This window comes from Duganella sp. CF458 (genome assembly GCF_900113115.1).
GTDB lineage: Bacteria > Pseudomonadota > Gammaproteobacteria > Burkholderiales > Burkholderiaceae_D > Rugamonas.
Genome location: NZ_FOOF01000002.1, coordinates 165,632 through 220,460, shown reverse-complemented (window position 1 = coordinate 220,460; position 54,829 = coordinate 165,632). Strand labels below are relative to the sequence as shown.

60 protein-coding genes and 1 tRNA gene (2 of these 61 cut by a window edge) are annotated in these 54,829 nt (G+C 63.0%); 34 read left to right on the top strand and 27 right to left on the bottom strand.

Translation table 11 applies throughout. The annotated features are described in order from the left end of the window. From BM269_RS04245 to BM269_RS04215, 7 genes are all read right to left on the bottom strand, one after another. Window positions 1-708, bottom strand: the 5' portion of a protein-coding gene (locus tag BM269_RS04245; RefSeq protein WP_090435789.1) for a LysR family transcriptional regulator. The gene continues 195 nt to the left of window position 1, outside the view; the window shows 708 of its 903 coding nt (coding positions 1-708); the start codon lies at window positions 706-708; its stop codon lies off the left edge, out of view. An 87-nt stretch (window positions 709-795) separates the two neighbouring features. Continuing rightward, window positions 796-1,587, bottom strand: coding sequence for an N-acetylmuramoyl-L-alanine amidase (locus tag BM269_RS04240; protein ID WP_090435788.1), 792 nt, complete (start codon window positions 1,585-1,587; stop codon window positions 796-798). Between the two features lie 7 nt (window positions 1,588-1,594). Then, a complete protein-coding gene (locus BM269_RS04235; RefSeq protein WP_090435787.1) occupies window positions 1,595-2,512 on the bottom strand; it encodes an N-acetylglucosamine kinase in 918 nt (305 codons plus the stop codon). Window positions 2,513-2,582: 70 nt separating this feature from the next. Further along, complete coding sequence (locus BM269_RS04230; RefSeq protein WP_373994377.1) at window positions 2,583-4,247, bottom strand: glycoside hydrolase family 10-like protein; 1,665 nt, start codon at window positions 4,245-4,247, stop codon at window positions 2,583-2,585. 35 nt (window positions 4,248-4,282) lie between these two features. Then, complete coding sequence (locus BM269_RS04225) at window positions 4,283-5,548, bottom strand: MFS transporter (protein ID WP_090435786.1); 1,266 nt, start codon at window positions 5,546-5,548, stop codon at window positions 4,283-4,285. A gap of 40 nt (window positions 5,549-5,588) precedes the next feature. Then, a complete protein-coding gene (gene murQ, locus BM269_RS04220) occupies window positions 5,589-6,470 on the bottom strand; it encodes an N-acetylmuramic acid 6-phosphate etherase (protein ID WP_090435785.1) in 882 nt (293 codons plus the stop codon). Window positions 6,471-6,549: 79 nt separating this feature from the next. Then, the gene (locus BM269_RS04215; protein WP_055939138.1) at window positions 6,550-7,290 is read right to left on the bottom strand and encodes a GntR family transcriptional regulator; all 741 of its coding nucleotides are present in this window, start codon (window positions 7,288-7,290) and stop codon (window positions 6,550-6,552) included. A gap of 161 nt (window positions 7,291-7,451) precedes the next feature. Here BM269_RS04215 and BM269_RS04210 point away from each other — a divergent pair, with 161 nt between their 5' ends. Beyond that, window positions 7,452-8,747, top strand: a complete 1,296-nt coding sequence (locus BM269_RS04210; protein WP_090435784.1) for a serine hydrolase domain-containing protein — start codon at window positions 7,452-7,454, stop codon at window positions 8,745-8,747. Between the two features lie 66 nt (window positions 8,748-8,813). Further along, complete coding sequence (locus BM269_RS04205) at window positions 8,814-10,067, top strand: D-amino acid dehydrogenase (RefSeq protein ID WP_090435783.1); 1,254 nt, start codon at window positions 8,814-8,816, stop codon at window positions 10,065-10,067. Here BM269_RS04205 and BM269_RS04200 read toward each other — a convergent pair. The 3 genes from BM269_RS04200 to BM269_RS04190 all read right to left on the bottom strand — a co-directional run bounded on the left by BM269_RS04200 (window position 10,064) and on the right by BM269_RS04190 (window position 11,671). After that, entirely contained in the window at window positions 10,064-10,594 is a 531-nt protein-coding gene (locus BM269_RS04200) for an RNA 2'-phosphotransferase (protein ID WP_090435782.1), read from the bottom strand. The genes BM269_RS04205 and BM269_RS04200 overlap by 4 nt on opposite strands. A gap of 35 nt (window positions 10,595-10,629) precedes the next feature. Beyond that, window positions 10,630-11,040, bottom strand: coding sequence for a PEP-CTERM sorting domain-containing protein (locus BM269_RS04195; RefSeq protein ID WP_139232661.1), 411 nt, complete (start codon window positions 11,038-11,040; stop codon window positions 10,630-10,632). Between the two features lie 160 nt (window positions 11,041-11,200). Beyond that, window positions 11,201-11,671 (bottom strand): hypothetical protein, encoded by a 471-nt coding sequence (locus tag BM269_RS04190; RefSeq protein WP_139232660.1) that lies wholly within the window; start codon window positions 11,669-11,671, stop codon window positions 11,201-11,203. 94 nt (window positions 11,672-11,765) lie between these two features. On the opposite strand from BM269_RS04190, the gene BM269_RS04185 reads away from it, so the two are divergent. Genes BM269_RS04185 through BM269_RS04140 form a run of 10 tightly spaced genes read left to right on the top strand, consistent with a single transcriptional unit; the run spans window position 11,766 to window position 22,895 of the window. Further along, entirely contained in the window at window positions 11,766-12,194 is a 429-nt protein-coding gene (locus BM269_RS04185) for a YchJ family protein (protein ID WP_090435978.1), read from the top strand. Window positions 12,195-12,211: 17 nt separating this feature from the next. Further along, complete coding sequence (locus BM269_RS04180; RefSeq protein ID WP_090435779.1) at window positions 12,212-13,819, top strand: carboxyl transferase domain-containing protein; 1,608 nt, start codon at window positions 12,212-12,214, stop codon at window positions 13,817-13,819. A gap of 19 nt (window positions 13,820-13,838) precedes the next feature. Continuing rightward, window positions 13,839-14,627, top strand: a complete 789-nt coding sequence (locus tag BM269_RS04175; RefSeq protein WP_373994379.1) for an enoyl-CoA hydratase/isomerase family protein — start codon at window positions 13,839-13,841, stop codon at window positions 14,625-14,627. A 12-nt stretch (window positions 14,628-14,639) separates the two neighbouring features. Next, a complete protein-coding gene (gene bioA, locus BM269_RS04170; RefSeq protein ID WP_090435777.1) occupies window positions 14,640-15,968 on the top strand; it encodes an adenosylmethionine--8-amino-7-oxononanoate transaminase in 1,329 nt (442 codons plus the stop codon). Between the two features lie 2 nt (window positions 15,969-15,970). Beyond that, entirely contained in the window at window positions 15,971-17,155 is a 1,185-nt protein-coding gene (gene bioF, locus BM269_RS04165; protein ID WP_090435776.1) for an 8-amino-7-oxononanoate synthase, read from the top strand. Window position 17,156: 1 nt separating this feature from the next. Next, entirely contained in the window at window positions 17,157-17,924 is a 768-nt protein-coding gene (bioD, locus tag BM269_RS04160; protein WP_090435775.1) for a dethiobiotin synthase, read from the top strand. A gap of 12 nt (window positions 17,925-17,936) precedes the next feature. Then, the gene (gene bioB, locus BM269_RS04155; protein ID WP_090435774.1) at window positions 17,937-18,977 is read left to right on the top strand and encodes a biotin synthase BioB; all 1,041 of its coding nucleotides are present in this window, start codon (window positions 17,937-17,939) and stop codon (window positions 18,975-18,977) included. A 30-nt stretch (window positions 18,978-19,007) separates the two neighbouring features. Then, window positions 19,008-21,038: an acetyl/propionyl/methylcrotonyl-CoA carboxylase subunit alpha gene (locus BM269_RS04150; protein ID WP_090435773.1), complete on the top strand. Its 2,031-nt coding sequence runs from the start codon at window positions 19,008-19,010 to the stop codon at window positions 21,036-21,038. 11 nt (window positions 21,039-21,049) lie between these two features. Beyond that, window positions 21,050-21,985: a 2-hydroxyacid dehydrogenase gene (locus BM269_RS04145; protein ID WP_090435772.1), complete on the top strand. Its 936-nt coding sequence runs from the start codon at window positions 21,050-21,052 to the stop codon at window positions 21,983-21,985. 1 nt (window position 21,986) lies between these two features. Further along, window positions 21,987-22,895 carry a hydroxymethylglutaryl-CoA lyase gene (locus BM269_RS04140; protein WP_090435771.1) on the top strand — a complete coding sequence of 303 codons (909 nt, stop codon included), beginning with the start codon at window positions 21,987-21,989 and terminating at the stop codon, window positions 22,893-22,895. Here BM269_RS04140 and BM269_RS04135 read toward each other — a convergent pair whose 3' ends face one another. Next, window positions 22,896-23,597 (bottom strand): CPCC family cysteine-rich protein, encoded by a 702-nt coding sequence (locus BM269_RS04135; protein WP_090435770.1) that lies wholly within the window; start codon window positions 23,595-23,597, stop codon window positions 22,896-22,898. It abuts the gene before it with no gap. A 62-nt stretch (window positions 23,598-23,659) separates the two neighbouring features. Continuing rightward, window positions 23,660-23,736 (bottom strand) — tRNA-Pro (locus BM269_RS04130). Between the two features lie 346 nt (window positions 23,737-24,082). On the opposite strand from BM269_RS04130, the gene BM269_RS04125 reads away from it, so the two are divergent. Further along, window positions 24,083-24,364: a hypothetical protein gene (locus tag BM269_RS04125; protein WP_090435769.1), complete on the top strand. Its 282-nt coding sequence runs from the start codon at window positions 24,083-24,085 to the stop codon at window positions 24,362-24,364. A gap of 68 nt (window positions 24,365-24,432) precedes the next feature. On the opposite strand, the gene rsmI is transcribed toward BM269_RS04125, so the two are convergent. Next, window positions 24,433-25,335, bottom strand: a complete 903-nt coding sequence (gene rsmI, locus BM269_RS04120; protein WP_090435768.1) for a 16S rRNA (cytidine(1402)-2'-O)-methyltransferase — start codon at window positions 25,333-25,335, stop codon at window positions 24,433-24,435. Between the two features lie 10 nt (window positions 25,336-25,345). On the opposite strand from rsmI, the gene BM269_RS04115 reads away from it, so the two are divergent. From BM269_RS04115 to BM269_RS04095, 5 genes are read left to right on the top strand one after another with little or no spacing between them, the layout of a single operon-like run. Further along, the gene (locus BM269_RS04115) at window positions 25,346-26,650 is read left to right on the top strand and encodes a penicillin-binding protein activator (protein ID WP_090435767.1); all 1,305 of its coding nucleotides are present in this window, start codon (window positions 25,346-25,348) and stop codon (window positions 26,648-26,650) included. Window positions 26,651-26,659: 9 nt separating this feature from the next. Further along, complete coding sequence (locus BM269_RS04110; RefSeq protein WP_090435766.1) at window positions 26,660-27,016, top strand: YraN family protein; 357 nt, start codon at window positions 26,660-26,662, stop codon at window positions 27,014-27,016. A gap of 58 nt (window positions 27,017-27,074) precedes the next feature. Then, window positions 27,075-27,671, top strand: coding sequence for a phosphoheptose isomerase (locus BM269_RS04105; protein WP_090435765.1), 597 nt, complete (start codon window positions 27,075-27,077; stop codon window positions 27,669-27,671). After that, entirely contained in the window at window positions 27,664-28,293 is a 630-nt protein-coding gene (locus tag BM269_RS04100; protein ID WP_090435764.1) for a BON domain-containing protein, read from the top strand. The genes BM269_RS04105 and BM269_RS04100 overlap by 8 nt, the downstream gene beginning before the upstream one ends. Window positions 28,294-28,301: 8 nt before the next feature. Next, window positions 28,302-28,814 carry a TlpA disulfide reductase family protein gene (locus tag BM269_RS04095; RefSeq protein ID WP_090435763.1) on the top strand — a complete coding sequence of 171 codons (513 nt, stop codon included), beginning with the start codon at window positions 28,302-28,304 and terminating at the stop codon, window positions 28,812-28,814. A 4-nt stretch (window positions 28,815-28,818) separates the two neighbouring features. Here the strand turns inward: BM269_RS04095 and BM269_RS04090 are convergent, their stop codons facing one another. Next, the gene (locus BM269_RS04090) at window positions 28,819-30,093 is read right to left on the bottom strand and encodes a DUF3034 family protein (protein WP_090435762.1); all 1,275 of its coding nucleotides are present in this window, start codon (window positions 30,091-30,093) and stop codon (window positions 28,819-28,821) included. A gap of 1 nt (window position 30,094) precedes the next feature. Then, a complete protein-coding gene (locus BM269_RS04085) occupies window positions 30,095-30,511 on the bottom strand; it encodes a PaaI family thioesterase (RefSeq protein ID WP_090435761.1) in 417 nt (138 codons plus the stop codon). Window positions 30,512-30,662: 151 nt separating this feature from the next. Here BM269_RS04085 and BM269_RS04080 point away from each other — a divergent pair, with 151 nt between their 5' ends. Beyond that, window positions 30,663-30,920, top strand: a complete 258-nt coding sequence (locus BM269_RS04080; protein ID WP_090435760.1) for a DUF6966 domain-containing protein — start codon at window positions 30,663-30,665, stop codon at window positions 30,918-30,920. 5 nt (window positions 30,921-30,925) lie between these two features. Here BM269_RS04080 and BM269_RS04075 read toward each other — a convergent pair whose 3' ends face one another. The 5 genes from BM269_RS04075 to yfcF form a co-directional block, all read right to left on the bottom strand. Continuing rightward, window positions 30,926-31,588 (bottom strand): uracil-DNA glycosylase, encoded by a 663-nt coding sequence (locus BM269_RS04075; protein WP_090435759.1) that lies wholly within the window; start codon window positions 31,586-31,588, stop codon window positions 30,926-30,928. Between the two features lie 20 nt (window positions 31,589-31,608). Next, entirely contained in the window at window positions 31,609-32,160 is a 552-nt protein-coding gene (locus BM269_RS04070; protein ID WP_090435758.1) for a YdeI/OmpD-associated family protein, read from the bottom strand. Window positions 32,161-32,218: 58 nt separating this feature from the next. Then, window positions 32,219-33,175 (bottom strand): lipoyl synthase, encoded by a 957-nt coding sequence (gene lipA / locus BM269_RS04065; protein ID WP_090435757.1) that lies wholly within the window; start codon window positions 33,173-33,175, stop codon window positions 32,219-32,221. Between the two features lie 12 nt (window positions 33,176-33,187). After that, window positions 33,188-33,856, bottom strand: coding sequence for a lipoyl(octanoyl) transferase LipB (gene lipB / locus BM269_RS04060; RefSeq protein ID WP_090435756.1), 669 nt, complete (start codon window positions 33,854-33,856; stop codon window positions 33,188-33,190). 86 nt (window positions 33,857-33,942) lie between these two features. Further along, window positions 33,943-34,572, bottom strand: a complete 630-nt coding sequence (gene yfcF / locus BM269_RS04055; RefSeq protein ID WP_090435755.1) for a glutathione transferase — start codon at window positions 34,570-34,572, stop codon at window positions 33,943-33,945. Window positions 34,573-34,676: 104 nt separating this feature from the next. On the opposite strand from yfcF, the gene gcvA reads away from it, so the two are divergent. Beyond that, window positions 34,677-35,570 carry a transcriptional regulator GcvA gene (gene gcvA, locus BM269_RS04050; RefSeq protein WP_090435754.1) on the top strand — a complete coding sequence of 298 codons (894 nt, stop codon included), beginning with the start codon at window positions 34,677-34,679 and terminating at the stop codon, window positions 35,568-35,570. On the opposite strand, the gene BM269_RS04045 is transcribed toward gcvA, so the two are convergent. The 4 genes from BM269_RS04045 to BM269_RS04030 all read right to left on the bottom strand — a co-directional run bounded on the left by BM269_RS04045 (window position 35,554) and on the right by BM269_RS04030 (window position 38,437). Next, window positions 35,554-35,832, bottom strand: coding sequence for an HP0495 family protein (locus tag BM269_RS04045; protein WP_090435753.1), 279 nt, complete (start codon window positions 35,830-35,832; stop codon window positions 35,554-35,556). The two genes, gcvA and BM269_RS04045, sit on opposite strands and share 17 nt — an antisense overlap. A 108-nt stretch (window positions 35,833-35,940) precedes the next feature. Further along, window positions 35,941-36,711: a hypothetical protein gene (locus BM269_RS04040; protein ID WP_090435752.1), complete on the bottom strand. Its 771-nt coding sequence runs from the start codon at window positions 36,709-36,711 to the stop codon at window positions 35,941-35,943. Between the two features lie 46 nt (window positions 36,712-36,757). Then, a complete protein-coding gene (locus tag BM269_RS04035) occupies window positions 36,758-37,549 on the bottom strand; it encodes a DUF2491 family protein (protein ID WP_090435751.1) in 792 nt (263 codons plus the stop codon). A 3-nt stretch (window positions 37,550-37,552) separates the two neighbouring features. Next, window positions 37,553-38,437 (bottom strand): hypothetical protein, encoded by an 885-nt coding sequence (locus BM269_RS04030; protein ID WP_090435750.1) that lies wholly within the window; start codon window positions 38,435-38,437, stop codon window positions 37,553-37,555. A gap of 95 nt (window positions 38,438-38,532) precedes the next feature. On the opposite strand from BM269_RS04030, the gene BM269_RS04025 reads away from it, so the two are divergent. Next, a complete protein-coding gene (locus BM269_RS04025; protein WP_090435749.1) occupies window positions 38,533-39,021 on the top strand; it encodes a phage regulatory CII family protein in 489 nt (162 codons plus the stop codon). Between the two features lie 46 nt (window positions 39,022-39,067). On the opposite strand, the gene BM269_RS04020 is transcribed toward BM269_RS04025, so the two are convergent. The 3 genes from BM269_RS04020 to BM269_RS04010 form a co-directional block, all read right to left on the bottom strand. After that, window positions 39,068-40,957 (bottom strand): DUF6600 domain-containing protein, encoded by a 1,890-nt coding sequence (locus tag BM269_RS04020; protein ID WP_090435748.1) that lies wholly within the window; start codon window positions 40,955-40,957, stop codon window positions 39,068-39,070. A 91-nt stretch (window positions 40,958-41,048) separates the two neighbouring features. Beyond that, window positions 41,049-41,240: a DUF1653 domain-containing protein gene (locus tag BM269_RS04015; RefSeq protein ID WP_090435747.1), complete on the bottom strand. Its 192-nt coding sequence runs from the start codon at window positions 41,238-41,240 to the stop codon at window positions 41,049-41,051. Further along, window positions 41,237-41,878: a LysE family transporter gene (locus tag BM269_RS04010; RefSeq protein WP_090435746.1), complete on the bottom strand. Its 642-nt coding sequence runs from the start codon at window positions 41,876-41,878 to the stop codon at window positions 41,237-41,239. Before BM269_RS04010 ends, BM269_RS04015 begins: the two co-directional genes overlap by 4 nt. 108 nt (window positions 41,879-41,986) lie before the next feature. Here BM269_RS04010 and BM269_RS04005 point away from each other — a divergent pair, with 108 nt between their 5' ends. The 13 genes from BM269_RS04005 to BM269_RS03945 form a co-directional block, all read left to right on the top strand. Next, window positions 41,987-42,916 (top strand): DUF808 domain-containing protein, encoded by a 930-nt coding sequence (locus BM269_RS04005; RefSeq protein ID WP_090435745.1) that lies wholly within the window; start codon window positions 41,987-41,989, stop codon window positions 42,914-42,916. 44 nt (window positions 42,917-42,960) lie between these two features. Beyond that, the gene (gene yiaA / locus BM269_RS04000; RefSeq protein WP_090435744.1) at window positions 42,961-43,368 is read left to right on the top strand and encodes an inner membrane protein YiaA; all 408 of its coding nucleotides are present in this window, start codon (window positions 42,961-42,963) and stop codon (window positions 43,366-43,368) included. Between the two features lie 110 nt (window positions 43,369-43,478). Further along, a complete protein-coding gene (locus BM269_RS03995) occupies window positions 43,479-45,131 on the top strand; it encodes a methyl-accepting chemotaxis protein (RefSeq protein ID WP_090435743.1) in 1,653 nt (550 codons plus the stop codon). A gap of 17 nt (window positions 45,132-45,148) precedes the next feature. Beyond that, on the top strand, window positions 45,149-46,579 hold the full coding sequence (hemN, locus tag BM269_RS03990) for an oxygen-independent coproporphyrinogen III oxidase (protein WP_090435742.1): 1,431 nt from the start codon (window positions 45,149-45,151) through the stop codon (window positions 46,577-46,579). Between the two features lie 7 nt (window positions 46,580-46,586). Beyond that, window positions 46,587-47,369 carry a sulfite exporter TauE/SafE family protein gene (locus BM269_RS03985; RefSeq protein WP_090435741.1) on the top strand — a complete coding sequence of 261 codons (783 nt, stop codon included), beginning with the start codon at window positions 46,587-46,589 and terminating at the stop codon, window positions 47,367-47,369. Further along, on the top strand, window positions 47,366-49,813 hold the full coding sequence (locus BM269_RS03980) for a heavy metal translocating P-type ATPase (protein ID WP_373994376.1): 2,448 nt from the start codon (window positions 47,366-47,368) through the stop codon (window positions 49,811-49,813). The genes BM269_RS03985 and BM269_RS03980 overlap by 4 nt, the downstream gene beginning before the upstream one ends. 4 nt (window positions 49,814-49,817) lie before the next feature. Further along, window positions 49,818-49,964: a cbb3-type cytochrome oxidase assembly protein CcoS gene (ccoS, locus tag BM269_RS03975; protein WP_090435740.1), complete on the top strand. Its 147-nt coding sequence runs from the start codon at window positions 49,818-49,820 to the stop codon at window positions 49,962-49,964. Between the two features lie 78 nt (window positions 49,965-50,042). Further along, entirely contained in the window at window positions 50,043-51,467 is a 1,425-nt protein-coding gene (gene ccoN / locus BM269_RS03970; RefSeq protein WP_090435739.1) for a cytochrome-c oxidase, cbb3-type subunit I, read from the top strand. A gap of 21 nt (window positions 51,468-51,488) precedes the next feature. Next, window positions 51,489-52,103 (top strand): cytochrome-c oxidase, cbb3-type subunit II, encoded by a 615-nt coding sequence (ccoO, locus tag BM269_RS03965; protein WP_090435738.1) that lies wholly within the window; start codon window positions 51,489-51,491, stop codon window positions 52,101-52,103. Between the two features lies 1 nt (window position 52,104). Beyond that, window positions 52,105-52,251, top strand: a complete 147-nt coding sequence (locus BM269_RS03960; RefSeq protein WP_090435737.1) for a cbb3-type cytochrome oxidase subunit 3 — start codon at window positions 52,105-52,107, stop codon at window positions 52,249-52,251. After that, window positions 52,244-53,176: a cytochrome-c oxidase, cbb3-type subunit III gene (gene ccoP, locus BM269_RS03955; RefSeq protein WP_090435736.1), complete on the top strand. Its 933-nt coding sequence runs from the start codon at window positions 52,244-52,246 to the stop codon at window positions 53,174-53,176. Before BM269_RS03960 ends, ccoP begins: the two co-directional genes overlap by 8 nt. A 15-nt stretch (window positions 53,177-53,191) precedes the next feature. Continuing rightward, entirely contained in the window at window positions 53,192-54,559 is a 1,368-nt protein-coding gene (gene ccoG / locus BM269_RS03950) for a cytochrome c oxidase accessory protein CcoG (protein ID WP_090435735.1), read from the top strand. Window positions 54,560-54,569: 10 nt separating this feature from the next. Then, window positions 54,570-54,829 carry the start of a FixH family protein gene (locus BM269_RS03945; RefSeq protein WP_090435976.1) on the top strand. Its footprint extends 265 nt past the window's final position, so only the first 260 of its 525 coding nucleotides appear in the window; its start codon is at window positions 54,570-54,572; the stop codon falls past the right edge of the window.

Genomic DNA, 54,829 nt, shown 5'->3' with positions numbered 1-54,829 from the left:
GGCACCGGCTTCCACCAGCGAACGGGCGATCTGGTAAGTCTGCACCGTGGTGCGAAAGTTGGGCTGGATACCTTGCGCTTCGCAGGAAGCGACAATCATCTCGCCCAGCGGATCATTGTCGGCATGGCCGATCAATTCACCGGTCAGGCCTTGCGCTGTCAGCGGCAAGCCGGCCTGGTCGCCGCGCCAGGTGCCGGCCGGCGCGATCACCGTCATCACGCCTTGCGCAATCGGCTCGGCGATGATGCCGGGATGGCGCGGGTCCTGCAGCGACAGCGCCATGTCGGTTTCGCCCAGGCGCAGGGTGTTGACGATCTCGGAGGTGTGGTGGGTGGCCAGTTCGCAGCGGGTGCCGGGGAATGCCTTGCGCCATTCGCTCATGGCTTGCGGCAGCACGCTGATGGCGATGGTCGGCGTCGAGACCAGGCGCACGGTTTCGACGGCGCGGCCTTTCAGGCTGGCGGCCAGGCGGCGGATGCCTTGCAGGTCGCGGTGCAGTTTTTCGGTTTCGGCAAACAGTCGGTGCGCTTCCGGTTTCGGGTACAGCTTGCCGCGCACGCGCTCGAACAGCGGCATACCCAGTTGCAGTTCGGCGTGCTGCAGCACCTTGGTCACGGCGGGCTGCGAAATGTGCAGCACCTGGGCGGCGCCACTGATGGTGCCGACCTGCATGATGGCGTGGAAAACTTCGATGTGGCGCAGCCGCATTGTCCTGGTTCCTCTTCCTCGGCGCCGCAGGTCCTCCCCGCAGCATGTGGGCAGGATAGGGGAAAGCAGGCCGCCGTGCAAACAGCCTTACTGTTTCGGCTTGGGCGCGGTCAGCACGTCGAGGATGGCGGCGGATTCGGCGTCGGGCACGCCGTCCCATTTGCTGTTGCGGTACTTGGCCTGGAAGGTCACCAGCACATTGTGGGTTTCCTGGTCGAGCACGCCGGTCTGCGGGGTGGCGTAGCCGTGCAGGGCCAGCTTTTGCTGGAACCAGGCGATGTCGGGCAGTTGGGCCTCGTATTGCGGGCGCGCGGCGGCGACGGCGTTGGCATCCGGCCAGGCGATCAGGCCCTCGTCGGCCAGGCGCTTCCATGGGAACACGGGACCCGGGTCCTGCTTGCGCTGCGGGGCGACGTCGGCATGGCCGAGGAAGTTTTCCGGCGCGATCTGGTGGCGTTCCTTGATCTGCTTGAGCAGGGCAACCAGCTGGTCCATCTGGCGCTCGCTAAAGCCGTACCAGTGGCGGCCGTCGGGCATGTCCTTGAAGCCGGGATTGACGATTTCGATGCCGATCGAGCTGTGGTTCAGCGCGGTATAGTTCTTCCAGCTGCTCAGGCCGGCGTGCCAGGCGGCGCGGTTTTCGTCGACCAGGGCGTAGACGCGCGGCTCATTCTCGTCGGTGACCAGGTAGTGTGCGCTCACTTCCTTCTCGGTCAGCAGCTTGATCGAGAGCGGCAGGTCGGCCACGGTGTAGTGGATCACCACGAAGCGTACCCGGCTGCTCTGCCCCTTGGACGTCAGTGAATGGTCGATGTTTGGCAATTGCGTGGTACAACCGGTCAGCAAGGCGATCAGGGAAGCGAGCAGCAGTTTTTTCATGGTTTCCTTAGTTGCGGGGCCGGGCGGCCATCCGGGCAGCCGCATGATGCGGCCTGGCGCTGCGTTTTTGCAAATGGAATCCAGGCGGCAAGTCGGCGCGCATGGCTTCGAAGATCAGGGGATGCAGTTCGGCGGCGCGGCCGGACAAGATGATCGGCCGCTCGCCGAAACGCGTCACCAGTGCCAGCGCCAGGCGCGCCAGTTCGCGGCCGGCCTGCAGCAGGATGTGGCGGGCGGCCGGGTCGGCGCCCGCGCTCATGGCGACGGCCAGCGCCAGCTGACCGATGGCGCCGCGTTCCTGGGCATACATGAAGTTGCGCGAGAAGGACCAGTCGCTGCCGCCCACGTGATCGAACACCGCATGGGCCATCGGGGAATCCTCCCAGGAACCGGGCTGCTCGTCCTCGCCGCGCCAGATGCGGCGCATCGCTTCGCGCGCAATCCAGAAACCGCCGCCAGCGTCGTCCAGCATGACGCCGCGGCCGCCGGCACGGTGGAATTCACCTTGCTCGTCGATGAAGGCGGCAATCGAGCCGGTGCCGGCGTAGACCAGGTAGCCCTGGCCAGGCTCAAAGGCATCGAGATAAGCGACTTCGATATCGTTGCAGAGGGTAATCGCGTCAAGGCGCACGCCGAGCAAGGTGGACAGCCAGTCCATCAGGACATTGCCTTCGCCGCCGAACCCGGTCAGCCCGGCGCAGATGCGCAAGGGCTTGCCGGCATCCAGCACGTCCTGCGCCAATTGGCTGAACGTGGCGTGCACTTGCTCGCGGCCGGCCGGCTTGGCCATCATCAGGGCCGATAGCCCGGCGACCGTGCCTTCGGACACAATTTCGCCTGCCGGGTCGGAGAGCGCCCAGCGTGTTTCCGTGCCGCCAGCATCGATTCCCAGCCCTAAGGTACGATCGGTGTCAGGTTTGCCCATGATCTGTCGAGTGTACGTTGAAACGCTGTCATATTGACATGAAAGCGTGTGGGGCACTCATTCCAAAAAGTTATAAGGCAGCGGAAACTCTTGGACTTTCGTTACCTAAGCGGTCGACCGCCGACACCACCACGCTGCGGGCGGGCACGCCGTTATCGTCGGTCAGCACCACGTCGCTGCGGCCGGCCGGCACCACATTGAAACGCCATTCCTCGCCGTAGCGCGCCCAGATCGCAAGATGGGTCGCGCGGCCGGCGTTGCCCAGGGTGAGCGCCAAGCCGCTGGCGTGGCGCTTGACCGCCACCGTCGGCGCGGGCGGCGCCTCGCTGCCCAGCCACGGCGAAGCCGGCACCAGGGCCGGTCCCTGGTAGCTGGTGGCTTTCAGGTGGTCGCTCACGCCTTTGCGGTTTTGCATCAGCGCGGCGATGCTGAAGTGGATGTGGCCATTCGCATTGGGCCGGCTGCGCATGACATCGACCTGCTGCACGATTTCGTCGGCCGTAAAGGACTTGCTGCTGTCGTCGATGCGGCTGGTGTACAGGCCCGGCCAGATATGGCGGCCACGCTTGTTCTGGCCCAGCCAGTAATCGAGCAGCACCGGGAAGGCTTGCGGCTGCTGGGCGATCGGCCAGTAAAGTTGCGGCGCCAGGTAATCGAGCCAGCCGTTCTGCAGCCACAATTCGGCATCGGCATACAGCTTGTCGTACTGGCTGAAGCCCTGGATGCCGGGCGGGCGGCGGTCCGGACGGCCGATGCCGAAGGGACTGATGCCAAAGCGCACCCACGATTTTTCCTTGTGGATGCCGGTGTAGATTGCTTCAATCAACTGGTTGACGTTCTGGCGGCGCCAGTTGGCGCGCTCCAGGGTGCCGCCGCCTTGCAGGTAACGCTGGTAGGGCGCGCCGTCGGGAAAGTCCAGCTCCGGTTTGTTGCCGTTCGAAGGCGCGTCCAGCGCTGCCTCGCCGCCATTGGCGCCGGGAGCTTCGATCGGGTAGGGGTAGAAATAATCATCGATGTGGACACCGTCGATGTCGTAACGGCGCACCACGTCCAGGATCACGTCCAGCGTTTGCCGGGCGGCGGCGTCCTCGCCCGGGTCCATCCACAGGAACTTGCCGTACTGGCGCACCAGTTGCGGCTTGCTGTTGGCGATGTGCTCGCGCGCATTCGGCGTGCGCGCGGCGGAATGACGGGCGCGGTAGGGGTTGAACCATGCGTGCAGTTCGAGGCCGCGGGCATGGGCCTGCGCGATCCAGAACGCCAGCGGGTCCCATGCCGGCTCGGGGGCCTTGCCTTGCTGGCCGGTCAGGAATTCGGACCAGGGTTCGAGCTTGGACGGGTAGATGGCGTCGGCGCTGGGACGCACCTGCAGCACGATGGCGTTCAGGTGCAGCGATTTGGCGCGGTCCAGGATGGCAAGGGCTTCGGCCTGCTGGCGCGCCGGCGGCAGATTGCTGCGGCTGGGCCAGTCGATGTTGGCGACGGTCGACACCCAGGCGGCGCGGAATTCGCGCGGCGCGGCAGGCGGCTGCTCGCCGGTGACGCGTTGCTGCAGCGGTGCAGGAGTTGTACCCGTCGGCGGAGCCGGCGCATTGCCGCTCCCGCCACCAGGGGGCGAAGCCGCAGCTTCACCAGCGGCTGGCACGGTGGGCGTCGACGAGCACGCCCCCATGAATGCGGCCACGCCGGCCGCGGCGGCGGCTATGGTCAGCCGCCTTCTCGCATTGAAAACCAAAACCTAACCCTCACTCAGCAGGAAACGTATTCTACCTATTCCCGGCCAAAGTCCGGATCTATCTTGATCAGTGCGGTCATGACGAAAGCCGGTATCGTTGCCGTGCAGACATAAATGAAGAAATGCTGGTAGCCGAGGTACTCCTGGATCGCGCCGCTGGCCATCTGCGGAATCATCATCCCCAACGCCATGAAGCCGGTGCAGATGGAATAATGCGCGGTCTTGTGCTCGCCCTGGCTGATCATGATCATGTACATCATGAAAGAGGTGAAGCCGAGGCCATAGCCGAACTGCTCCACCGCCAGGCAGGCCGCAATCCAGGCGAAATTCTGGGGCTGCGCCTGCGACAGGTAGACGAAGATCAGGTCCGGGATATGGATCGCAATCGCAAAAGGCCACAGGCAGCGCTTCAAGCCGAAGCGCCCGATCAGCCAGCCGCCCACCAGGCCACCGAGGATCAAACCGATAATGCCGATGGTGCCGTAGGCAATGCCCACGTCCGCGGTGCTCAGTCCAAGGCCGCCTTTTTCCAGCGGGTCTTTCAGGAACGGCACCACCATCTTCAGCAGCTGCGATTCGCCGAGGCGGAACAGCAGCAGGAACAGCAGGATGACGACAATGCCGTCCTTGCGGAAGAAGGCCGTGAAAGTCGCGAAGAATTCCTGCATCGGCGCCGACGAATGCGCGGCCGGCTGGTCTTCGGCCGGCCGCGGCAGCACGAAGAAATGATAGATCGCCAGCGCCAGGAAGATCGCGCCGGTCACGCCGAAGGTGATGGCCCAGGCCATGTGGGGGTTGCCGTGATACTTGATGATTTCGCCGGCCAGGAACAACAGGCCGCCATTGCAGGCCACGTTGGCCGCGCGATAGAAAGTGCTGCGCACGCCGACGAATTCGGCCTGCTGCTTCTGGCGCAGGCCAAGCATGTAGAAGCCGTCCGCGGCGATATCGTGGGTGGCGGAACTGAATGCCATCAGCCACATGACGCCAAGGCTGAGCTGGAAGAAGTTCGATAGCGGCAGTGTAAATGCGACAGCCGCCAGCGACACGCCGAGCACCATCTGCAGGATGGCGACCCATGAGCGCTTGGTGCCGAACATCTCGATCAGGGGAGACCAGAGCGGCTTGATCACCCAGGGCAGGTACAACCAGCCGGTGTAGAACGCCATCTCCGTGTTGGAGATGCCAAGATCCTTGTACATGGCGGTGGACAGCGCCATCACCACAAAGTAGGGAATGCCCTGGTTGAAATACAGTGTCGGGACCCAGCCCCAAGGGCTGCGTTGCTGCGCTCGATCCATTACGTCCTTTCTTATCGGCCGGGACGAGCGCAGGAGCGGATCAAATGGTGAGTGCGCCGCGCACGCTGCCCCTGGCCTGGTCCAGCAAGTCTCCCGCCTGCTGCACCGTGGTTTTCTTTAACAGGGCGACCACCGCCACTTTGACGTGGAAGCCGCACTGTTCCAGCGCTGTGCGGGCTGCCGCTTCATCGGCACCGGTGGCGTGCATGGTGAGCCGCACCGTGCGCGCAAACAGCTTCGCATTGGTCGGCTTCAAGTCTACCATCAAGTTTCCATAAACCTTGTGCAAGCGCACCATGATCGCGCTGGAAATCGTGTTCAGCACGATCTTCTGCGAAGTGCCGGCTTTCAGGCGCGTGCTGCCGGAAATGATCTCGTGGCCGGTGTCGAGGGTGATGCCGATTTCGGCTTCCTGCGCCACCGGCGCAGCGGGGTTGTTGGCGATACCGATGGTCAACGCGCCGGCTTTGCGCGCGGCGTCCACGGCGCCCAGCACATACGGCGTGGTGCCCGACGCGGCGAGCGCCAGCACCACGTCATTGCGGCCCGGGTTCAGCGCCAGCAGGTCGCGGGCGCCCTGTGCGCGGTCATCCTCCGCGCCTTCCACTGCCTTGAACATGGCTTCCATCCCGCCGGCGAGGACGGCGACGGCGCGTTCGCGCGGCCAGGAAAAGGTGGGATACAGCTCAACACTGTCGAGTACGCCGAGCCGGCCGGAGGTACCGGCGCCGACATACAGCAGGCGGCCGCCCGCTTCGATGCGGGGCACGGCTGCTTCGACTGCTTTGGCAATCGCGGGGACCGCGGCACGCACGGCTTGCACCGCGCTGAGCTGGTCATCGGCAAAAGCGGCGACCAGCTGCTCTATCGGATATTGGTCCAGCTCGCGATGTTGGGAGCTGGGCGTTTCGGTCTTCAGCATAAAACGAGTGTAATGCCAAATTGCCCGGCCCGCCCATGCCAGGTCTTGCGGGACTTATGTCCCGAAGTTATGCCCCGGCTTATGCAGCCCGGCGCATTTCCGCCACAAAATCGTAATGATCGCTGCGGCAGTAGGAATGCGTGAGCTCGATCGCCTGGCCCGACTCAAGATAAGCGATACGGGTAATAAACAATACGGCCTGGCCCTCCGGCACTTCCAGCTGGCGCGCCAGCTCGGCCGAAGCATTCATGGCGCGGATGTGCTGCAACGCGCGCGCCGGCCCTTTGCCAACCGAATCCAGGTATTGGTAAAGCGAATCGCCGATCAACTCCGGATTCGGCACGATGGTTTGCGGCAGCACCGAAACTTCATACGCCATCACGACATCGTCCGCCAGGCGCAGGCGCTCAAGGCGGGCCACCCGCGTATTCGGCGACAGGCCCAGGCTCAGCTGTTCGTCGGCACTGGCCGCCACCAGAGCGCGCTTGAGCCAGCGCGAGCCCGGCTTGTAACCGCGCTGCGAGAGTTGTTCCGAGAAGCTGGTCAGGTTCGACAGCGGTTGCTCAATGCGCGGTGCGATGTAGTTGCCCGAACCGCGGCGGCGCACCACCAGGCCTTGGTCCACCAACTGGTCGATGGCCTTGCGGGCGGTCACGCGCGAAACGTTCAGCAATTCAGAGAGAGTGCGTTCGGAAGGCAGCGCCTGGTCGACCTGGTAACGTCCGTTTCGAACATCGTCGCTCAACTTGCGGGCAATCTGCATGTACAGCGGCGAATTGTCTTGTTGATCTGGTTTGAATTCAACGCTGGTGAGGCTCATTACATTTCTCCTATAACTGCTAGTGTAATAGCGAAAGTGAAATCACGCTGCTCTTTTCATTTAGCTTTAAGGCCCGATACACCGGGGTTATAGGCAGATAATCAGTTTTCATTGGCTGGCCAAATGGACAGCGCCGTATGCTGTTTGCAAAAGGAGAATGCATGCAAAAAGGGATGAGCGTCCTGGTCGGCGCAGTACTGTTGGGCAGTATCGGCCACGCCTGGGCCAGCAAGCTCGATACGGAATTGGCGGCCATCGTCAACGATGCGCAGCATCCGCTGGCGGGCTTGTCGGTGTTGGCGATCCGCGATGGCAAGGTGGCTTATCAACAACAATTCGGCCTGCGCCGGCTTGCTGCGACGGGTCGCGGTGTCACTGCCCCGGTCACGCCGCAGACCATGTTCCGCATTGCATCCATCTCCAAAATGATGACCGCCTTCGGCGTGATGAAGCTGGTCGAAGAAGGCAAGCTCAAACTCGACACCGATGCCGGCGAATACCTTGGCTTTGCATTGCGCAATCCGAATTACCCGAACCGCGCGATCACGCTGCGGCATTTGCTGAGCCACACGTCTACGCTGCGCGACGACGACGGCTACTTCTGGAGTGCCGGCACGGCCTTGCGCGAAGTGCTGGTCCCGACAGGCAAAATGTGGGCACGCGATGGCGAACCTGGCCGGTATTTCACCTATGCCAACTTGAACTGGGCTGTCATCGGTACCATCATGGAGCGTGTCACAGGCGAACGTTTCGACCGCCTGATGCAGCGCCTGCTGCTGGCACCGATGGGGCTGCGCGGCGGCTATAACCCGGCCGGGTTCAGCCAGCAGGAGGTGGCCGATACCGCCACGTTGTACCGTCGCCGCACGCGTGACACGGAAGTCTGGGACAGCAAGGGTCCCTGGATTGCACAGGCCGACGACTTCGGTGTGCTTGCGCCCCAGGAGCCGCCGGGCCTCGACCAGTACGTGATCGGCACCAATGCCACGCCATTCAGCCCGACCGGTGGACTGCGCCTGTCGGCCGGCGATCTGGGCAAGATCATGCTCATGCTGATCAACCAGGGCCGCCACGAGGGCCAGCAGGTGATCGCGCCGGCATCGCTGGCCGTGATGTTCGGTGAGCAGTGGCGCTTCAACGGCAGTAATGGCCAGACACTGAAGGGGCTCTACCATAGCTGGGGCCTGGGCACGCAGCGCTTTGCCGACGTGCGGGGCAATATGGGCGGCATGCCGAAGAATGGCCGCTTCCATGCGGTCGGCCACCTGGGCGAAGCTTATGGCCTGGTCGCCACCTTCGCCGTAGACTTAAAGAAGAAGCAGGGCATCGTGTCCCTGATCGGTGGCTTTGGCAGCGATCCGGATGCCGATCCCGGCCTGCATTCGGCGCACACGCGTGCCGAGGAAAGGATCCTTGATGCAATTTACCAACGCGCCATCCTGGGCCGCGGCGACTGAACTACAATACGTCTAATTTGCCGCAGGGAAACATGCGCTTTGTGACCTGCGGAATCCGGAGACTGAATGGCGAGAGCACGGCATGTAGTGGTGATTGGCGGAGGCGTAGTCGGCCTGGCGTCGGCGTGGTGGCTGCTGGAGGCAGGCTTCCGCGTGACCCTGCTCGAACGCTTTCCGACCGTTGCCAGCGCCGCCAGCTATCGCAATGGCGGCCAGCTAAGCTATCGCTATGTCTCGCCGTTGGCAGACGAGGGAGTGCCGAAGAAGGCCATGCAATGGCTGTTTGAGCGCGACGGCCCGTTCCGTTTCCGTCCCGAGGCCGATTACCGCCAGTGGCGCTGGATGGCGCAATTCCTGGCCAATTGCAAGGCGGAGGCCAATGCCCGCACGACCGCCAAGCTGCTTCAGCTCGGCGAATTGAGCCGGCTGTCCCTGTCGATATTGGAACTGAAACTGCCGCTGTCGGAGTTCAACTGGCGCAATGCCGGCAAGCTGGTGGTTTATCGCAGCGAAGAAGCCTTCAGGGCGGCGCTGGACAAGCCCGATAACGATGAAAACCGCGCCGTGCTGTGGGGTCGCGACACGGCCCGCATCGAACCTGCCCTGGCGCAGATGGCGGGCAGGCTGGCTGGCGGCATTTTCAATCCCGGCGAGGCGGTGGCCGATTGCTACGCCTTCTGCCTGGCGCTGGAAAAGCGCATCTATGCCCACCCCCGCTTCGAGCGCTGCATGCATACGGCGGCGCGCACCATCTTCGTCGAGAACGGCAAGGTAACGGCGATTGAGACCGACGCCGGCTGGCTGTCGGCCGATCACTATGTGCTGGCAGCCGGCATCCAGAGCCGCGACCTGGCTGCCACGGCCAATCTCGACCTGCCCATGTATCCGCTGAAAGGCTACAGCCTGACCGCGCCGATCCGCAGCGAGCACGTGGCGCCCAATATCAGCGTGACAGACTTCGAGCGCAAGACGCTGTACGCCCGGATTGGCAAGGAATTGCGGATCGCCGCCATGGTCGACATGGTGGGCGAAAGCACGCGTATCGACCGCCGCCGCATCGCCAGCCTGTCCCGCCTGGCGCGCGAATCGATGCCGAATGCCGCTGACTACGACAAAGCGGAAGCCTGGGCCGGCCTGCGTCCGGCCACGCCCAACAGCGCCCCGATCATCGGTCCCACGCCTTACCCCAACCTGTGGCTCAATGTTGGCCACGGCCCCCTCGGCTTTACTTTTGCCTGCGGCAGTGCCAGTTTGCTGGCCACGCTGATGCGCGGCAAAGAGCCGCCGTTTGAGCTCGATTGCCTGGCGTACAAACGCTAGCCCAGATATTCTGCCGGCACGGCTTCAGTCAGCCAGATGCCGTTTTCCGAAAGATAGAAGAGGTGGCCATCACGTGCCATCTGGCCCGATGCCACGGTCAGGATCACGGGTTTGCCGTGCCGGCTGCCCACTTTTTGGGCTGTTTCCATGTCCAACGACAGATGTACGTGCTGGCGCGAGGCCGGATGCAGGCCGCTTGCGCGGATCGAATCCAGGAAACGCGTGGCGGTACCATGATAAAGCTGCTCCGGCGGCATTTGGGGTGACAGCCCGAGCGCGATATCGACCGAATGGCCTTGGTTGGCCCGGATTTTCATGCCATCGGCGCTGATCGCGAATCGCTGCTTGTCGCTGTTCTTTACGATGGACTCAATCAGGGGACGACTCAAATTGGTCCCGCCGGCGTTGGCAAGGGCAATCAATTCGTCAATCGATGCCCATCCATTCTGGTCCAGTACGAGCCCGATTTCTTCTGGTTTATGACGCAAGACCAGGCTCAGGAACTTGCTTTTACTGACTTCATTCATGCCGATATGTTATCACTTGGCACTGTCGCCTTTCTTTACTGTGCAGCAGGACGGAATTTTCGGGAATGCAGGATGAGCAGAGCGAAGCCCAATCCCAGCAATGCGAACGTCCCCGGCTCAGGCAATGCCACCACGACTGGCACCTGGACCGGCGGCTCAATAAGCGGCGGCGTACCGGGCAGTCCTGGCTGGGTCGGAGGCAAGGTCGCGCCGGGCGTGCTGGCGGGCGGATCTGCCGTGGTCAAGGGTGGTGGCAAGCCCCTGAAAGGCGGAGGCCTGCGATTGAAATAGGACGCCGGCGGCTGGGTGTAGTTCATGTAGCTGAACTGGATACTGTTGACGGTATAGGGGGACTGGGTCGAGATGATCGGATCCGCAAGCGCCTGGCCCCCGGTCAGGACAAAGCAGGCCAGCATACAAATCTTGAACAAGGCATCCGCTTTCATTTTGCGCTCCATCGAGGGGTGGCGAAAACTTCAAGCTAGACGATGCATCAACTGTACCTGTGCCTAAGTACCTGATTATCCAGTGCCATCCGGCGGCTACCGGGCCATGCGTAAAGATTGGCGACGCGCCAATAGCGCTACTTGCCGCTGCTGGATCCGCTTATTCCCAAGGATTGGATTCACCAATTCGCTTGAAGAAATCTCGCACGTCTGCTTGCTCGTCCCCCTTTTCCAAAGGCACGGCCAGCAGGATCGCCCCTTGATTCATCGCGAGAAGGTAAGGCCTGTCGTGCGAAACGCGTACTTTGAAATCATCGCAAAAATGATTGCGCATGCCGCCCACCTCATTCTTTTCGAAGGAACCACGCAGCAGCTTGATCGGCGCGACCCTGACAGTTACTTCCGTACCGGGTTCAGTCGGCGGGCTCCCCGGTATCTCCAACGTCGTTGCAACGACCAGTGTCCGAGCGCGAGCTATCATGCTTTTTTCCCATTGGGTCTGGGCACGCTCCCAGTAAGCACGCGCCGCTACCGGGTCGCTGGGCATGTCGCGTGGTGGCTGACAGGCAAAGGCTGGCGATGACATTGCGACCGCAAGCGTTAACGTACATAAGGATGCAGGGATTTTCATTTTGGCAATTATAGCGATCCAGCCCGGATGGCGGCATTGCCGCGGTGGACCTTGTGAAGTCACGCCAGCCGGCGATATGGCGGATAATGGCGGGATGTCCAAATCCAAGACCCCTGTCGGCTGCCCATGCGGCGGTCCTTCTTTTGCGACTTGCTGTGGCCCCTTTATCAAAGGGAAAGCCCGGCCGGAATCGGCTGAACAGTTGATGCGCTCCCGTTATTCCGCCTATACGCTGAAGAACGAGCCGTATTTGTTATCGACTTGGCACGAAAGCACCCGTCCCACCGCGCCAATTATTCAGCAGGACGAAAAGCTCCAATGGCTGGGACTTGAGGTAAAATCTGCTTTACGTTTACGTCAACGTAAAGCAAAGGCCCGGCCGAACGAGGATTTTGTCGAGTTTGTCGCCCGCCTGCGCGTGGATGGCCGTGGCCAGCGTCTGCATGAGCTGAGCCGCTTCCTGCGCGAGCCGGGTGAAGGTGGCTTGCGCTGGTTTTACGTCGACGGCGAATTTCCAGAATAAGAGAAGAGGACGAGACAATGCCGCATATCGAAAGCAAACTCAATCCGCGTAGCGAGGACTTCAAGGCCAACGCCAACGCCATGCAAGCCCTGGTCGACGACCTGCGCGCCAAGGTCGCGAAGGCGGCGCAAGGCGGCGGCGAGGCGGCCAGCGCCAAGCATGTGGCACGCGGCAAGCTGCTGCCACGCGACCGGGTACAGATGCTGCTCGATCCCGGCACTCCCTTCCTCGAGTTCTCGCAGCTGGCCGCTTTCGATATGTACGACAACGCCGCTCCCGCAGCAGGCGTGATCACCGGCATCGGCCGCGTCAACGGCCAGGAATGCGTGATCGTGTGTAACGACGCCACCGTGAAAGGCGGCACTTACTACCCGATGACGGTGAAGAAGCACCTGCGCGCGCAGGAGATCGCCGAGCAGAACAACCTGCCGTGCATCTACCTGGTGGACTCGGGGGGCGCCAACCTGCCGAACCAGGACGATGTGTTCCCGGACCGCGACCACTTCGGCCGCATCTTCTTCAACCAGGCCAATATGTCGGCCAAGGGCATCCCGCAGATCGCCGTGGTGATGGGTTCCTGCACCGCCGGCGGCGCTTACGTGCCGGCCATGTCGGACGAGTCGATCATCGTGAAAGAACAGGGCACCATCTTCCTGGGCGGCCCTCCTCTGGTGAAGGCGGCGACCGGCGAAGTGGTCTCCGCTGAAGACCTGGGCGGCGGCGATGTGCACACCCGCCTGTCCGGCGTAGCCGACCACCTGGCGCAGGACGATATGCATGCGCTGTCGATGGCGCGCACCATCGTCTCCAACCTGAACCGCCAGAAGCCGCAACAAGGCGTGCTGCGTGAAGCGGTGGAGCCGAAGTATGCGCCGGAGGAACTGTACGGCGTGATCCCGGTCGACACCCGCAAGCCTTTCGATATTCGCGAAGTGATCGCGCGCATCGTCGACGGTTCCGAATTCGATGAATTCAAGGCACGCTACGGCACCACCCTGGTGTGCGGTTTCGCCCACATCTACGGCATGAAGGTCGGCATCATCGCCAACAACGGCATCCTGTTCTCCGAGTCCGCGCTGAAAGGCACGCACTTCATCGAACTGTGCTGCCAGCGCAAGATCCCGCTGGTGTTCCTGCAGAACATCACCGGCTTCATGGTCGGCCGCAAGTACGAGAACGAAGGCATCGCCCGCAACGGCGCCAAGATGGTGACCGCGGTCGCTACCGCCGCGGTGCCGAAGTTCACCGTGATCATCGGCGGCTCCTTCGGCGCCGGCAACTACGGCATGTGCGGCCGCGCCTACTCGCCACGCATGTTGTGGATGTGGCCTAACGCCCGTATCTCCGTGATGGGCGGCGAGCAGGCCGCAGGCGTGCTGGCAACCGTGAAGCGCGACGGCATCGAAGCCAAAGGCGGCACCTGGAGCGCCGAGGAGGAAGCATCTTTCAAGCAGCCGATCAAGGAGCAGTACGAAGTGCAGGGCCACCCTTACTACGCCTCCGCGCGCCTGTGGGACGACGGCGTGATCGATCCGGCCGACACCCGCATGGTGCTGGGCCTGGGCCTGTCCGCCGCGCTCAACGCGCCAATCCCGGACACCAAGTTCGGCGTGTTCCGCATGTAAGGAGATGGCGATGACTCATTTGACCAATTTTGACACCCTGACCGTCGACATCAACGACAAGATCGCCACCGTCACCCTGAACCGTCCGGACGTGCGCAATGCGTTCAACGAGCATTCGATCAACGACCTGGCGCGCGCCTTCTCGGAACTGGGCCGCAACGAAGACGTGCGCGCCATTGTGCTGGCAGGTAACGGCCCGGCCTTCTGCGCCGGCGGCGACCTGAACTGGATGAAGAAGATGGCCCATTACACCCACGAGGAGAATGAGGCCGACGCCATGCAGCTGGCGCAAATGCTGCGCACTATCTACCTGTGCCCGAAACCAACCATTGCGCGCGTGCATGGCGATTGCTATGCGGGCGGCATGGGCCTGGTCTCCGCTTGCGACATCATCGTCGCGGTGCCGGAAGCGAATTTCTGCCTGAGCGAAGTGAAACTGGGACTGATCCCCGCGACCATTTCGCCGTATGTGATCAAGGCGATGGGTGAGCAGGCTTCGCGCCGCTATTTCCTCACCGCCGAACGTTTCAGCGCCGCCGAAGCACACCGCATCGGCATGGTGCACGAACTGGTCGCCGCCGACGCACTGGATGCCAAAATGGCGGAAGTGCTGAAGGCGCTGGTGACCAACAGCCCGAACGCAGTGAAGGAAGCCAAAGTACTGGTGCGCGACATCGTCGGCAAGCCTGTGAACGATGCGCTGCTGGCCGATACGGCCGCACGCATTGCCCACATCCGCGCTTCCGAGCAGGGCCGCGAAGGCGTGACCTCCTTCCTGGAAAAGCGCAAGCCGGGCTGGCTGAATTGAACGGAGCAGTTTTTGGAAGTGAACCAACAAAGCGATTGGGTAGCACGTAGCCTGAAGTCTGTCTGGCACCCGTGCACCCAGATGCAGCACCACGAAACGGTACCGCTGATTCCCGTCAGCCATGGCCGCGGCGTGTGGCTGTATGACCATCAAGGCAACCGCTACCTGGATGCGATCAGCTCCTGGTGGGTGAACCTGTTCGGCCATGCCAACCCGCGCATCAACGCGGCGCTGCGCGAGCAGCTGGACATGCTGGAGCACGCGATGCTGGCCGGCTTCACCCACGAGCCGGTGATCCAGCTCAGCGAACGCCTGGCGGCGCTGACCCGGCACAAGCTGGGCCACGCCTTCTATGCCTCCGATGGCGCGTCGGCGGTCGAAATCGCGTTGAAAATGAGCTTCCACGCCTGGCGCAATATGGGCCAGGGCGACAAGCAGGAATTCGTCTGCCTGAAAGGCAGCTACCACGGCGAAACCATCGGCGCGCTGGCCGTCACCGACGTGGCGCTGTTCAAGGATGCCTACGGCCCGCTGCTGCGCGCCACGCAGACCGTGATGTCGCCGGATGCGCGCCAGGCGGCCGATGGCGAGACTGCCGCCGACGTTGCACGCCGCGCCGCTGCGGACGTTGAGCGCTTGTTCACCGAACGCGCCGGCAAGATCGCCGCCATCATCATCGAGCCGCTGGTGCAATGCGCCACCGGCATGGCGATGCACGATCCGCTTTACCTGAAACTGGTGCGGGAGCTGTGCGACAAGCACGGCGTGCACCTGATCCTGGACGAAATCGCCGTCGGCTGCGGCCGCACCGGCACCTTCTTCGCCTGCGAACAAGCCGGCATCTGGCCCGACTTCCTGTGCCTGTCGAAGGGCATCAGCGGCGGCTACCTGCCGCTGTCGATCGTGCTGTCGCGCGACGAGATTTACCAGGCCTTCTACGATGCCGACGTGACGCGCGGCTTCCTGCACTCGCACTCGTACACCGGCAACCCGCTGGCCTGCCGCGCTGCGCTGGCCACGCTGGATATCTTCACCGAAGATCACGTGCTGGAAGCGAACCAGGCACGCTCGCGCAAACTGACCGAGGCTTTGGCGCCGCTGGCCAACCACGAGTACACCGAGAACTTCCGCAACCGCGGCATGATCTGGGCTTTCGACGCCGTCGGCGCAACGCCGGGCTTCTCGCGCCGCTTCTTCACCGAGGGCACCAGGCAGGAACTGCTGCTGCGCCCGATCGGCAACACCGTGTACCTGATGCCGCCGTACATCCTCAGCGACGAGGAAATCCACGGCCTGGCAGCACGCACGCTGTCGGTATTCGAGAAAACGCGGGTGGACTGACCATGGAACTGCTCGCAAAACTCAACCAGCAGCTGCAAGCGCTGGATGACAGGAACCTGATCCGCAAACGGCGCTCGGTCGAAACAGCCTGCGCGCCGCGCATGATGGTCGACGGCCGGGAGCTGCTGGCCTTCTGCAGCAACGACTACCTTGGCCTGGCAGCGCATCCGCGCGTGGCCGAAGCGATGCAGCAAGGGGTTGAGCTGTATGGCACCGGCAGCGGCGCCGCGCACCTGGTCAGCGGCCATAGCCGCGCGCACACCCTGCTGGAGCAGCGCCTCGCGGAGTTCCAGTCGCCGCACCTGGTTGAGGCGCAGGCACTGTATTTCTGTACCGGCTACATGGCCAACCTGGCCGTGGTGACCGGCCTGGCCGTGGGCGACAAGAATACCGAAATCTTCAGTGAAGCGCTGAACCATGCATCGCTGATCGACGGCGCCCGCCTGGCTCGCACCAAACTGTCGGTCTACCCGCACGCCGATGTGGCTGCGCTGGGCGCGCTGCTGTCCGCCAGCACCGCCAGCAACAAGATCGTGGTCACCGACGCGGTGTTCAGCATGGATGGCGACCTGGCCGACCTGCCGGCGCTACTGGCCCTGTGCGAACAGCACAATGCCTGGCTGGTGGTGGACGACGCCCACGGCTTCGGCACGCTGGGCGAAAACGGCCGCGGTGCGCTGGAGCATTACGCCATGCGCTCGCCATACCTGGTGTATGTCGGCACGCTGGGCAAGGCAGCCGGCGTGGGCGGCGCCTTCGTGGCCGCACACCGCACGGTGGTGGAAACGCTGATCCAGCGCGCCCGCCCGTATATCTTCACCACCGCCGCGCCGCCGGCGCTGGCGCACGCGCTGCAAGCGAGCATGGACATTATCTGCGGCGAAGAAGGCCGCGAGCGCCGCGCCCACCTGCAATCGCTGGTGGCACAATTGCATGACAGCCTGCGCCTGAAGCGCTGGCAACTGCTGCCGTCGAAGACGGCAATCCAGCCAATCATTATTGGCGAGAACGATGAAACCATGCGGCTGGCCGCCGCGCTGTACGAACAAGGCATCTGGGTAGGCGGCATCCGCCCGCCGACTGTGCCGGCTGGTACGGCGCGCCTGCGCATTACGCTGTCCGCCGGCCACACAGCCGACGACGTGCGCCGCCTGTCCGACGCAATCAACGAACTTGAAAGGACCTGATATGGCGCTCGAAGACCCTGTCATCGCTCCTGAACCCCAAGCCGCTGCGGCCGCCGATGGCTTGCCGCCGCGCTTCGCCTGCTTCGTGGCGGGCACCGACACCGAAATCGGCAAGACCCTGACGTCTTCCGCCATGCTGTACTCCCTGGTGCGCAATGGAGCGCGCGCCTGCGGCATGAAACCCGTCGCCGCCGGAGCGGTGATGAAGAACGGCCAGTTGCACAACGACGATGCCGACCAGTTGATCGAAGCAAGCAACGTGCACTTGCCCCAATCGCTGACTACGCCATTCATGCTGAAAGAGCCGGCTGCACCGCATATCGCCGCGGCACTGGAAGGCATCGAGATCGACCCGGTGCCTATCCTGGCAGCCTACGTCGAAATCTCGGCAGCCACCGATGCCATCGTGGTGGAAGGCGTGGGCGGCTTCCGCGTGCCGCTGACCGACGACTTCGATACCGCCGACCTGGCCGAACAGCTTGCGCTGCCGGTGGTGCTAGTGGTGGGCCTGCGCCTGGGCTGTATCAACCACGCGCTGCTGACCCTGGAAGCGATCGAGTCGCGCGGCCTGAAGGTGGCAGGCTGGGTTGCCAACACACTGGAATTTGAAATGAATTTCGCGGACGAGAATATCGCCGCATTGGCAGCGCGCATTCCCGCGCCGCTGCTCGGCCGCATTCCGCGACTGGCAAAACCGACTGCCGCCGCCGCTGCCGAATACCTGAACTTCACGTCCCTGCCAAACTGGCCGGGCCGCCGCACTAAGTAAGAGAGGAAGAACATGTCCCTGCAAGAACCGAAAGCCGTCCAACTGCACCGTCCAACCGCCGCCATCAAGCTGCCGGAAGCCGCCACCTGGCCCCTGGAAGACGTGATGGCACTGTACGAACTGCCATTCAACGATTTGATGTTCCGCGCACAGGAAGCCCACCGCGCCCACTGGCCGGACGGCGACGTCGAACTGGCGACCCTGCTCTCGATCAAGACCGGCGGCTGCGAAGAGGACTGCGGCTACTGCCCGCAGGCAGCACGCTACGACACCGGCGTGGAAGCCAAGAAGATCCTGGACCTGGACACCGTGCTGGACGCCGCCAAGCAGGCGAAGGACAACGGCGCCACCCGTTTCTGCATGGGCGCGGCATGGCGCAGCCCGAAAGAGCGCGACATGGAAAAAGTCGAAACCATGGTGCGTGAAGTGAAGGCCATGGGCCTGGAGACCTGCGCCACCCTGGGCATGCTGGAAGCCGACCAGGCGCAGCGCCTGAAGGATGCGGGCCTGGACTACTACAACCACAACCTGGACACCTCGCCGGACTTCTACGACAACGTGATTTCCACCCGCCAGTACCAGGATCGCCTGGACACCCTGGGCCACGTGCGCAGCGCCGGCCTGAAGGTGTGCTGCGGCGGCATCGTGGGCATGGGCGAAACGCGCGAACAGCGCGCAGGCCTGATCGCCCAGCTGGCCAACCTGAATCCCTACCCTGAGTCGGTACCGGTCAACCACCTGGTGCAGGTGGAAGGCACCCCGCTGCACGGCCTGGACAAGCTGGACCCGCTGGAATTCGTGCGCACCATCGCCATCGCCCGCATCACCATGCCGAAAGCGCGCGTGCGCCTTTCCGCCGGCCGCCGCGAACTGGGCGAAGCCGTGCAAGCCATGTGCTTCATGGCCGGCGCCAACTCGATCTTCTACGGCGACAAGCTGCTGACCACCGACAATCCGGAAGCCAACGACGACCGCGCACTGCTGGCCAAACTGGGCCTGCCGACCCGCGGTGCGGTACTGGACTCGGTACAAAAAGAAGCCTGCGGCTGCTAAGAACAAATCCAAAAAAGAGTAGAGAGAGACATGTTCAAGAAAATCCTGATTGCCAACCGTGGCGAGATCGCTTGCCGCGTCGCTGCAACCGCTCGCCGCCTGGGCATCAAGACCGTGGCCGTGTATTCGGACGCGGACGCGAATGCCAAGCACGTCGCCGTGTGCGACGAAGCGGTGAACATCGGCCCGGCCGCCGCCAAGGAATCCTACCTGTGCGGCGACAAGCTGATCGCCGTGGCGCTGGCCACCGGTGCGGAAGCGATCCACCCAGGCTACGGCTTCCTGTCCGAGAACGCCGAGTTCGCGGATGCCTGCGCCGAAGTGGGCCTGGCCTTCATCGGCCCGCCGGCTTCCGCCATGCGCGCCATGGGCTCGAAATCGGCCGCCAAGCAGCTGATGGAGAAAGCCAATGTGCCACTGGTGCCGGGCTACCACGGTGAGAATCAGGATGCAGGCTTCCTGCAGGAACAGGCCGACCGCATCGGCTATCCGGTGCTGCTGAAGGCCTCGGCCGGCGGCGGCGGCAAGGGCATGCGCGTGGTCGAATCGTCGGAAGCGTTCAAGGATGCGCTGGCGTCCTGCAAACGCGAAGCGATCAGCTCCTTCGGCGACGACAAGGTACTGGCGGAGAAATACCTGCAGCGCCCGCGCCATATCGAGATCCAGGTGTTCGCCGATACGCACGGTAATTGCATCTACCTGTTCGAACGCGATTGCTCCGTGCAGCGCCGCCACCAGAAAGTGCTGGAAGAAGCGCCGGCACCGGGCATGAGCGCCGAGCGCCGAGCCGCAATGGGCGAAGCCGCCGTTGCAGCCGCGCGCGCCGTGGGCTACGTCGGCGCCGGCACGGTGGAGTTCATCGCCAACCAGGACGGCAGCTTCTACTTCATGGAAATGAACACCCGCCTGCAGGTGGAACATCCGGTGACCGAAATGATCACCGGCACCGACCTGGTGGAATGGCAGATCCGCGTGGCCGCCGGCGAAACCCTGCCGAAGAAACAGGAAGAGCTGGCAATCAACGGCCACTCGATTGAAGCGCGTATCTATGCCGAAAATCCGGAGAAGGGCTTCCTGCCATCGATCGGCACCCTGCGCCACCTGGAAACACCGGCATCGGTGAACTTCGAGCTGGGCGGCGTGCCTGGTCATCCATCGCCCGTACGTATCGATTCCGGCGTGCGCGCGAACGACGCGATCTCCCCGTTCTACGACCCGATGATCGCAAAGCTGATCGTATGGGGCGCGGACCGCAAGCAGGCGCTGGCCCGTATGGCGCAAGCGCTGGCGCAATACCAGATCGTGGGCCTGGCGACCAACATCGCTTTCCTGAAACGCCTGGTGGAGGGAGATGCCTTCGCCAACGCCGACCTGGATACCGGCCTGATTGAACGCAACCACGACGCGCTGTTCCCACCGGCGCGCTCGATCCCTGTGGCAGCAGTGGCCCTGGCTGCGGTATCCCTGATCGAAGAAGAAAAAGACAAGTCCGCCGCGCAATCGGGCGCCAATAAAGGCGATCCATGGGGCCAGGCTCTGGGCTGGCGCATGAACTTCAATTATGCGCGCAAGCTGGCTTTCAGCGACGAGCATGGCAAGCAGTACACCCCGATGCTGACCTACCTGCCGCACGGCTGGCAGTTCGAGATCAAGGGGCTGGAAGTCGACCTGTCGCTGTTCAAGCAGGATGGCGTGGACCTGAGCATCAAGCTGGGCGAAACTTCGGTGCACGGCACCGTGCGCCGCGATGGCGATGCATTCCACGTGTTCACCGGCGGCGGCCATTATGTGCTGGACTATAACGACCCGATGGCGCATGCCGGCGAGTCCGAGGCCGAAGGCGGCCGCCTGACCGCGCCGATGCCGGGCAAGGTTGTAGCGGTGCTGGCCGAAAAAGGCAAACAAGTGAAGAAGGGCGACGCGCTGGTCATCATGGAAGCGATGAAGATGGAGCACACCATCTCCGCACCGCACGACGGCGTGGTCGAGGAGATCCTGTACGCGGTGGGCGACCAGGTGGCAGACGGCGCGCCGCTGCTGGCCTTCAAGACCGCCGCTTAAGGAGAAGCGGAATGCGCATCCTGCTGTATCGCGCGGATGGCAATACCGCGCCGTGGCTCAAGGACTTCGCCGAGTTGATGCCGGAGGCGGAAGTCGTCGTATGGCGCGAAGGCGTCGGCGAGATTGCGGCCTGCGACTATGCCGTGCTGTGGACACCGCCGCAATCCATGCTGGCCGACCTGGCGCGCGTCAAGGCGATTTTCCTGACCGGCGCCGGGGCCGATGCGATCATGAAGTATTCGCACGCGATTCCGCCGCATATCCCGATCGTGCGCCTGAATGATGCCGGCATGGGCATCCAGATGGCGGAATACGTCACGCATGCCGTGCTGCGTTACTTCCGCCGACTCGACGAATACGAAACGCAGGCGCGTGCCGGCGCCTGGTTGCAGCTGGAAGCGCGCGACAAGGCCGATTTTTCGGTCGGCGTGATGGGCGTAGGCGCGCTTGGCGCGCATGTGATCGAAGCGCTCAAGCCTTTCGGCTTCCCGCTACGCGCCTGGAGCCGTTCCCCGAAGTCGCTGGCTGGCGTTGAGTCCTTCCACGGCGAGGCCGGACTGGACGGCTTCCTCGGCTCATCGCGCGTGGTGGTGTGCATGCTGCCCTTGACCGAAGAAACCATCCATATTCTTAACCGCTCGAACATGATGAAGATGCCGCAAGGCTCATACATCATCAACGTTGGTCGCGGTGCGCATATCTCCGAGCCGGACCTGCTGCCGCTGATTAAATCCAGCCACATCGCCGGCGCCACGTTGGATGTGTTCCGCAATGAACCACTGCCGGCGCAGCATCCGTTCTGGATGGAACCGCGCATCACGATCACGCCGCATATTTCCGCACTGACGCTGCGGCGTGAAAGCCTTGAGCAGATGGTTGGCAAGATGCGCCAGCATGCACGCGGCGAGGAAGTCGCCGATGTAATCAATCGCACAAAGGGATACTGAAATGAGTTTGCCAAAGAAGGTCAAGATTGTTGAAGTGGGCCCGCGCGACGGCCTGCAGAACGAAAAGGGCGAGGTGCCGGCCGACGTGAAGATCGAGCTGGTGAACCGCCTGACGGAGGCGGGCTTCCCGAATATCGAAGCGGCGTCCTTCGTATCGCCGAAGTGGGTGCCGCAGATGGCGACTTCGAAAGAAGTCATGGCCGGCATCAGCCGCAAGCCGGGTGTGATCTATTCCGCGTTGACTCCAAATATGCAGGGCTTCGAGGCAGCACTGGCGGCCGGCGCAAACGAAGTCGTGATTTTCGGCGCCGCGTCGGAAGCGTTCTCGCAAAAGAACATCAACTGCTCGATCGCTGAATCGATCGAACGCTTCGTGCCGGTTGCACGGGCCGCCAAGGATGCCGGCTTGCGCCTGCGCGCTTCGGTCAGCACGGCGTTCGGCTGCCCATACCAGGGCGAAGTGCCGCTCGACTCCGTGGCTTACGTGGTGGGCCGCATGCGCGACCTGGGTTGCGACGAGATCGATATTGCCGATACCATCGGCGTGTCGACCCCGCGTAAGACGCAGGCGGTGATGGAGCGCGCAATCAAGGAATTCCGCGCCAACTCGCTGGCCGGCCACTTCCACGATACCTATGGCCAGGCGCTGGCGAATATCTACGCCTCGATGGAGCTGGGAATCGAGATCTTCCACTCCTCCGTGTCGGGCCTGGGCGGCTGCCCTTATGCCAAGGGCGCTACCGGCAACGTCGCTACCGAAGACGTGATCTACATGATGAATGGCCTCGGCATCGAAACCGGCGTGGACCTGGACAAAGTGGTCGACGCCGGCCAGTTCATCTCCAACTTCCTCGGCCGCAAGGCCGCCAGCCGCGCGGGCAATGCAATCGCCGCCAAGCGCGCCGGATAATCAGTTCTCGTCCGAGCGGCCGCGCAGCAGGAAAACTGCCAGCAGCGTGGCCGCCGCGCGCTGCAGCGATTGCCAGTTGGGCGTTGCGAACAGCGTTTCCAGGCGCGGCAGGGGGTGCGGCGCTCCATCCGAGATTTCACGCCACACGCGCGCAAACTGTGCGATGCCGTTGCGCTCTTCCGCCGAGAAGACTGGTTCAGTGAAATGCTGCTTCCAGTCCGGCGTAACCCAGTCTTCCCATTGATTCAGCACTTCGTCCGCTGCCGACATGCCAGGTGCGCTGGCCTGCAACTGCCGTTGCGCATCGAATGAGCTGGCCAGTTCCAGGTATTCGATGATGCGGTTGCGCACGCGGCGCAGGCCGACCGGTTGCTCAGGGACCGATGCTTGCGGCGTGCGCAGCCAGTAGTACAGATCGTAGGTGGTGGCAGCGGGGAGCGGCTCGCTGTCGGGGAAATCCGTTTTCTGTTGCCACAGCGGGAACCAATGCGGATCGCGTACATGTTCAGCGCCAGCTTGCGCGCCGCCGAATTGCACATGACGCACCTGGGCTTCGGCCAGGTTGTGTACATTTGCGCCGCTGGCGAGGAAGGGGGAGTAGAGTTGCGGCAGGTCGTCGTGCCAGCCGCAGACAGGGCACGTTGCAAGTGAGCCGGGAGCGCCGGCGAAGGTGGCATATCCGCAGCAAGGGCAGGTGTACATGGCTCTGATCCTAATGCAGAAAAAAAAAGACCTGCACGAATGCAGGTCTTTTTTCTGAAACTTGGTCGGAGTACAAGGATTCGAACCTTGGACCCTCTGCTCCCAAAGCAGATGCGCTACCGGGCTGCGCTACACTCCGAAGAAGCAAGATAATACAAGCTGGGCTGGGGATCGTCAACCCCCAATTTAAAAGTTGGAGAACTTGAATGCCTTATCGAACGCCGCGATGGCGCATTGCAGCCGGTATCGTTATTTCTTTACTACTGCACTTGGCGGCAGTGATGTTTGTACGGCTGCCTGAACCCCGCGATGTTGCCGATTCGCGAACTTGGCTGACGAAGGTGGAGGTAAGGATCGTTGCGCCGCCTGTACCGCCCGAGCCACAGCCGGAGCTAGCGAGCAAGCCTGAGCGCACGACGACCGCCGCACCGCGCCGCCAGCCGCGTCGTGCAGACACGCGCAAGAAGGCATCAAAGGAGGAGTCAATGCTGGCGGTCCAGCCGCCCCGTGAATCCACGCTGGTCTTGCAGCCCGCTACGCCGGGGCCGGCGCCGCTATTCGACCGCGAAGCCGCGAAAGTCGCCGCACGCGACATTGCCGGCGAGCTGGACACATCCCAGCCCAGGTTGCGCGAAACCCGCGACGAAAAGCTGGCCCGCCAAATCCAGAACGCCGCCCGCCCCAACTGCAAAGACGGCATCCCCGGCGGCCTGCTGGCCCCGCTCTACCTGATGATGGACAAGAAAGACAGCGGCTGCAAATGGTAAAAAATAAATGGGGACGTACCCCATTTAATTAGTTGCTAAATAAATGGGGTACGTCCCCATTTATTTTTTTACTGCTTGAGCTCGAGGGCGCGGTCGTAGAGGGCGTTCTTTTTCTTGCCGGTGATCTGGGCGGCGAGGGCGGCGGATTGTTTTACTGGCAACTCGGCGAGCAGGATTTGCAGGATGCGGTCGGTTTCGGCGTCCTGGCCTTCGTCGGCTGGCGGGGCGCCTTCGACTAGCACCACGAATTCGCCTTTTTCGTGGTTGGCGTCGGTTTTCAGCCAGGCCACGGCGTCGCCCAGCGGGCAGCGGTGGATCTGCTCGAACAGCTTGGTCACTTCGCGGGCGAACACGACCTGGCGTTCGGTGCCGAAGACATCGGCCAGCGCCTGGGCGCACTCGACAATACGGTGCGGGGCTTCATAAAACACCAGCGTGGCTGGCGCGGCCACCAAGCCCTGCAGTGCCGTTTCGCGCTGCTTGGCCTTTGATGGCAAAAAACCAACAAAGTGGAACTGGTCGTTCACCAGTCCACTGGCCGACAGTGCAGCCACGGCGGCCGAGGCGCCCGGCAGGGGCATGACGCGCAAGCCGGCCGCGCGCACGGCGTCCACTATCCGGGCGCCGGGGTCGGAGACTGCGGGCGTGCCGGCGTCCGACACCAGGGCAATGCGTTCGCCCGCCTGCAAGCGGGCAACCAGGCCTTCGGCCGCTTCGCGCTCGTTGTGCATATGGGCCGCAATCAAGGGCTTGTGCAGGCCGAAGCGGTTCATCAGCTGGGCGGTGTTGCGCGTATCTTCACAGGCCACCGCGTCGACCAGCGACAGCACATGCAAGGCTCGCAGGCTGATGTCGGTCACGTTGCCAATTGGCGTGGCCACCACGTATAGAGTTGCCGTAGGATAATTTTGGTGGGCGGTCTCGCCGAGGATTGGTAAACTGGCGAGAGGGCTGGATACTTGTGCTGTCATTGGGGGAAGAATGCTGTTTAAAAATATCAAGAAACTGATACTCGGCGTTGCCACGGCCGCGCTGGCCAGCGCTTGTAGCACGCCGTGCGACGCGCCCGGGGGATTGTGCGCGCCAATCACGTCGGTGACAAGTGCGCCGCCGGCCGTTGCCAAGGCGCCGCGGCCAAAACCTGCGCCGCCGCCGGAGCCGGAAGCCGTGGTCGAAACTTTCTCGGTGCCTTCGCCGGAAGATGTGGCACGGCCGCCAGGCATCATGCAGGTCGTCCCGCAGCCGGCGGAAAATGCCGACGACAAGCGGGCGTTCCGCATTGCGCTGCTGCTGCCGCTGCGTTCCGAAGCGCTTGGCCGTGCTGCCGATGCCTTGCGCGCCGGTTTCATTGCGGCGCTGGAGCGCGACAGCCATGGCTTTGCAGTCAATGTGGTGGAAACCGGCGATTCGCCGCAGGAAGTGCTGTCCGCCTATGTCACCGCCCAGGAAAAGAACGATATGGTGGTCGGACCGCTGGCCCGTTCCGCGGTCACGGCCATTGCTGCCAGCCCGCTGGTGGAAAAGCCGACCATTGCGCTGAACCACCCCGAGCTGCGCGGCGATCCGCAGATTCCGCCACAGTTGCTGACGATCGGCCTGTCGATCGAGGAGGAGGCTCGCCAGGTGGCCGATTGGGGCGCGCGCGAAAACCCTTCGGCCAAGGCGCTGGTCATCGCGGGCAATTCGTCCTGGCAGAGGCGCATTGCCGGCGCCATGATGGCGCAATTGCAACGCCTCGGCCTGCGTCCACGCAGCGTTGACCTGACGCCGCTCAACGGCTACCTGCAGGATGCGGAACTGGTGGCCCTGCGCGGCCGCCTGCAAAGCGACCCTGCCGGCCTGCTGTTCGCAGCGCTGGACCCGGACCAGGTGCGCCAGCTCAAGATCGCGTTGTCGGCGCCTCCGCTGGGCGATATCCCGCTGTATGGCACCTCGTCCCTGAATCCTGGCCGCAGCATGTACCGCGCCGGCCCGGAACTGGATGGCGTACGCTTGCTCGACCTGCCATGGCTGGTACAGCGCGACCATCCGGCGGTGATGACCTACCCGCAGCCGATTCCGCGCGATGAAGCGCGCATCAGCGCCGATATGGAGCGGGTGTATGCGCTGGGGATCGACGCCTTCCGCATCGCCCGCGAGATCGCCATCCAGCCGCAGCGCCGCTTCCAGCTCGATGGCGTGACCGGCCAGTTGACCATCGATTTCGGCAACGGGCCGTCCTGGTTCGAGCGGGTCGAAGTGCCGGCCGAATACCGCAACGGCGTGCCGGTGCCGGTCACCCAATAAGGAAATCGCATGCCCCGCACCGAACTCCAGGAGATCGGCCGGGGCGGCGAAGACCGGGCGCTGGCCTACCTGCAGCAGCAAGGGCTTACCCTGGTCGAACGCAATTTCCTGTGCAAGACCGGGGAGCTGGACCTGGTCATGCGCGATGGCGATCATCTGGTGTTCGTCGAGGTCCGGGAACGCAACAATCCCCGCTTTGGCGGCGCTGCCGCCAGTATTTCCCCCGCCAAGCAGCGCCGCGTGCTGCGGGCCGCCAAGTTTTACCTGCTGCGATTTGTCAAAATGCCACCATGCCGCATCGACGTGGTGGCCATCGACGGCAAGCACATAAGTTGGCTGCGCAGCGCTATCATTGATCAAATGTAAGCATTTTTAACAGCGCTTGTGAGGCCCGCCAAGCCACTGCACTATAATTACGCACACTATGAACAATCAACGCATCCTCTCGCACTTCCACGAAAGTGCCGAAATCAAGATCCAGTCCGCAACCGTCCTGGCGCAGCCTATCGCGCAGGCGGTGGAACTGATGTTCTCCGCCCTCTCGAACGGCAACAAGATCCTGGCTTGCGGCAATGGCGGCTCGGCGGCTGACGCCCAGCACTTCGCCGCGGAGCTGGTCGGCCGTTTCGAGCGTGAACGCTTCCCGCTGCCGGCCATTTCGCTGGCAACCGACACCTCCATCCTGACCGCTGTGGCCAACGACTACAGCTACCGCGAGATCTTCTCCAAGCAGGTGCAGGCATTCGGCCAGGCCGGCGACATCCTGCTGGCGATTTCCACTTCGGGCAATTCGGCCAACGTGATGGCGGCAATCGAGGCGGCCCTGGAACGCGAGATGCGCGTAGTGGCACTGACCGGCAAAGGCGGCGGCGCAATCGGCAAGATGCTGACCGACGCCGACGTGCATATCTGCGTGCCGGCAGACCGCACCGCCCGTATCCAGGAAGTCCACCTGGTGACCATCCATTGCATTTGCGACGGCATCGACGTCGCCCTGTTCGGAGGAGATGTAAATGAATAAAGCCCGTCCACTTTCGCTGGCCGTGATGGCCGCGGTCCTGGCGAGCACCACCCTGTCCGCTTGCGCCCCGATCCTGGTCGGCGGTGCTGTGGCAGGTACCCTGGCTGCATCGGATCGCCGCACCCTGGGTGCGCAGACCGAAGACAAATCGATCGTCGTGAAGGCCGAGGTGAAGATGCCCAACATCGCCGGCAAGAGCTCGCACGTCAACGTGAACAGCTTCAACCGCCGCGTGCTGCTGACCGGCGAAGTACCGGACGACGAGATCAAGGCCAAGGTTGAACGCGAAGTGCGCGCCATCGACGGCGTGCTGAACGTGACCAATGAGCTGGAAGTGGGCTTCTCCTCCAGCTACACCTCGCGTTCGAACGATGCGCTGATCACCTCCAAAGTCAAACTGAGCCTGGCCGATGCCAAGGATATCTCGGCCAACTCCTTCAAGGTCATCACCGAGAAGGGTGCCGTATTCCTGATGGGCCGCGTAACCCAGCGTGAAGGTGCGCAAGCTGCCGACATCGCACGCGGCGTGGCCGGCGTGACCAAGGTCGTCAAGGTGTTCGAGTACATCACCGATGAGGACGTCAAGCAGTACCAGCCGTCCCAGCAGGCTTCCCAAGGCTAAAGCAGCATATGAGTACGGGCTCCAGGGCGTGGATTAAACCGGCGATTGCGCTTGCCGTCATCGCCGGCATCGGCTTCACGGCATACCAGTCGCTGAACAAGCACCAATCCGCCCCTGCGGTCACCTTCCTCGGCATCAAAGGGGAAAAGATCACGCCCGAGAGCCTGAAAGGCAAGGTCGTGATGGTCAATTTCTGGGCCACCTCGTGCACCACCTGCGTGGCCGAGATGCCGGAGATGGTCGAAACGTACAACAAGTACAAAGGCCAGGGCCTGGAATTCGTCGCCGTGGCGATGAAATACGACGCGCCCAACTACGTGGTCAACTTTACCGAGACGCGCCAGCTGCCATTCAAGGTGGCGCTGGACGTGACCGGCGACGCGGCCAAAGCCTATGGCGACGTCTCCATGACGCCGACCACCTTCGTCATCGACAAGGACGGCAACATCATCAAGCGCTACGTGGGCAAGCCGGAATTCCCGGCGCTCCATGCGCTGCTGGAAAAAGCCCTGAAGGGCTGATCGCTTAAAAGGCCAGCTGCGCGGACAGGTAAGCGCCGCGCTGGGTCTTCGGGTTGAACACCGTGAGCGTTCCCAGGTCCGCATACGCCGCCGTCAGCGAGCAATGGCGGCTCGGCAGCCACGCAAGAAAGATGTCCTTGTAGGCCTTCTCGTTATCCACTCCCAGATTGTGCGGTTTGCGGCGGTATTCCGCACCAAGCACCAGCTTGCGCGTCAACAGATAGCCGATGGACAGCTCGGGCATGAGCTTGCGGCTGCTTTCCTTGTCGCCGCCGAATCCCAATAGCCCCATCTGATTGGCGCGCGTGCTGCGCAAGGTGGCGTTCACCAGCAAGCTTTGTTCAAACAGGATCTTGGTGGCTGTGACATAGAAATCCGTGCCGCGCTCGGACTTCGCACCCAGGTGCCGGACGCTGGTGATGCCAAGTGCGGCAAGCCCGTCAACGCCCTTGTTCTTCTTGTATTGCAGGCCGACGGCGATTTGCGGCAGCCAGCTATCCTGCTGGTAGACGGCATCGCCTGCCACCCGCAGCTTGAGGCCGACGATGTCCTGTTTGATGCGCAAGCGGTCGAGCGGTGCCAGTTCGCCTTCGAAATCCTGGCGTGCCAGCGAAACTTCAACGCGGTCGCCGATGCCAACGGCTGCGCCATAGCTCAGCAGTTTGTAGTCTGGCGTGGATACACGCGTGGCGAAGGCACTGGCGCCCCAGCTGTCGCGCGTGCCGTAGCCCGTGATGAGGGCCCACGGCACGATGCCGCCACCGGCGCTGCCTTCCACCGTAGAGACGCCACCGGTCGCGATGAATTTGCCGTGATCGGGCTTCGCTTCCGGCGCGCCACCGCCAGCGGTCACGATATCGCGCTGCATCGGCGCCAGCTTGGCGATCAGCCGGTTGGACACACTGGCCGGGACGTTGTTGCGCTCCATCGCGATCTGCAGGTTTTCCGCCAGCGCATTGAAGTGCAGGTTGTTCAGCTTCATGTCCTCGTGAACCGACTTCATGTCGCGGTTCTTGTACTTGCCTGTGTACTTGCACGGGCCGCCGGCATACTCGCACACCTGCTCCGCCAGGCGCTCTTTGATGAGCGGGATATCGAAGCCGTCAAACGTGTCCTTGATGCGCGGATCGGCCAGCGAAATCTCGAACAGTGAATCGACGATGCGGGCAATGCCTTGCTTGCCTCCCAGGCCACGATAGACGGAATCTTCGGTGTACGGCGTTTGCGCCGTGGCCACGGAAGCGGCCAGGAGCAAGCTGGAGGCAAGCAGTATTCTCATATCATCCTTTCGGATAGAGGATCATTTGCGTACAGCGGAACAGGGCGATGGTCTTGCCGTTCGCCTTATTGGTGACCGTGGCATCCCACACCTGGGTCGTGCGGCCAGCATGCACCATGCGGGCGGAAACGGCAATCGTGCCTTCGCGCGCGGTGCCAAGATGGTTCGACTTCAGCTCGATCGTGGTGAAATTCTGGGCGCCTTCCGGCAGGTTGGCGATGCAGCCAAAACCGCAGGCCGTGTCGGCCAGGGTGACGACCGTGCCGGCGTGCAGGTAGCCGTTCGGCGCCAAGTGGTGCTGGACGATGTCGATTTCCGCCTGCAATTCGCCTGCGGAAGCAGCGGTGACGCGCACGCCGAGGTGGCCAGTCAGGTTGTTGTGCGTGAGTTGATTGAGTTGTTCGAGGTCGAATTTCATCGGGCTAGTCTCCTTTACAGATAAAGAATCATAGCAGCGGGAAACAGGGTATGCTTACGCATGCGCGGCCTGCCCCACAAGGGCCCGGTCTGCAGGCAAGACCAGAAGCTCAAAAGGTGGATTCAACCGATTAACTTACGGAGAATTTCCTATGAACGAACGAGAGCAACTGTCTGCCATCGTGCAGCGCATGGAAGTGAAGCTGGCGCAGGGCCACCAGGACGATTGGGCCCGCTTGCTGCACCGCGCACGCACCTTGAGCGCCTTCGATTGCTCGGCCGCCAAGGGCGAGATCCTGCACTATTTCGGCGGTGCCGGCTCCATCAGCGATCTTCAGCTCGATGAAGAGTTCAGCGACCTGCGCACCCAGCTCTATACCCTCTGCTACGGCAAGCACACCACGCATTGAAGCGCTCAAGCCCAGTTGATCGGCGCTTTGCCCTGCTGCGCCAGGTAGGCATTGGCACGTGAGAACGGCCGGCTGCCGAAGAAGCCCTTGTGCGCGGAGAAAGGAGACGGGTGGGGCGAGGTGATGACCAAGTGCTTGCGCGGGTCAATCAGGGCCCGCTTGGCGATCGCGTAGCTGCCCCACAGGATGAACACCAGCCCTTCACGGCCGGCCGACAGGCGCTGGATGGCGCTGTCGGTAAAATTCTCCCAACCCTTGCCGGCATGGGAGCCGGCTTCGCGGGCGCGCACTGTCAGCACGCTGTTCAACAGGAACACGCCCTGGCCGGCCCAATCGGACAGGTCGGTACGCTGGCGTGCCACGCCCAGGTCGGATTGCAGCTCCTGGAAGATGTTCTGCAGGCTCGGTTGCGGGCGGTTGCCGTCCGGGACCGAAAAGCAGAAGCCCATTGCAGCGCCGGGCGTATGGTAAGGGTCCTGGCCGAGGATCACGACTTTCACGTCATCGAACGGCGTCAGGTCGAAAGCGCGGAAGATATTGCGGCCGGCCGGGAAGCATTGGCGCTCGGCGTATTCCTCGCGCACGAAACCGGTCAGCGCTTGCCAATATGGTTGCGCGAATTCCTGATCCAGTTGGGCCTTCCAGCTTGGTTCGATGCGGACCGTCATATTGAAATCCTGCCCAGGCTTCAGTCGTCCAGGCCTTTTCCGGCCAGGATCTGCGGCATGCATTTCTCGACGCGCGACTCGCGGGTCTTGGCCTGCTTGGCGGAGGAGAAGTGCAGCAGGTAGCCGCGCTGGCGGCCCGGCGTCAAGGCGTAGAAAGCTTCAGCCAGGGCCGGATGCTCATCGAGCTTTTGCAGGAATTCGTCAGCCATCGGGAAATCGCTGGTGTCTTTGAATTCAACCTTGGCGCCGGATTTTTCGACACGGATCGCTTCTTCGACATAGGCTTTGATGATCTTCGCCTGCTTCTTGATTTCGGCGAGACCGGTGAAGCGGAGCTGGCGTCCGGCTTGCACGTTGGCGGTCTGCTGCACCAGGATGTTTTCCGGGTCCTGCATCAGGGTGCCCTTGAAGAACAGGAGCGCGCAGTATTCCTTGAAGCCGTGGATCAGGACGATGTTCTGATCATTGTAGGTAAAGCACGCGCAACCCCATTTCGTCTCCTCGTTCAAATGCGTGGAGAGAACGATCTTGCGCAGTGCTTCGAATTCCTCGTGCCATTTATGCTCAGCCATTCCTGCCTCCTATTATTGTTAGGTCGGCAATATACTACTTCAGAATGGCTGATTCGGCTCAGGCCTGTTCCAGCACGTTATGCGCCTGTTCGTCGGCGTGGTAAGACGAACGCACCATGGCGCCAACGGCGGCGTGGGCAAAGCCCATTTCGTAGGCTTTTTCTTCGAACATCTTGAACACGTCCGGGTGCACGTAACGCCGCACCGGCAGGTGGCTGTTGGACGGCGCCAGGTACTGGCCGATGGTCAGCATGTCGATGTCGTGCGCACGCATGTCGCGCATCACTTCCAGGATTTCTTCGTCGGTCTCGCCCAGGCCGACCATCAGGCCGGACTTGGTCTTGACGTGCGGGTAGCGTGCCTTGAAGTCCTTCAGCAAGGTCAGCGAGTGCTGGTAGTCGGCGCCCGGGCGGGCTTCCTTGTACAGGCGGGGCACGGTTTCCAGGTTGTGGTTCATCACGTCCGGCAGGCCGTCGGCGAAGATGTCCAGCGCTTTTTCCAGGCGGCCGCGGAAGTCGGGCACCAGCACTTCAACCTGGGTCTTCGGCGACAGTTCCTTGGTCTTGGTGATGCACTCGACGAAGTGGGCGGCACCGCCGTCGCGCAGGTCGTCGCGATCCACGGAAGTAATCACCACGTAGGACAGGCGCAGCTTGGCGATGGTGTTGGCCAGGTTTTGCGGTTCGTTCACGTCCAGCGGGTCGGGACGGCCGTGGCCCACGTCGCAGAACGGGCAGCGGCGGGTGCACTTGTCACCCATGATCATGAAGGTAGCAGTACCCTTGCCGAAGCATTCGCCGATATTCGGGCAGCTCGCTTCTTCGCACACGGTCACCAGCTTGTTCTCGCGCAGGATGTCCTTGATCTCGTAGAAGCGGGAGGAGGCCGATGCCGCCTTGACGCGGATCCACTCCGGCTTCTTCAGGCGTTCTGCCTGTTCGATCGGGATGATCTTGATCGGGATGCGGGAGGTCTTGTCGGCGCCTTTTTGCTTGTCGCTTGGGTTGTAAGTCATAGCTGCTTGCTTTCAGGTTAATTCAGGTTCGGCCACCTGCAGCTGGTTCACCAGCTCATTGGCCAGGGCCTGCTGGACATCGGCCAGCGGGACATCCACGCCCATCGAACGCATGTCGATGGTTTCCAGGCCTGCGTAACCGCAGGGATTGATCCGGGTGAAGGGGGCCAGGTCCATGCCCACGTTCAGCGATACGCCGTGGTAGGTGCAGCCATTGCCGCGCACCTTCAAGCCGAGGGCGGCGATCTTGGCGCCTTTTTTCGGGCCGTTGGCGATGTAGATGCCGGGCGCGCCTTCGATGCGCTCGCCGGCGAGATTATACGCGGCCAGCACATTGATGATCGCTTCTTCGATCTTGTTGACGAACTGGCGGGCGTACAGCTTGCCGCCTTTCTTGTTGCGGCGCAGGTCCATCATCAGGTAGACCACGACCTGGCCGGGACCGTGGAAGGTCACCTCGCCGCCGCGGTCGGTTTGCACCGTCGGAATCGACGTGGCACCGGCCAGCAGGTGGCCGCGGTCGGCGCCCAGGCCCAGCGTATAGACGGGCGGGTGCTCGACGATCCACAGTTCGTCGGGCGTATCTTCCTGGCGCGCGTCGGTGAAGGCGCGCATCGCTGCGAAAGTTGGCTCGTATTCGGCTTGGCCGAGATGGCGGATCACCGCCGGCTGGATAGGCATAGGGCTACAGGTCGGGAAAAGCCCCGCCATTATACCGGCCCAGCCCTTGGGCTGCTTAATGACTAAGCAGTTTTATGCCGATTTCCTTAAGCTGGCATCAGGTTGATGTTCTTTAGCCAATCTTGCAAGGACTCCCGCTGCCATTGGTGCGCCACATAATCCTTGAGCTTTTGCGGCACCGGGTCGCCGTTCATCACCAGGCGGCTCAGCATGATGGCCAGGTCGGTATCGGCGATGCACCAGCGGCCGAACAGGTAGGGGCCGTCGATCACGCGCTCGGCCAAATGCACCAGCTTATCCGCCGCCGCCTGGGCGGTGGGGGACAGCGGCTGTTCGGCGCGGCGGTAGAACACCGTGTAGGTGCTGCGCTCTTCCCGCAGTGCGCCCAGGTCGCTGCGCACCCAGGCCTGGATCTGGCGGGCGACGGCGCGCTTTTGGGGCAGCACCGGATACAGGGCACGGTGTTCAGGCGCTGGGAACATCTCGTCCAGGTACTCGGTGATCGCGCTGGACTCGGTCAGCATGAAGTCGTTGTGCACCAGGCAGGGTACGCGACCGGTCAGGGCTTTGCCGGTATAGGACAGTTCCTTGTTCTTGCCGGCTTCCAGGTCCACGGTTTCCAGCTCGAAATCGAGGCCTTTTTCGCGCAGGGCGACGAAGGCGGAAATGGCATACGGGCTGGTGAACTGGCTGTCCACATACAGTTTGAGGCTCATGGCGGGGCTCCGGCTTGGTTAGGTTTATTCACATGGTATGCCTTGCTTCATGCTTGCCAAAACGATATATTTTCTATTGCCTGGTTAGTTTTCCTCACAACGATATGCGTTTGCCGAATTTGTCCGCCCTGCGCGCCTTCGAGGCGGCGGTCCGTCACGAGAATTTCTCGCGGGCGGCGGCGGAGCTTTGCCTGACGCATGGCGCGATCAGCCACCAGGTGCGCGGACTGGAGGAAGAGCTGGGCGTGCAACTGTTCGTCCGCAACGGACGCCAGGTGACGGCAACGCCGGAGGCGCGGCGCTATGCGGCGACCGTGGCGCGCTGCCTGGCGGAGTTGGCGGATGGCGCGGCCGAGCTGCGGCCGCCGGAAGGCGTGCAGCGTTTGAGCGTGACTGCGATTCCCTCGTTTGCGGCGCGCTGGCTGGCACCGCGGCTGGGACAATTCATTGAGCAGCACCCGTCCATCGAGGTGATCCTGCAGGCCAGCGGGGCGTTGCAGGACCTGGTGCGGGAAGGGATCGATGTCGGCATCCGCTTCGGGCGGGGCAAGTATCCGGGGCTGGACGTGGAGCGGCTGATCGGGGAAATTTACTACCCGGTAGCGAGTCCTCACTATCGCGGTGGACAACTGCCTGCTTGCCCACAGGACTTGGCGAAAGCCACGTTATTGCGTTCGAACGAACCTTGGGCGCCCTGGTTCCGGGCGGCCGGACTGGACTTGCCGGAGCCTTCCGGCGGCGTGATGTTCGAGGATTTATCGATGCTGATACGCTCCGCCGTCGATGGCGACGGGGTAGCCTTGGTGCGCCACGTGGTGGCGATGCAGGAGATTGCGTCGGGCCAGTTGGTGCGGCTGTTCGATATTGCTTCGCCTTGCCCGGATGATTACTACCTGGTCAGTCCGCCCGCCGCCCTGCAGAAACCGCAGGTGCGGGCATTCCGTGAGTGGCTGAAGGCGGAAATCGCCCGCAGCCAGCTCCTTAGAGCACCATCTTGACCATCGGGTGGCCGGACAGCGCGCGGTAAATGTCGTCGAGCTGCGCGCGGCTGGTCGCGCGCACGGTGCAGGTCAGGCTGGTGTAATTACCCTTGGCCGATGGACGCGATTCCATTTTGCCTTCATGGAACGTCGGGTCGTGCGCGACCACCACTTCAATGATCGTGGTGGCGAAGGCGTCGTGGGTAGCGCCCATCACCTTGATCGGGAAGTCGCTCGGATACTCGATGAGGGACTCTTCAGGTGGGATGGGATTCGTCATGATATTTCCAATCTTGTAACAACAAAAAAAAGACCCGGCGCGGTGCGAGTGCGCCGGGTTCCATTTTACATCGTTAGCTATATGGCCCCGCAGGGCCGGTTTTCAAGTTCAGGCCGCTTCAGGAGCCTTGTTCGACAGGCGCTGCAAGCGCTCCAGAGCGGATTCGCTGCCGTTGGCCGGGTTGGTGACGGATTTGCGGATCGCGTCGATCTCGGCGGCCTGGTCGTACGGGCGCTGCCCGATGTCGGAGACGATCTTCATGCCTTCGGCCTCGTTGGCGATCGACTGGGCGCGCTTGGTCAACGCGTTCAGCGCGCTGGTGTTGCCGCGCATGCCCGACAGGTTGGCCAGCTGGCTCTGGCGCTCGGCGCGCACTTGCTGCAAGTCGCGCTGGGCCTTGGCCTGGGCCAGGGCTTGCATCGCCTTTTTCGCAGCGGCGTCGAAGTCGGCCAGCTGTTGCGACAGGGCGTCGACGATCTTTTGCAGCTCGTCCATATAGGCCTGGGCGTCGGCTTCCTCCTGGATTTCCTGCGGCAGGCGGCCTTTGTTGGCTTCCAGCTCATCGCAGAACAGGTTGATCGTGGCTTCCGAAATCTGGCCGGCGGCCAAGCGATCGGCCAGGGTACCGGTGGCTTTTTCGTCGGTGTCGATCAGCTTGCGCAGGCGGACCACGTCGTCGCGCTCCTTGTTGAAGGCGGCGCGGGCCTGGGCCAGCTTTTGGGCGGCGCTGCGCAGGGTGTCGGCCAGGCGGTCGCGGTCGGCCTCGGTCGCCGTTTCCGGGTCAAAACTGGCGATGGCTTCCGACACACGGTCGCCCAGGGCGCCAAAGTGCTTGGAAATCAGTCGTGCAGTCAGGGCCCAGCCATTCGAGTTGCTCATTTTTTGCATCCTTTCAGTTAAGTTCAATTCACCAATGCGGCGGTCGTTATTGGATGACCAGCCGTTCCTGCTCCACCGGGATTCCCACTACGAAGTCGACGTGAATCCCGCGTTTCCTTGCATCGCCGTTCACGCTCTGGAGGATTTCCGTCGTGACCAGCAGATATTCCTTGCTGCCGTCGCCCAACTGCCGGGCGTAGGGCATGAAGTACAGCTCTTGCTTCAGGCCTTGCATGCCGCTGGCTTCGTCGATGCGGGTTTCGGTGCCCGTGAAGGGCGGGATGAAACCGGCATTCGGGTCGCCGACATCGCGCTCGAAGTCCAGCGCTTCCTGCTCGCCGAAGGCGCTGGCCAGCACTGCGCTGTCGACGCCGCTTTCCTCGAGCTGGCTGCGCCACAGGCTGAATTGCAGGTCGCCCAGGCCCGCGCCGCCGGCGCCGGTAAAGGCGTCCTGGTCTTCCGCCGTGGTGGGGATGAAGCGCACCAGCTGCGTGCAATACAGGATTTCCTTCACCTCGCCGTGCTCGTCCACATACAGCTGGAGGAACTTCTCGCGTTCGTCGTCATCGCCCTTGGCCAGGTAGTAGCGGTAGAGGCGGCCGGCCATCGACAGCTTGAACTGGGAAATGGCGAGGATCCGGCTGTCTTCCGCTTCCGGCAACGCGACCAGGGAGCCGTTGGCGTTGGCGCGCAGCAGGGGCGACGCTTGCAGTTCCACCACGCTGCCGATCCTGGCTGCCAGCGGCAGGCCGCGGTCTTCCGGCGGCGGGGCGTCGCTTTCGACACCGCGGCGCTTGGCGCCGCTGCGCAGGTAATCGATGGCATCTTTCCAGCCCATTCCTTAGTTCCTTTCAAATGAGTAGTTGACGTTCTTTTTCACTTCCTGCGCGCCTGCCATCAGGCGGAAGGCTTTCCAGGCCAGCCAGGCCAGGCCGCCGATCAACAGGGCTACGGCAAGCTTGGCCAGGGTGCTCGATTCATGCGCAGCTGGTTTGGCGGCCGTGGCTTGCACCTGCGACTGGCGGGCCGTTTCTACCACTGCCCCGGCGATGTCGCTTGCGCCTGCCGCGTCTGCCATGGCGCCGGTGTTGCCGCTGACGTCAACGGGTGCGGTCGTTACCGGCACTGGCGCCTGGGCTGACTGGGCGACCGGTGCAGCGTGGCCGCTGGCGGCGCGGCCCAGCATGAAACCGCCGATGCCCCATAGCCAGCCGTTGCTGCTGTCGCGGACGATGACGGGAGCTGGTGCGCTGGTCGAGCCGCTGCTTGGGGCACCGTGCTGGGCGTAGGCACCGTTGTTATAGCCGCCATTCGCGCCGCTTCGGCCGCCGGGAAGCACCGGGTCAAGCGGTGGCAGCGGAGGCGTGGCGCCGGCGCGGGAAGCCGTGGCGCTGCCAACGCTGCCGGGCGCGGACTGGCCACCGGCAGCGGCGCGCCGCGTGTCGTAAGTCCGCATGGCCTGGTCCTGCGCGGCGCGGCGGTCCAGGTCGCGCGACATCGCCGAGTCGCGTTGTGGCGCGCGCGCTGCAGCAGGCGGCTGCGACTGGCGCTGGCCGAAGGTGCCGAAGCTTGGCTGTTTCGGGGTGCTGACGCTGCGCGACACCGTGCTCCGGCCCGACGAAAAGCCGCTGCGGTATGAGCCGCCTGGGCGGGCATCGGCCGTGTTGGCGACTACAATGGCCACCACGATTGCCATGATGGCCGCGAAGCGAGTGCGCTTGAACATGAATTTCACCGTTGTCAGGTAGTTAAACTTTCGATGAAAATCAGCATATCTTTCAAACAATCCGACTGCATCGGTAAAAAAAGGCCAGCTTCACCATGACTAAGAAATACCTGGACATGAACCAGCATGACGCGCTCTACAAGGTGGCGCGCACTTTCCCGGGCGGTATCGAGGCACTTGCCCAGCAAATGGGCATCTCGGCCAACGTGCTGCGCAATAAGCTGTCGCCGACCATCGCTTCGCATTACCCTTCGTTCGAGGAGGTGTCCACCATCGTCGACCTGTGCCACAAGGCCGGCGTGCATGAAGCCATGCTGCCGCTGCATGCGCTGCTGACGCGGCATGGCATGGCGGCGTTCATCGTGCCGATCCCCGATGATGTGAGCAACGACGATTTGTCGCAGACGGTGTGCAAGGTGATGGCCCAGGTGGGCGCGGTGGCGGAGGCGGTGTCGGAAGCCCTGATCGATGGCAAGGTGACGGAGGCGGAAGCCGACCTGATCGAGCGCGAGTTCCACGGCGCGCTGTCGGCGCTGGGCGAGTGGCGCGAACGGATTCGCCAGCGCGCCAAGACCGGCAAATAAAAAAAGCCAGCCATTGTTAGTGGCTGGCCTTGGCTGGGGGGCCTATTTAGCGGCGATTTCCCTCGTTATCCATGCGTTCCTGACGTTCCTGGGCACGCTCGCGTGCGTCCCGCCGCTGTGGCTGTGGCTGTGAATGTTGCTGCGGTTGGGACTGCTGAGGCTGCATCTGCGGCTGGGGTTGCGGTTGGGCCAGCTGTGGCGGCGGCGACATTTGCGCCGGGCGGGCCGGGGCGGTCTGGATTTGCGGCGCTTCGCGGCGGCCCCGGTCTTCACGCTCGCCGCCGCCGAAGCGCGGTTCGTGACGCGGCTGTTCCATGCGCTGGGGCTGCGGTTGCTGCTGTGGTTGCTGCACTTGCGGCGGCGCGACTTGCAATTGGGGCGGCTGCTGAGTCGCAGTAATGATGCCTGAACGACGCGGCTCCTCACGCATGTTGCGGCCCCGCCAGTTGTCGCGATCGTCATTGTCGGTGCGCGTCCAGTTTTGGCGCGGCTGCTGCGGCTGCGAGGTAATCTGCTGAGGTTGAGGCTGCTGCTGCGGCTGGGTCTGCAACAACGGCTGGCGTTGCTGTTCCGGACGCTCGGCGCGGCGGTCCTGGCGGTTGAAGCGATCGTCCCGATCCCGGTTGAAGCGCTCGTCGCGGTTCTGCTGCCCATCCTGCTGGCGTTGCGGCCGCTGCAGGCTGGAGGACAGTACCGGCGGTGCCGTCATGATCGGGACGTTGCGCACATCCTGCGGCGTGACGCGCGCCCCGTTATGCACCGGAATATGCCGGCCACGGCCCCACTGGTCGCTCGGCAGGGCAGTCACGCCATCCCGGCGGCCATCATGGTCGCGGTCCCGGTGGCGCTCATGCCAGCGCTCGTTGGTGCGATGATTCCAGATCAGGCGGCGCTCGAAATCCGACGAGACGCGGTAAGCCGGCACATAGCGGTCGCGTGGGCTCAGCGGGTACCAGCCCACTGCCGGACCTGAATGGCCGGAACCAAAACTCACGCTCCAGTTGTTGCCGCCGACCCAGCCCACCAGCGCCGGCGACCACACCGGGCGGCCCACCACGCGCCCTGGCGTCCAGCACCAGCGGCCGCTCACCACGACCCAGCGGCCGTAGTGGAATGGCGCATAGCCCCAAGGCGAGTTATCGACCCAGGTCCAGCCCCATGGCGAAATCCAGACCCAGCGGCCGTCGCGGTAAGGCGCCCAGCCAACCGGCACGGCGCGCGGGAACCAGACGTTGCCGTACTCACGGTCTTCGACCCAGTTGCCGTAATTGTCCAGGTCTTCGTAACCGGTCATGTCAGCAGGCACATAGCGCGAAGCGACCGTGCCTTCGTCGCGGCGGTCGCGGCCGGAGACCCAGTTGTCGAAATCATCACGCCTTGCCAGCGCGGTAAAGATATCGTCGCCGCGCACTTCCACGCGCTTGCCGGAGCGGGCGGTCAGCATGCTGCCGGCGCCTTCCACGCGGACGTTGCCGGCGAAAACATTGACAACCGTGGTATCGGGCGCGCGCTCGGTATCGATGCGGAAGGAGCCGGGTTCGGTCAGCGTGACGCGGGCTTGCGGCGTGAGGAATTCGAATTCATTGAGCATGCCGGGATCGCGCACACGCACGGCGGCGGTACCGTAATTCAGGCGCAGCACCAGGCGATCGTCATCCAGCTCCTGCACCTCGAGGTCGGTATCGCCGTCCAGGCGGATGGCAGCGGAGCCGACGCGGAATTCCGCACGGGCGCCGGAGGCCGTAGTCAGGTGGTTTTCACTGGTGACCGGCCAGTTCATCAGGTTGCCGGATTCTTCCTCGCCATTGACGAGCATGGTCACCCGGCCTTCGGTGACGGTGACCCGGCCCACCCGGGCGGGCGGGTCGGCCATGGCAACCGAGGTCACTGCGACCAACGCTGCCAGCATCAGGAACTGCGCAATCTTGCGGCTCATTTCTATCTCTCCAAGGGAACGTTCTTAGGCGTTTTCGTTTTTTTATATAACGCCTGAGCCTCCTTGGCGAGGACCCATGTTACAAATAATTTCAAATGGGGGTGAAGCGCTGCACCTGCTTGCCATCCACCTCAATGATTTCGAAGAAAACCTCGCGCGGGCGGCACCAGATGGAGCCGTTGGCTGCCTTGTACACGATCATCGTGCTGTGGTCGGATTCCAGCGTGGCTTCGCACACCAGCTCGTAAAGCCCGCCTTTGTAATGCCGGAATTGGGTGCTCATGCCTGGGAGCCTCCCCGCTTGACGAAGAACAGGGCGCCGCCGATAAACATCAGGAGCCCGCCGAATACGCGATTTTGCATCTTGATGGCAGCAGATTCACGGAAGAAGCGCTGCATCGACGCGGCCAGGAAAGCGTAGCCATGCATGACCACCAGGTCGATCGCAAACATCGTGGCAGCCAGGATGGCCAGCTGCGGCAGCACGGGCGCATGCTGGTTGATGAACTGCGGCAGCACCGCCACCATGAAAATGATGCCCTTGGGGTTGGTGGCATTGGTCAGGAAACCGGTCATGAAACGCTTGCGGAACGATGGCAGCGCGGTTTGCGCCGCCTGGACGCCCTGGCCGGCGGCGACCTTGGCACGCCACTGGCTGATCCCGAGCCAGATCAGGTACAGGGCACCGACGGTCTTCACCACGCTGAAGGCGAATTCGGAGGCGAGCAACAGGGAGCCGACGCCCGCGCCGGCAATCGCCAGCACCAGCAGCAAGCCCAGTTGCAGGCCGAGGATGGTGGCGGAGGTGCGCTTCACGCCATACGACAAGCCATGCGACATCGATAATACGGCGCCTGAGCCAGGCGACACGGCAATGATGCAGGCAGCGATGACAAAGGTGATCCAGGTGGTGAAAGTCATGACCGATTACCGACGAATAAAGAGTTCATTGTAGCGTTGAAGGGGCCCGCTCACAGCGGCGGCGTGTTAGATTGTCGATCCTGTAATTTTTTCTTTGGAGTTAGACGAATGGCCGGTTCCAGCCTGCTTGCACTGATCGACGATATTGCCACCATCCTGGATGACGTGGCTGCCATGAGCAAAGTGGCGGCCAAGAAGACCGCGGGTGTACTGGGCGACGACCTGGCGCTGAACGCGCAACAGGTCGCCGGCGTGCAAGCCGACCGTGAACTGCCTGTTGTTTGGGCAGTAGCGAAGGGTTCTATGATCAACAAGGCGATCCTGGTGCCTGCTGCGCTGGCAATCAGCTATTTCGCGCCATGGGCCATCACCCCGCTGCTGATGCTGGGCGGTGCCTACCTGTGCTTCGAGGGTTTCGAGAAGATTGCCCACAAATTCCTGCACTCGCAGGCGGAAGACGATCAGCACCACAAGGAATTGCTGGACGCGAACCAGAGTGTTGATCTTGTTGCAATGGAAAAGGACAAGATCAAGGGCGCCGTGCGCACCGACTTCATCCTGTCGGCCGAGATCATCGTGATTGCCCTGGGCACCGTGGCTGCCGCGACCTTCATGCAGCAGGTGACAGTGCTGGTTGGTATCGCCGTCGTGATGACGATTGGCGTGTATGGCCTGGTGGGCGCCATCGTGAAGATGGACGATGCCGGCCTCTACCTGACCAAGCGCGCCGGTGCCGGCGTGCAGGCCCTGGGCCGTGTCCTGCTGGCCGCAGCGCCCAAGCTGATGAAATTCCTGTCGGTGGCCGGTACCGTGGCCATGTTCATGGTCGGTGGCGGCATCCTGACCCATGGCATCCCTGGTGCCCATGACCTGATCCACCACGCGGCCGAAGCTGCCGGCTCGGTGGGCGGCGTTGGCCCCCTGCTGGCTGCCGTCACCCCGTCCGTGCTGGACGCCATCGGCGGTGTGATTGCCGGCGCCATCGTGCTGGCGGTCGTCACCATCGGCGGCAAACTGTTGAGCGCGGTCAAACGCTGAACGCCGGGCCGGCGGCACACTGTGATTTTTAACAAGGAGACCCTATGTCGACCCATCACCGACCTTCCGGCGCCTTTGTCGGCGCCTCCTGGAGCGCTTTGCTGCTGGGCGCCGGCGCCTTCCTCGCCGGATTGTGGAATGCCCAGATGCCGCTGAACGAGAAAGGTTATTACCTGACCCTGCTGCTGTACGGCCTGTTCTCGGCCGTTTCGTTGCAGAAATCGGTACGCGACAAGGTGGAAGGCATCCGCGTGTCGAATATGTACTTCGGCCTGTGCTGGGTTTCGACCGGGGCCGCCATCCTGCTGTTGGGTATCGGGATGTGGAACGCCACCCTCACGCTCAGCGAAAAGGGCTTTTATGGCATGGCATTCGCGCTGAGCCTGTTCGCTGCCGTGGCAGTGCAAAAGAATGTGCGTGACAGTTCGGCAATCCCGGCGGAAGCGGCCTGACAGGCCAACCCAGCCAGATTTGATCTACATCATTAAAAAAGCGCGCCCAAGTCCCTAGACTTATCCCTGTGATCTTGCGTTATAGCAAGAAAGTCAACAGGGGGCGCGCGATGCGTAAGAATGTACCGGTAAGCAATCAGGAAGTAGAGCTGGACGAAGACCAGGCGATCGTCTCCAAGACTGACCTGGAAGGCAATATCGTCTACGTCAATCCTTACTTCGAGCACATCAGCGGCTTCTCCGCCGCGGAGCTGATTGGCCAGCCGCAAAACATCATCCGCCACCCGGACATGCCGCCCGAAGCGTTTGCCGACCTGTGGCAAACCATCCGCGCCGGCATCCCCTGGACCGGCCTGGTGAAGAACCGCTGCAAGAACGGCGATTTCTACTGGGTCAAAGCCAACATCACCCCGATCAAGGAAAACGGCCGCAGCACCGGCTATATGTCGGTGCGTACCAAGGCCGAGCGCAGCCAGGTTGCCGCCGCAGCCGAGGCTTACCGCAAACTCAATGCCGGCGAGCGCAATATCCGCATCAAGAATGGCCAGATCGTGCGCCTGGGCCTGTCGAACGTGGCGGCACGCCTGAGCCATGTATCGCTGGCGATGCGCATCTGGCTGGCCACCAGCGTGGTCAATGTGCTGCAGATCGCCGTCTGCGGCGCCGCGCTGTTTGCCGACGGCACCAGCGAACTGACGCGCTGGGGCATCTTCGGCGCCACGGCTGTCGGCTTCCTGATCAACGTCTTCCTGTGGTACACGCTGCGGTCCAGCATGCTGGAGCCGCTGGAGCGTGCACTGGACGGCGCGCGCCTGATTGCCGCCGGGGACCTGAGCGGCTCCTTCGATACCGACAGCACCGACGAAATGGGCCAGTTGCTGCGCGCCCTGCAGCAGATGAACAACAACCTGATCGCCACCATCCGCGACGTGCGCTTCAACATCGATGCGATGGCCGTGGCGACCAAGCAGATCGCCGCCGGCAACGCCGACCTGGCCGGCCGTACCGAGTCGCAGGCCGCCAGCCTGGAAAAGACCGCTTCCAGCATCGAAGAATTCTCGTCGACCGTGAAAGCGAATGCCGAGAACTCGATGGAAGCGAACGCGCTGGCAGTCAGCGCTTCCGACGTGGCGGAGCAGGGCGGCGAAATCGTGTCCGAAGTGATCGCGACGATGGACGAGATCAACACTTCCTCCAGGCGCGTGGTCGACATCATCGGCCTGATTGAAGGGATCGCCTTCCAGACCAATATCCTGGCGCTGAACGCCGCCGTCGAAGCGGCACGTGCCGGTGAGCAGGGCCGTGGCTTCGCCGTGGTGGCGAGCGAGGTGCGCAACCTGGCGCAACGTTCCTCCGCTGCCGCCAAGGACATCAAGCAGCTGATCGAGATCTCGGTGGAAAAAGTCAGCACCGGCATGGAGCGCGCACAGCGCGCCGGCGCCACCATGGACCAGGTGGTGAACTCGGTCAAGCAGGTCACCACCATCATGCACGAGATTTCCACCGCATCGCGCGAGCAGAGCATCGGCGTCGACCAGGTCAACCAGGCCGTCAACCACATGGACCAGGTGACGCAGCAGAACGCCGGCCTGGTCGAAGAAGCTGCCGCAGCGGCAGTCAGCCTGGCCGATGAAGCCGGCCACCTGCGCGACGCCTTCAGCCTGTTCAAATTCGAACGCCCCCGTCACGCGCGCCTGGCGGCTGTCCATGCGGCACGCAGCGCGCAGCAAATCCGCCAGGCGCCGAAACGCCTGGCAGCCTGAGACCGAACGAGAAAATCATGAATACCATTGCAGAACCAACCGTACAGTTTGATGCAGAGCTGATCAGCCGCATGAGCACTTCCGGCCCGCGCTACACCTCGTATCCGACGGCCGACCGTTTCAAGCCGGACTTCAGCTACTCCAGCTTCCTCGAGGCGCAAGCCAACCTGCGCATGCGCGGCGCGCGCGCACCGTTGTCGCTGTATGTGCATATCCCGTTCTGCAACGTGGTCTGCTACTACTGCGCCTGCAATAAGGTGGTGACCAAGGACCGCAGCAAGGCGGTCACCTACCTCGGCTACCTGAAACAGGAAATCGATATGCAGGGCAAGCTGTTCGCCGGCATGAACCGCGTGGAGCAGCTGCACTTCGGCGGCGGCACTCCAACCTACCTGAGCGACGAACAAATGGGCGAGTTGCTGGCACATATGCGCAAGCACTTCGAATTCGCGCCGGACGAAGAAGGCGAGTACTCGATCGAGATCGATCCGCGCACCGTCGATGCGGAGCGCATCCATACCCTGCGCAAGCAGGGCTTCAACCGCGTCAGCATGGGCGTGCAGGACTTCGATCCCGAGGTGCAGAAGGCGGTCAACCGCATCCAGCCTGCCGAAGAAACCCTGGCCGTGATCCAGGCTGCGCGCGACGCCGGCTTCCGCTCCATCAGCGTGGACCTGATCTACGGCCTGCCGAAGCAAAGCATGACCACCATGCAGGCAACGATGGACAAGGTGATCGAGGCCAACCCTGACCGTATCGCGCTGTACAACTACGCGCACATGCCGCACCTGTTCAAGCCGCAGCGCCGCATTGCGGATGACGAGCTGCCAACGCCAGCCGTGAAGCTGGACATGCTGGCGCTGTGCATCGAGCGCCTGACCAAGGCCGGCTATGTCTACATCGGCATGGACCATTTCGCCAAACCGGACGACGACCTCGCCGTGGCACAGCGCCAGGGCCGCCTGCACCGCAACTTCCAGGGCTATTCGACCCACGCCGAAACCGACCTGGTGGCGCTGGGCGTGTCGGCCATCAGCTCGGTGAACGGCACCTACAGCCAGAACGAGAAGACGCTGGACGACTACTATGCACGCCTGGACGAAGGGCGCCTGCCGATCGCACGCGGTTATGCCATGGACAACGACGACCTGCTGCGCCGCATGGTGATCCAGAATCTGATGTGCAATTTCGAGCTGTCGATTTCTGCGCTGGAACTGGGCTACCCGATCCGCTTCAACCAGTACTTCGCCAAGGAACTGCAAAAGCTGCGCGAGTTCGAGCGCGATGGCTTGCTGGCGATCGAGGATGACTGGATTTCCGTCACGCCAAAGGGCCGTCTGCTGATCCGCAACATCTGCATGGTATTCGACCGCCACCTGACTGCCGACCGCGCTGCCGGGACGGCACCGGGCCAGGTGCATCCGCTGCGCTTCTCGCGCACCATTTGAGGAGGCCATGAACCTGCTGCCCATCCTGATTGCCGGCCTGGCCGGCAGTGTGCATTGCGCCGGCATGTGCGGCGGCATCGTCGGCGCGTTCAGCGTTGGCGGTCGGTCCGCCGCGCCGGCGCACGCACGCGTGATCCCGATCGCACGGATGGATATAGGCGGGACCGCCGCCATGTCATGGGCTGGCGCCAACGCAGAAGGACTTGTTCACGTCCTGGCCTATAACACCGGCCGCATTGGCAGCTATATGCTGGCCGGCGCCATTGCAGGCGGCATCGCCGGCAGCGTCGCCAGCCTGGCGCAGATGGCTTCGGCGCAGATGGTCGCGTACTGGCTGGCCAACCTGATGCTGGTTGCGATGGGCCTCTACCTGATGGACGCCTGGCGCGGCCTGGCTCGCGTTGAAGCGGCGGGCGGCGTCCTGTGGCGTCGCGTGCAGCCGCTCGTCAAGCCGCTGGTTCCGATGGATATGGCCTTGAAGGCGCTGGCACTGGGCGGCCTGTGGGGCTGGGTGCCTTGCGGGATGGTCTACAGCATGTTGCTGACTGCCATGCTGTCCGGCTCGGCGCTCGATGGCGCGCTGGTGATGGCCGCCTTCGGCCTGGGAACGTTGCCGATGCTGCTTGCGATGGGCATGGCGGGCGCGAAGCTGCGCCAGTACTTCCAGAAACGTTCGGTACGCGTGGCCTGTGGCCTGCTGGTGCTTGGGTTCGGGATCCTCGGCCTGGCCCGCGCTGCAGGCGGCCGGCATGCGTGGTTCGATGTCCTTTGCCTGACGGTGCAGCCATGATGATGAACGAGATTGCTGCCTGCTTCCATTGCGGCCAGCCTGTGGCGGCAAGCGCCGACTGGCATGTAAGCATCGAAGGCGTCAACCGCGCCATGTGCTGTCCTGGCTGCGCGGCAGTGGCGCAAACCATTGTCGATATCGGCCAGACGAGCTATTACCGCGAGCGGACCGGTTTCGCCGCGCCTGGTGAAGCCGGCGTCGCCGCTACGCTGGTGCCGGCCGCGCTCGCGCTGCCGGAAGACGACCCCAACATCATTTGCGATGGCGACACGCACGAAACCACCTTGCTGGTGGAAGGCATCCGCTGCGTCGCCTGCGTGTGGCTGATCGAGCACCGCCTGCGCCAGGTGGACGGCGTACAGCAGGCCAACCTCAATGTCGCAACCGAAAAGCTGTTCATCCGCTGGGACAAGGACAAGACCACCGCGGCTGCACTGCTGGAAGCCGTGCGTGGCATCGGTTACAACGCCTGGCCTTACGACACCACCCGTCATGACGCGCAGCTGCAGAAAGCCAGCCGCACGCTGGGCCGCCAGCTCTTCGTGGCCGGCCTGTCGATGATGCAGGTGATGATGTACGTCGCGCCCGAATACATGGCCGGCGACGATGGCACGCTGGATGCCGGCATGGCAAGCCTGATGCGCTGGGCCAGCCTGCTCCTGACGCTGCCCGCCATCGCCTACTCCGCCCAGCCTTTCCTGAAAGGCGCCTGGGCCAGCCTGAAAGGCCGCGTGCTGGGCATGGACGTGCCGGTTGCGCTCGGCATCACGGCAGCTTTCATCGGCAGCGCGGTGTCGACCTTCCGCGGTCATGGCGCAGTGTATTACGACTCCGTCACCATGTTCATCTTCCTGCTGCTCGCCAGCCGCTACCTGGAAATGGTGGCGCGGCGCAAAGCGGCCAGCGCTTTGACGCGCCTGCGCCATGGCGTGCCGGAGATGGCGCAGCGCATGGCGGCCTGGCCGGACCTGCGCGATGCGTCCACCGTACCCGCCAGCGTGCTGGCCGCCGGCGACCATATCATCGTCAAAGGCGGCGAGGCGGTGGCCGCCGATTGCGTGGTCGTGGAGGGCAGCACGGCTGTCGACCTGTCGCTGCTGACCGGCGAGAGCGCCCCGCAGCGCAAGCTTGTCGGCGATGCGATTCCCGGCGGCGCCGTCAACGCGGGCGGTCCGGTCGTGCTGCGTGTCGAGAAGCCTGCCCGCGAGAGCACGCTGGCCGGCCTGCTCAAGCTGATTGAACGCGCCGGCAGCGCCAAGCCGCAGATCGCACAATGGGCGGACCGTACTGCATCCTGGTTCGTGGCTGCGCTGCTGTTGTTCGCTGCGGCCAGCCTTGGTTTCTGGTACTGGCATGATGCCTCGCGCGCATGGTCGGTGGCGATTGCGGTGCTGGTGGTGTCCTGCCCATGCGCCTTGTCGCTGGCCACGCCGTCGGCCCTGGCTGCGGCGACCGACCGCCTGCTTCGCAAGGGGTCGTTGGTGGTGCAGCCGCACGTGCTGGAGACGTTGCACCGCGCCACGCATATCGTGTTCGACAAGACCGGCACACTGACGGAAGGCCGTCCAACCGTGCAGAGTGTCGATGCGATCGACGGCGCGCGGATCATTGGCGTCCTGCGCGTGGCGGCGGCACTGGAAACCGGCAGCGCTCACCCGATTGCGCGGGCGATCGGCGCTTCGGCGGACGCCCATGGCGCCGGCGCGGCGAACGCCACCGGATTGCAGGAACTGGCGGGGCAGGGCATGGAAGGCATGGTGAATGGCATCCGCTACCGCCTCGGCAGCGCGGCCTACGTTGCCGGCATCGCGGGTTGCGCCGCGCCGTCTTTGGGCCGGGTAGCCGCGGACGATGCGCCGATGACGACTGTGTGGCTGGGCATGCATGGCCGCTGGCTGGGACGCTTCCTGGTCTCGGACGCGCTGCGGCCGGATGCGCGGCAGACGATCGACTACTTCCAGCGGCTCGGCAAGGAGGTTGTCCTGCTGAGCGGCGACCAGCAGGCGCTCGCCGACAGCGTGGCGGGACAATTGGGCATCAAGAAAGCCATCGGCGACTGCCTGCCGGACGAAAAACTGGCATATGTCCAGGCCCTGCAAGCGCAGGGCGAAGTGGTGGCGATGGTGGGCGACGGGATCAACGACGCCGCCGTCCTCAGCGCAGCCGATGTCTCGTTCGCAATGGGCAGCGGTGCAACCTTGGCACAAGTACACGCCGACTGCGTGCTGCTCGACGCCCGCCTGCCGCTGCTGGCCGATACCGCCCGCAGCGCGAGAAAAACCATGGGCGTGATCCGCCAGAACCTGGCCTGGGCCACGCTGTACAACATCGTTGCCATTCCGGCAGCAGCTTTCGGTGTGCTCAATCCGTGGCTGTCCGGAGTCGGCATGGCGGCCAGCTCCGCCATCGTCGTTATCAACGCGCTGCGCTTGCGCCGAGGTTAAAAGAATGGAATCGCTGTACCTGCTCATCCCCATCAGCGTAGGCCTGGTTTTCGGCGCGCTATGGCTGTTTTTCAAGGCTTCGGACGATGGCCAGTTCGACGATCTGGTAGGTCCTGCCATCCGGGTTTTACAGGACGACGACCGGATTTGATCCACGTCATGTTTTTTTGAAGTGCTCCTAGGTAACCTTTGACATATCTCATCAAAGTGTCTGCCTGGAGAATTCAAAGTGGATCAATCACTGGACTACAACTACAAGGTCGTGAAGCAGTTCGCGATCGCCACCATAGTGTGGGGCGTTGTGGGCATGCTGGTCGGCGTCATCATCGCCGCCCAACTTGCCTGGCCCGCCCTGAACCTGGACATTCCCTGGCTGACCTACGGCCGCCTGCGCCCCCTGCATACCAATGCAGTGATCTTCGCCTTCGGCATCAGCGGCCTGTTCGCCACTTCCTACTACGTGGTCCAGCGCACCTGCCAGGTGCGCCTGTTCTCCGACCAGCTGGCAGCCTTCACCTTCTGGGGCTGGCAAGCCGTGATCCTGGCCGCCGTGGTCACCCTGCCAATGGGTTTCACCCGCGGCAAGGAATACGCTGAACTGGAATGGCCGATCTCGATCCTGATCGCCCTGGTGTGGGTTTCCTACGCGGTGGTCTTCTTCGGCACCATCGTCAAGCGCAAGGTCAAGCACATCTACGTCGCCAACTGGTTCTTCGGCGGCTACATCCTGGCCGTGACCCTGCTGCACGTAGTGAACTCGATGTCAATGCCGGCCTCGCTGTTCAAGTCCTACTCCATGTACACCGGCGTGCAGGACGCGATGATCCAGTGGTGGTACGGCCACAACGCCGTGGGCTTCATCCTGACCGCCGGCTACCTGGGCATGGTGTACTACTTCATCCCGAAACAGGCCGAACGCCCTGTGTATTCGTACAAGCTGTCGATCGTGCACTTCTGGGCGCTGATCTTCACCTATATGTGGGCCGGTCCGCACCACCTGCACTACACCGCGCTGCCCGACTGGGCGCAATCGCTTGGCATGGTGTTCTCCCTGATCCTGCTGGCGCCAAGCTGGGGCGGCATGATCAACGGCATGATGACCCTCTCCGGCGCATGGCACAAGCTGCGCACCGACCCGATCCTGAAGCTGATGATCGTGTCTCTGTCCTTCTACGGCATGGCCACCTTCGAAGGCCCGATGATGTCGATCAAGACCGTCAACGCGCTGTCGCACTACACCGACTGGGGCATCGCCCACGTTCACGGCGGCGCACTGGGCTGGGTGGGCTTCATCACCATGGGCTCGATCTACTACCTGATTCCGCGCATGGCCGGCCAGACCAGGATGTACAGCACCAGGTTGATCGACCTGCACTTCTGGGTCGCCACCATCGGCGTCGTCCTGTACATCGCCGCAATGTGGATTGCCGGCGTAATGCAAGGCCTGATGTGGCGCGCAGTGAATGCCGACGGCACCCTGACCTACACCTTCGTGGAAAGCGTCAAGGCCACCTACCCGTACTACGTGGTGCGCTTCCTGGGCGGCCTGCTGTACCTGGCCGGCATGTGCGTGATGGCCTACAACGCCTGGATGACCCTGAAGGGCCGCGAAACCACCCGTGCACGCATCCCTGAACTGGGCCTCGCGGCGTAATGCAGCATATCGGAGCAAATGATGAAATTTTCCCATGAATGGATTGAGAAGAACCCCTGGCTGCTGATCGCGCTGGTCACGCTGGTGGTTTCGGTGGGCGGCGCGGTGGAAATCATCCCTCTGTTCTTCCAGAAGTCGACCACGGAGCCAGTGGCGGGCCTGAAGCCTTACTCCGCCCTGCGCCTGACCGGCCGCGATATCTATGTGCGCGAAGGCTGCTACACCTGCCACTCGCAGATGGTGCGCCCGTTCCGTGCCGAGACCGAGCGCTACGGCCACTACTCGGTGGCGGGCGAGTTTGTGTATGACCGCCCATTCCAGTGGGGCTCCAAGCGCACCGGTCCCGACCTGGCGCGCGTCGGCGGCCGCTACAGCGACGAATGGCACCGCACCCACCTGAACAACCCGCGCGACGTGGTGCCGGAATCGAACATGCCTAACTACCCGTGGCTGGCGCAGAACAAGCTGAAGCCGGAGGAAGTGGTACCGAAGATGCGCGCGCTGAAGCGCATGGGCGATCCGTACACGGAAGAGGAAATCGCCGCCGCACCGGCCGAACTGGCCAACAAGACGGAAGAGGATGCACTGGTGGCTTACCTGCAAGGCCTGGGCACCCTGATCAAGACGAGGAACTGAAATGGAAAACTTTTTTGGCAATGCGAGCAATGTGATGACGGTGGTTTCGTTCCTCACTTTCCTCGGCATCGTATGGTGGGCCCAGCGCGGTAACTGGGAAGAAGCGGCCAAGCTGCCTTTCGCGGACGAGGAGAAGGACCATGGCTGATTTCACCAGCGAATTCTGGAACCTGTACGTGGTCGTCCTGACTGTCATCGGCATCGTCGGCTGCGGCGTGCTGCTGTGGTCCCAGTCGTCCGTCAAAGGTTCGGCCCTGAAGTCGGTGGACGGCAAAGTCGGCACCACCGGCCATATCTGGGACGAAGACCTGACCGAGCTCAATACGCCGATGCCGCGTTGGTGGATGTGGCTGTTCTACCTGACCATTGCTTTCGCCATCGGCTACCTGTGGCTGTACCCGGGCCTGGGCAGCTACCAGGGCTCGCTGGGCTGGACTTCCGCCAAGGAGCACAAGGAGGAGCTGGCCAAGGCCGAGAAGGACTACGGCCCGCTGTTCGACAAATACAAGGGCCAGGACCTGAAAACCGTCGCGGCGGACCCGCAGGCTCACGCGATCGGCGAGCGCCTGTTCCTGACCTACTGCGCGCAGTGCCACGGTTCCGATGCGCGCGGCAACAAAGGCTTCCCCAACCTGGCCGACAAGGACTGGCTGCATGGCGGCGATCCCGACACCATCAAGCTGACCATCATGAAGGGCCGCCACGGCGTGATGCCGCCAATGGGTGCGGCGGTAGGTTCGGAGAAGGATATCGAGAACGTGACGCAATACGTCCTGAGCCTGTCCGACAGCACGCACGACCCGATCAAGTCGGTCATGGGCAAGTCGAAGTTCAGCGCCTGCATGGCCTGTCACGGTGCGGGTGGCAAGGGCAACCCGATGCTGGGCGCACCCAACCTGAGCGACAAGACCTGGCTGTACGGCGGCAGCGCCGAGACGATCATGGAAACCATCCGCAAGGGCCGCAACAACACCATGCCCGCGTTCGATGACTTCCTCGGAGAAGGCAAAGTGCACGTGCTGGCCGCCTACGTATGGGGCCTGTCCAACCCTCCAGTCACCGCGATGAAATAGCAACAAGGTAGTGTTATGAACGCCCCCGCACCACAAGTCATCAAGATGTACGCCAAGCGCGAGGACATTTTCCCGCGCGAGGTGAAAGGCCATTACCAGAACCTGCGCTGGATCTGCCTGATCCTGACGCAACTGGTCTTCTACGGAGCGCCCTGGTTGCAATGGAATGGCCGCCAAGCCATCCTGTTCGACCTGGTGACGCGCAAGTTCTACATCTTTGGCCTGGTCTTGTGGCCGCAGGACTTCATCTACCTGGCGGCCATGTTGATCGCCTGTGCCTGGGGCCTGTTCCTGGTCACGGCGGTTGCAGGCCGCGTGTGGTGCGGCTTCTCTTGCCCGCAAACGGTCTACACGGAAATGTTCCTGTGGATCGAGCGCAAATTCGAAGGTTCGCGCAGTGCGCAGATGCGCCTTGCCAAAGAAACGTGGACCTTCAACAAAATCTGGCGCAAGGGCGGCAAGCATGCAGCGTGGCTGCTGCTGGCCCTGTGGACCGGCTTTACCTTCGTTGGCTACTTCTCACCGATCGGCACCCTGGCGTTCGAGGCGCTGACCTTCAACTTCGGTCCGTGGGAATGGTTCTGGGTCGGCTTCTACAGCCTGGCCACCTATGGCAACGCGGGCTGGCTGCGCGAGCAGGTGTGCAAGTACATGTGCCCCTACGCCCGCTTCCAGAGCGCGATGTTCGACCGCGACACGCTGATCATCACCTATGACGAAAAGCGCGGCGAGCCACGCGGCCCCAAGTCGGACGGCTCGTGCATCGACTGCTCGCTGTGCGTGCAGGTATGCCCGACCGGCATCGACATCCGCAAAGGCCTGCAGTACGAATGCATCGGCTGCGCGGCATGCATCGATGCCTGCGACATCGTGATGGACAAGATCGAACAGCCGCGCGGCCTGATCCGCTACAGCACCGATCGCGCGATGGCGCAGGGCTTGAGCGCGAAAGAGATCCGCAAGCGCGTGATGCGTCCACGCGTGCTGCTTTACACCGGCGGCCTGCTGCTGTTCATCGTTGCGGTATTCACCACCCTGGCACTGCGCACGCCGCTGAAGATGGACGTGATCCGCGACCGCGGCTCGATGGGCCGCGAGGTGGAAAACGGCATGATCGAGAACGTGTACCGCCTGCAGATCATGAACACCACCGAGCAAGGCCATACCTACCGTATCCGCGCCAGCGGCATCGATACGCTGCAGGTTGCCGTGCCGGACACCGTGGAAGTGGGACCGACCGAAACCCGCGCCGTGCCGATCCGCCTGCGCGTGGATCACGGCAAGGGCGAGGCCGGTTCCAACAAGATTGCGATCGAACTGACGGCGCTGGACGATGCTTCGCTGGCCGTCAAGGAAAAAGCGGTATTTATCGTGCCGCGCTAAGGAGATGGAAATGAACGTTAACGTCGCCCCCGCCGGCGCTTCCCCCTGGTATACCCACCGCTGGCCATGGCTGTTGATGCTCGGCCCTGCCGTTGTAGCGGTGGCGGGCTTCGCCACCAGCTATGTCGCCTTCACCAGCCAGGATGCGCTGGTAGTGGGCGACTATTACAAGCAGGGCAAGGCGATCAACCAGGACTTGCGCCGCGACCGCGCTGCTGCTGCCCTCGGCCTGTCGATCGGGTTGCGCTACGATGCGGCGCAAGGCTTGCT

Coding starts and splice junctions, on each gene's coding strand:
- BM269_RS04240 (WP_090435788.1), bottom strand. CDS start 1,587: ATGAAAAAACTGCTGCTCGCTTCCCTGATCGCCTTGCTGACCGGTTGT.
- BM269_RS04235 (WP_090435787.1), bottom strand. CDS start 2,512: ATGGGCAAACCTGACACCGATCGTACCTTAGGGCTGGGAATCGATGCT.
- BM269_RS04225 (WP_090435786.1), bottom strand. CDS start 5,548: ATGGATCGAGCGCAGCAACGCAGCCCTTGGGGCTGGGTCCCGACACTG.
- murQ (WP_090435785.1), bottom strand. CDS start 6,470: ATGCTGAAGACCGAAACGCCCAGCTCCCAACATCGCGAGCTGGACCAA.
- BM269_RS04215 (WP_055939138.1), bottom strand. CDS start 7,290: ATGAGCCTCACCAGCGTTGAATTCAAACCAGATCAACAAGACAATTCG.
- BM269_RS04210 (WP_090435784.1), top strand. CDS start 7,452: ATGCAAAAAGGGATGAGCGTCCTGGTCGGCGCAGTACTGTTGGGCAGT.
- BM269_RS04205 (WP_090435783.1), top strand. CDS start 8,814: ATGGCGAGAGCACGGCATGTAGTGGTGATTGGCGGAGGCGTAGTCGGC.
- BM269_RS04200 (WP_090435782.1), bottom strand. CDS start 10,594: ATGAATGAAGTCAGTAAAAGCAAGTTCCTGAGCCTGGTCTTGCGTCAT.
- BM269_RS04195 (WP_139232661.1), bottom strand. CDS start 11,040: ATGAAAGCGGATGCCTTGTTCAAGATTTGTATGCTGGCCTGCTTTGTC.
- BM269_RS04190 (WP_139232660.1), bottom strand. CDS start 11,671: ATGAAAATCCCTGCATCCTTATGTACGTTAACGCTTGCGGTCGCAATG.
- BM269_RS04185 (WP_090435978.1), top strand. CDS start 11,766: ATGTCCAAATCCAAGACCCCTGTCGGCTGCCCATGCGGCGGTCCTTCT.
- BM269_RS04180 (WP_090435779.1), top strand. CDS start 12,212: ATGCCGCATATCGAAAGCAAACTCAATCCGCGTAGCGAGGACTTCAAG.
- bioF (WP_090435776.1), top strand. CDS start 15,971: ATGGAACTGCTCGCAAAACTCAACCAGCAGCTGCAAGCGCTGGATGAC.
- bioD (WP_090435775.1), top strand. CDS start 17,157: ATGGCGCTCGAAGACCCTGTCATCGCTCCTGAACCCCAAGCCGCTGCG.
- bioB (WP_090435774.1), top strand. CDS start 17,937: ATGTCCCTGCAAGAACCGAAAGCCGTCCAACTGCACCGTCCAACCGCC.
- BM269_RS04150 (WP_090435773.1), top strand. CDS start 19,008: ATGTTCAAGAAAATCCTGATTGCCAACCGTGGCGAGATCGCTTGCCGC.
- BM269_RS04145 (WP_090435772.1), top strand. CDS start 21,050: ATGCGCATCCTGCTGTATCGCGCGGATGGCAATACCGCGCCGTGGCTC.
- BM269_RS04140 (WP_090435771.1), top strand. CDS start 21,987: ATGAGTTTGCCAAAGAAGGTCAAGATTGTTGAAGTGGGCCCGCGCGAC.
- BM269_RS04135 (WP_090435770.1), bottom strand. CDS start 23,597: ATGTACACCTGCCCTTGCTGCGGATATGCCACCTTCGCCGGCGCTCCC.
- BM269_RS04125 (WP_090435769.1), top strand. CDS start 24,083: ATGCTGGCGGTCCAGCCGCCCCGTGAATCCACGCTGGTCTTGCAGCCC.
- rsmI (WP_090435768.1), bottom strand. CDS start 25,335: ATGACAGCACAAGTATCCAGCCCTCTCGCCAGTTTACCAATCCTCGGC.
- BM269_RS04115 (WP_090435767.1), top strand. CDS start 25,346: ATGCTGTTTAAAAATATCAAGAAACTGATACTCGGCGTTGCCACGGCC.
- BM269_RS04110 (WP_090435766.1), top strand. CDS start 26,660: ATGCCCCGCACCGAACTCCAGGAGATCGGCCGGGGCGGCGAAGACCGG.
- BM269_RS04105 (WP_090435765.1), top strand. CDS start 27,075: ATGAACAATCAACGCATCCTCTCGCACTTCCACGAAAGTGCCGAAATC.
- BM269_RS04100 (WP_090435764.1), top strand. CDS start 27,664: ATGAATAAAGCCCGTCCACTTTCGCTGGCCGTGATGGCCGCGGTCCTG.
- BM269_RS04095 (WP_090435763.1), top strand. CDS start 28,302: ATGAGTACGGGCTCCAGGGCGTGGATTAAACCGGCGATTGCGCTTGCC.
- BM269_RS04090 (WP_090435762.1), bottom strand. CDS start 30,093: ATGAGAATACTGCTTGCCTCCAGCTTGCTCCTGGCCGCTTCCGTGGCC.
- BM269_RS04085 (WP_090435761.1), bottom strand. CDS start 30,511: ATGAAATTCGACCTCGAACAACTCAATCAACTCACGCACAACAACCTG.
- BM269_RS04080 (WP_090435760.1), top strand. CDS start 30,663: ATGAACGAACGAGAGCAACTGTCTGCCATCGTGCAGCGCATGGAAGTG.
- BM269_RS04075 (WP_090435759.1), bottom strand. CDS start 31,588: ATGACGGTCCGCATCGAACCAAGCTGGAAGGCCCAACTGGATCAGGAA.
- BM269_RS04070 (WP_090435758.1), bottom strand. CDS start 32,160: ATGGCTGAGCATAAATGGCACGAGGAATTCGAAGCACTGCGCAAGATC.
- lipA (WP_090435757.1), bottom strand. CDS start 33,175: ATGACTTACAACCCAAGCGACAAGCAAAAAGGCGCCGACAAGACCTCC.
- lipB (WP_090435756.1), bottom strand. CDS start 33,856: ATGCCTATCCAGCCGGCGGTGATCCGCCATCTCGGCCAAGCCGAATAC.
- yfcF (WP_090435755.1), bottom strand. CDS start 34,572: ATGAGCCTCAAACTGTATGTGGACAGCCAGTTCACCAGCCCGTATGCC.
- gcvA (WP_090435754.1), top strand. CDS start 34,677: ATGCGTTTGCCGAATTTGTCCGCCCTGCGCGCCTTCGAGGCGGCGGTC.
- BM269_RS04045 (WP_090435753.1), bottom strand. CDS start 35,832: ATGACGAATCCCATCCCACCTGAAGAGTCCCTCATCGAGTATCCGAGC.
- BM269_RS04040 (WP_090435752.1), bottom strand. CDS start 36,711: ATGAGCAACTCGAATGGCTGGGCCCTGACTGCACGACTGATTTCCAAG.
- BM269_RS04035 (WP_090435751.1), bottom strand. CDS start 37,549: ATGGGCTGGAAAGATGCCATCGATTACCTGCGCAGCGGCGCCAAGCGC.
- BM269_RS04030 (WP_090435750.1), bottom strand. CDS start 38,437: ATGTTCAAGCGCACTCGCTTCGCGGCCATCATGGCAATCGTGGTGGCC.
- BM269_RS04025 (WP_090435749.1), top strand. CDS start 38,533: ATGACTAAGAAATACCTGGACATGAACCAGCATGACGCGCTCTACAAG.
- BM269_RS04020 (WP_090435748.1), bottom strand. CDS start 40,957: ATGAGCCGCAAGATTGCGCAGTTCCTGATGCTGGCAGCGTTGGTCGCA.
- BM269_RS04015 (WP_090435747.1), bottom strand. CDS start 41,240: ATGAGCACCCAATTCCGGCATTACAAAGGCGGGCTTTACGAGCTGGTG.
- BM269_RS04010 (WP_090435746.1), bottom strand. CDS start 41,878: ATGACTTTCACCACCTGGATCACCTTTGTCATCGCTGCCTGCATCATT.
- BM269_RS04005 (WP_090435745.1), top strand. CDS start 41,987: ATGGCCGGTTCCAGCCTGCTTGCACTGATCGACGATATTGCCACCATC.
- yiaA (WP_090435744.1), top strand. CDS start 42,961: ATGTCGACCCATCACCGACCTTCCGGCGCCTTTGTCGGCGCCTCCTGG.
- BM269_RS03995 (WP_090435743.1), top strand. CDS start 43,479: ATGCGTAAGAATGTACCGGTAAGCAATCAGGAAGTAGAGCTGGACGAA.
- hemN (WP_090435742.1), top strand. CDS start 45,149: ATGAATACCATTGCAGAACCAACCGTACAGTTTGATGCAGAGCTGATC.
- BM269_RS03985 (WP_090435741.1), top strand. CDS start 46,587: ATGAACCTGCTGCCCATCCTGATTGCCGGCCTGGCCGGCAGTGTGCAT.
- BM269_RS03980 (WP_373994376.1), top strand. CDS start 47,366: ATGATGATGAACGAGATTGCTGCCTGCTTCCATTGCGGCCAGCCTGTG.
- ccoS (WP_090435740.1), top strand. CDS start 49,818: ATGGAATCGCTGTACCTGCTCATCCCCATCAGCGTAGGCCTGGTTTTC.
- ccoO (WP_090435738.1), top strand. CDS start 51,489: ATGAAATTTTCCCATGAATGGATTGAGAAGAACCCCTGGCTGCTGATC.
- BM269_RS03960 (WP_090435737.1), top strand. CDS start 52,105: ATGGAAAACTTTTTTGGCAATGCGAGCAATGTGATGACGGTGGTTTCG.
- ccoP (WP_090435736.1), top strand. CDS start 52,244: ATGGCTGATTTCACCAGCGAATTCTGGAACCTGTACGTGGTCGTCCTG.
- ccoG (WP_090435735.1), top strand. CDS start 53,192: ATGAACGCCCCCGCACCACAAGTCATCAAGATGTACGCCAAGCGCGAG.